55 protein-coding genes and 2 pseudogenes are annotated in these 56,838 nt (G+C 69.5%); 40 read left to right on the top strand and 17 right to left on the bottom strand.

The genetic code is table 11. From position 1 onward, the window contains the following. Positions 1-72 precede the first annotated feature (72 nt). Entirely contained in the window at positions 73-1,224 is a 1,152-nt protein-coding gene (locus DMB66_RS01080) for a DUF418 domain-containing protein (RefSeq protein ID WP_125802086.1), read from the top strand. Between the two features lie 375 nt (positions 1,225-1,599). Then, positions 1,600-2,013, top strand: a complete 414-nt coding sequence (locus DMB66_RS01075) for a TrmH family RNA methyltransferase (RefSeq protein WP_199751685.1) — start codon at positions 1,600-1,602, stop codon at positions 2,011-2,013. Positions 2,014-2,295: 282 nt separating this feature from the next. Here DMB66_RS01075 and DMB66_RS01070 read toward each other — a convergent pair whose 3' ends face one another. Continuing rightward, on the bottom strand, positions 2,296-3,372 hold the full coding sequence (locus DMB66_RS01070; RefSeq protein ID WP_199751682.1) for a LacI family DNA-binding transcriptional regulator: 1,077 nt from the start codon (positions 3,370-3,372) through the stop codon (positions 2,296-2,298). A gap of 215 nt (positions 3,373-3,587) precedes the next feature. On the opposite strand from DMB66_RS01070, the gene DMB66_RS01065 reads away from it, so the two are divergent. From DMB66_RS01065 to DMB66_RS00980, 18 genes and pseudogenes are all read left to right on the top strand, one after another. Beyond that, positions 3,588-5,111 carry an ABC transporter substrate-binding protein gene (locus tag DMB66_RS01065; RefSeq protein WP_125802083.1) on the top strand — a complete coding sequence of 508 codons (1,524 nt, stop codon included), beginning with the start codon at positions 3,588-3,590 and terminating at the stop codon, positions 5,109-5,111. Between the two features lie 14 nt (positions 5,112-5,125). Beyond that, complete coding sequence (locus tag DMB66_RS01060; RefSeq protein WP_125802082.1) at positions 5,126-6,067, top strand: ABC transporter permease; 942 nt, start codon at positions 5,126-5,128, stop codon at positions 6,065-6,067. Then, positions 6,064-7,812, top strand: a complete 1,749-nt coding sequence (locus tag DMB66_RS01055; protein ID WP_125802081.1) for a dipeptide/oligopeptide/nickel ABC transporter permease/ATP-binding protein — start codon at positions 6,064-6,066, stop codon at positions 7,810-7,812. The genes DMB66_RS01060 and DMB66_RS01055 overlap by 4 nt, the downstream gene beginning before the upstream one ends. A 1-nt stretch (position 7,813) precedes the next feature. Further along, positions 7,814-8,281, top strand: a pseudogene (locus DMB66_RS65510) (ATP-binding cassette domain-containing protein); the annotation flags it as partial. 323 nt (positions 8,282-8,604) lie between these two features. Then, on the top strand, positions 8,605-11,151 hold the full coding sequence (locus DMB66_RS01045) for a family 78 glycoside hydrolase catalytic domain (RefSeq protein ID WP_125802080.1): 2,547 nt from the start codon (positions 8,605-8,607) through the stop codon (positions 11,149-11,151). Then, on the top strand, positions 11,144-12,499 hold the full coding sequence (locus DMB66_RS01040; RefSeq protein WP_125802079.1) for a glycoside hydrolase family 43 protein: 1,356 nt from the start codon (positions 11,144-11,146) through the stop codon (positions 12,497-12,499). The genes DMB66_RS01045 and DMB66_RS01040 overlap by 8 nt, the downstream gene beginning before the upstream one ends. Further along, positions 12,496-14,223, top strand: a complete 1,728-nt coding sequence (locus tag DMB66_RS01035) for a PKD domain-containing protein (RefSeq protein ID WP_125802078.1) — start codon at positions 12,496-12,498, stop codon at positions 14,221-14,223. The genes DMB66_RS01040 and DMB66_RS01035 overlap by 4 nt, the downstream gene beginning before the upstream one ends. Positions 14,224-14,232: 9 nt before the next feature. Then, the gene (locus DMB66_RS01030; protein ID WP_125802077.1) at positions 14,233-15,933 is read left to right on the top strand and encodes a DUF5605 domain-containing protein; all 1,701 of its coding nucleotides are present in this window, start codon (positions 14,233-14,235) and stop codon (positions 15,931-15,933) included. After that, entirely contained in the window at positions 15,933-16,970 is a 1,038-nt protein-coding gene (locus DMB66_RS01025) for a family 43 glycosylhydrolase (protein WP_125802076.1), read from the top strand. The genes DMB66_RS01030 and DMB66_RS01025 overlap by 1 nt, the downstream gene beginning before the upstream one ends. Further along, entirely contained in the window at positions 16,967-19,336 is a 2,370-nt protein-coding gene (locus DMB66_RS01020; protein ID WP_125802075.1) for a glycoside hydrolase family 3 N-terminal domain-containing protein, read from the top strand. The genes DMB66_RS01025 and DMB66_RS01020 overlap by 4 nt, the downstream gene beginning before the upstream one ends. A gap of 9 nt (positions 19,337-19,345) precedes the next feature. Continuing rightward, positions 19,346-20,371 (top strand): LacI family DNA-binding transcriptional regulator, encoded by a 1,026-nt coding sequence (locus tag DMB66_RS01015; protein WP_125802074.1) that lies wholly within the window; start codon positions 19,346-19,348, stop codon positions 20,369-20,371. 127 nt (positions 20,372-20,498) lie between these two features. After that, positions 20,499-21,686, top strand: a complete 1,188-nt coding sequence (locus DMB66_RS01010; protein ID WP_125802073.1) for a multidrug effflux MFS transporter — start codon at positions 20,499-20,501, stop codon at positions 21,684-21,686. A 445-nt stretch (positions 21,687-22,131) separates the two neighbouring features. Next, positions 22,132-23,133 carry a Gfo/Idh/MocA family protein gene (locus DMB66_RS01005; protein WP_125802072.1) on the top strand — a complete coding sequence of 334 codons (1,002 nt, stop codon included), beginning with the start codon at positions 22,132-22,134 and terminating at the stop codon, positions 23,131-23,133. Next, positions 23,111-24,106 (top strand): LacI family DNA-binding transcriptional regulator, encoded by a 996-nt coding sequence (locus DMB66_RS01000; protein ID WP_125802071.1) that lies wholly within the window; start codon positions 23,111-23,113, stop codon positions 24,104-24,106. Before DMB66_RS01005 ends, DMB66_RS01000 begins: the two co-directional genes overlap by 23 nt. Next, positions 24,103-24,654: a VOC family protein gene (locus DMB66_RS00995; RefSeq protein ID WP_125802070.1), complete on the top strand. Its 552-nt coding sequence runs from the start codon at positions 24,103-24,105 to the stop codon at positions 24,652-24,654. Before DMB66_RS01000 ends, DMB66_RS00995 begins: the two co-directional genes overlap by 4 nt. After that, entirely contained in the window at positions 24,651-25,541 is an 891-nt protein-coding gene (locus tag DMB66_RS00990; RefSeq protein ID WP_125802069.1) for a sugar phosphate isomerase/epimerase, read from the top strand. Before DMB66_RS00995 ends, DMB66_RS00990 begins: the two co-directional genes overlap by 4 nt. Before the next feature lie 11 nt (positions 25,542-25,552). After that, entirely contained in the window at positions 25,553-26,527 is a 975-nt protein-coding gene (locus DMB66_RS00985) for a Gfo/Idh/MocA family protein (protein ID WP_199751679.1), read from the top strand. A gap of 74 nt (positions 26,528-26,601) precedes the next feature. Next, the gene (locus DMB66_RS00980) at positions 26,602-27,414 is read left to right on the top strand and encodes a sugar phosphate isomerase/epimerase (protein WP_125802067.1); all 813 of its coding nucleotides are present in this window, start codon (positions 26,602-26,604) and stop codon (positions 27,412-27,414) included. Between the two features lie 262 nt (positions 27,415-27,676). Here the strand turns inward: DMB66_RS00980 and DMB66_RS00975 are convergent, their stop codons facing one another. The 4 genes from DMB66_RS00975 to DMB66_RS00960 form a co-directional block, all read right to left on the bottom strand. Beyond that, the gene (locus DMB66_RS00975) at positions 27,677-28,468 is read right to left on the bottom strand and encodes an SDR family NAD(P)-dependent oxidoreductase (protein ID WP_125802066.1); all 792 of its coding nucleotides are present in this window, start codon (positions 28,466-28,468) and stop codon (positions 27,677-27,679) included. A 113-nt stretch (positions 28,469-28,581) separates the two neighbouring features. Beyond that, positions 28,582-29,412 carry a shikimate dehydrogenase gene (locus tag DMB66_RS00970; protein WP_125802065.1) on the bottom strand — a complete coding sequence of 277 codons (831 nt, stop codon included), beginning with the start codon at positions 29,410-29,412 and terminating at the stop codon, positions 28,582-28,584. After that, complete coding sequence (locus tag DMB66_RS00965) at positions 29,409-30,023, bottom strand: ATP-binding protein (RefSeq protein WP_125802064.1); 615 nt, start codon at positions 30,021-30,023, stop codon at positions 29,409-29,411. The genes DMB66_RS00970 and DMB66_RS00965 overlap by 4 nt, the downstream gene beginning before the upstream one ends. Further along, the gene (locus DMB66_RS00960; RefSeq protein WP_125802063.1) at positions 30,020-30,664 is read right to left on the bottom strand and encodes a hypothetical protein; all 645 of its coding nucleotides are present in this window, start codon (positions 30,662-30,664) and stop codon (positions 30,020-30,022) included. Before DMB66_RS00960 ends, DMB66_RS00965 begins: the two co-directional genes overlap by 4 nt. Before the next feature lie 325 nt (positions 30,665-30,989). On the opposite strand from DMB66_RS00960, the gene DMB66_RS00955 reads away from it, so the two are divergent. The 3 genes from DMB66_RS00955 to DMB66_RS00945 are packed head-to-tail and all read left to right on the top strand — an operon-like array spanning position 30,990 to position 34,104. Next, positions 30,990-32,240, top strand: a complete 1,251-nt coding sequence (locus DMB66_RS00955; protein ID WP_125802062.1) for an extracellular solute-binding protein — start codon at positions 30,990-30,992, stop codon at positions 32,238-32,240. A gap of 56 nt (positions 32,241-32,296) precedes the next feature. Continuing rightward, on the top strand, positions 32,297-33,232 hold the full coding sequence (locus DMB66_RS00950) for a carbohydrate ABC transporter permease (protein WP_125802061.1): 936 nt from the start codon (positions 32,297-32,299) through the stop codon (positions 33,230-33,232). Further along, positions 33,229-34,104, top strand: a complete 876-nt coding sequence (locus DMB66_RS00945) for a carbohydrate ABC transporter permease (RefSeq protein ID WP_125802060.1) — start codon at positions 33,229-33,231, stop codon at positions 34,102-34,104. Before DMB66_RS00950 ends, DMB66_RS00945 begins: the two co-directional genes overlap by 4 nt. Here DMB66_RS00945 and DMB66_RS63385 read toward each other — a convergent pair. Beyond that, positions 34,084-34,305 (bottom strand): IS110 family transposase, encoded by a 222-nt coding sequence (locus DMB66_RS63385; RefSeq protein ID WP_233624200.1) that lies wholly within the window; start codon positions 34,303-34,305, stop codon positions 34,084-34,086. The two genes, DMB66_RS00945 and DMB66_RS63385, sit on opposite strands and share 21 nt — an antisense overlap. Before the next feature lie 295 nt (positions 34,306-34,600). Between DMB66_RS63385 and DMB66_RS00935 the strand changes: the two genes are divergently transcribed. From DMB66_RS00935 to DMB66_RS00925, 3 genes are all read left to right on the top strand, one after another. Further along, entirely contained in the window at positions 34,601-35,944 is a 1,344-nt protein-coding gene (locus DMB66_RS00935; RefSeq protein ID WP_158647100.1) for an Ig-like domain-containing protein, read from the top strand. A 138-nt stretch (positions 35,945-36,082) separates the two neighbouring features. After that, positions 36,083-36,481, top strand: a complete 399-nt coding sequence (locus DMB66_RS00930; protein WP_125802058.1) for a hypothetical protein — start codon at positions 36,083-36,085, stop codon at positions 36,479-36,481. Position 36,482: 1 nt separating this feature from the next. After that, positions 36,483-36,725, top strand: a complete 243-nt coding sequence (locus tag DMB66_RS00925) for a hypothetical protein (RefSeq protein ID WP_125802057.1) — start codon at positions 36,483-36,485, stop codon at positions 36,723-36,725. Positions 36,726-36,775: 50 nt separating this feature from the next. Here DMB66_RS00925 and DMB66_RS62350 read toward each other — a convergent pair whose 3' ends face one another. Beyond that, positions 36,776-37,525 (bottom strand): MmcQ/YjbR family DNA-binding protein, encoded by a 750-nt coding sequence (locus DMB66_RS62350; protein ID WP_199751676.1) that lies wholly within the window; start codon positions 37,523-37,525, stop codon positions 36,776-36,778. Continuing rightward, positions 37,522-37,917 carry an MmcQ/YjbR family DNA-binding protein gene (locus DMB66_RS00915; protein WP_125802056.1) on the bottom strand — a complete coding sequence of 132 codons (396 nt, stop codon included), beginning with the start codon at positions 37,915-37,917 and terminating at the stop codon, positions 37,522-37,524. Before DMB66_RS00915 ends, DMB66_RS62350 begins: the two co-directional genes overlap by 4 nt. 122 nt (positions 37,918-38,039) lie before the next feature. On the opposite strand from DMB66_RS00915, the gene DMB66_RS00910 reads away from it, so the two are divergent. Next, positions 38,040-38,975 carry an AraC family transcriptional regulator gene (locus DMB66_RS00910; RefSeq protein WP_199751672.1) on the top strand — a complete coding sequence of 312 codons (936 nt, stop codon included), beginning with the start codon at positions 38,040-38,042 and terminating at the stop codon, positions 38,973-38,975. A gap of 50 nt (positions 38,976-39,025) precedes the next feature. Here DMB66_RS00910 and DMB66_RS00905 read toward each other — a convergent pair whose 3' ends face one another. The 3 genes from DMB66_RS00905 to DMB66_RS00895 are packed head-to-tail and all read right to left on the bottom strand — an operon-like array spanning position 39,026 to position 43,121. Next, a complete protein-coding gene (locus DMB66_RS00905; RefSeq protein WP_158647099.1) occupies positions 39,026-40,489 on the bottom strand; it encodes an aminotransferase class V-fold PLP-dependent enzyme in 1,464 nt (487 codons plus the stop codon). 2 nt (positions 40,490-40,491) lie between these two features. Beyond that, positions 40,492-41,769, bottom strand: a complete 1,278-nt coding sequence (locus DMB66_RS00900) for an MFS transporter (protein WP_125802055.1) — start codon at positions 41,767-41,769, stop codon at positions 40,492-40,494. After that, positions 41,766-43,121 carry a rhodanese-like domain-containing protein gene (locus DMB66_RS00895; RefSeq protein ID WP_199751670.1) on the bottom strand — a complete coding sequence of 452 codons (1,356 nt, stop codon included), beginning with the start codon at positions 43,119-43,121 and terminating at the stop codon, positions 41,766-41,768. The genes DMB66_RS00900 and DMB66_RS00895 overlap by 4 nt, the downstream gene beginning before the upstream one ends. Positions 43,122-43,208: 87 nt before the next feature. Here DMB66_RS00895 and DMB66_RS00890 point away from each other — a divergent pair, with 87 nt between their 5' ends. Both DMB66_RS00890 and DMB66_RS00885 read left to right on the top strand, forming a co-directional pair. Then, positions 43,209-43,865: a metalloregulator ArsR/SmtB family transcription factor gene (locus DMB66_RS00890; protein WP_125802054.1), complete on the top strand. Its 657-nt coding sequence runs from the start codon at positions 43,209-43,211 to the stop codon at positions 43,863-43,865. A 40-nt stretch (positions 43,866-43,905) separates the two neighbouring features. Then, positions 43,906-44,223, top strand: coding sequence for a sulfurtransferase TusA family protein (locus DMB66_RS00885; RefSeq protein WP_370318319.1), 318 nt, complete (start codon positions 43,906-43,908; stop codon positions 44,221-44,223). 22 nt (positions 44,224-44,245) lie between these two features. Here the strand turns inward: DMB66_RS00885 and DMB66_RS00880 are convergent, their stop codons facing one another. The 3 genes from DMB66_RS00880 to DMB66_RS00870 are packed head-to-tail and all read right to left on the bottom strand — an operon-like array spanning position 44,246 to position 46,357. Beyond that, a complete protein-coding gene (locus DMB66_RS00880; protein WP_125802053.1) occupies positions 44,246-45,043 on the bottom strand; it encodes a phosphotransferase family protein in 798 nt (265 codons plus the stop codon). A gap of 30 nt (positions 45,044-45,073) precedes the next feature. Then, a complete protein-coding gene (locus tag DMB66_RS00875; RefSeq protein ID WP_125802052.1) occupies positions 45,074-45,709 on the bottom strand; it encodes a class I SAM-dependent methyltransferase in 636 nt (211 codons plus the stop codon). A 33-nt stretch (positions 45,710-45,742) separates the two neighbouring features. Then, entirely contained in the window at positions 45,743-46,357 is a 615-nt protein-coding gene (locus tag DMB66_RS00870) for a TetR/AcrR family transcriptional regulator (protein WP_125802051.1), read from the bottom strand. Between the two features lie 83 nt (positions 46,358-46,440). Here DMB66_RS00870 and DMB66_RS60950 point away from each other — a divergent pair. The 4 genes and pseudogenes from DMB66_RS60950 (at position 46,441) to DMB66_RS63375 (ending at position 50,834) form a co-directional block, all read left to right on the top strand. Then, positions 46,441-47,219 (top strand): annotated as a pseudogene (locus DMB66_RS60950) (ATP-binding cassette domain-containing protein). Then, the gene (locus DMB66_RS60945) at positions 47,164-47,871 is read left to right on the top strand and encodes an ABC transporter permease (protein ID WP_158647098.1); all 708 of its coding nucleotides are present in this window, start codon (positions 47,164-47,166) and stop codon (positions 47,869-47,871) included. The pseudogene DMB66_RS60950 and the gene DMB66_RS60945 overlap by 56 nt, the downstream one beginning before the upstream one ends. Before the next feature lie 238 nt (positions 47,872-48,109). Further along, the gene (locus tag DMB66_RS63380; protein ID WP_233624198.1) at positions 48,110-48,709 is read left to right on the top strand and encodes a hypothetical protein; all 600 of its coding nucleotides are present in this window, start codon (positions 48,110-48,112) and stop codon (positions 48,707-48,709) included. After that, positions 48,657-50,834, top strand: a complete 2,178-nt coding sequence (locus DMB66_RS63375) for an AAA domain-containing protein (protein WP_305024638.1) — start codon at positions 48,657-48,659, stop codon at positions 50,832-50,834. The genes DMB66_RS63380 and DMB66_RS63375 overlap by 53 nt, the downstream gene beginning before the upstream one ends. Here the strand turns inward: DMB66_RS63375 and DMB66_RS65505 are convergent. Further along, positions 50,811-51,323, bottom strand: coding sequence for a MarR family winged helix-turn-helix transcriptional regulator (locus DMB66_RS65505; RefSeq protein ID WP_305024666.1), 513 nt, complete (start codon positions 51,321-51,323; stop codon positions 50,811-50,813). The two genes, DMB66_RS63375 and DMB66_RS65505, sit on opposite strands and share 24 nt — an antisense overlap. 101 nt (positions 51,324-51,424) lie before the next feature. Between DMB66_RS65505 and DMB66_RS00850 the strand changes: the two genes are divergently transcribed. Next, complete coding sequence (locus DMB66_RS00850; protein ID WP_125802048.1) at positions 51,425-51,883, top strand: nitroreductase/quinone reductase family protein; 459 nt, start codon at positions 51,425-51,427, stop codon at positions 51,881-51,883. A gap of 51 nt (positions 51,884-51,934) precedes the next feature. Here the strand turns inward: DMB66_RS00850 and DMB66_RS00845 are convergent, their stop codons facing one another. Both DMB66_RS00845 and DMB66_RS00840 read right to left on the bottom strand, forming a co-directional pair. Next, positions 51,935-52,423 carry a MarR family transcriptional regulator gene (locus tag DMB66_RS00845; RefSeq protein WP_233624197.1) on the bottom strand — a complete coding sequence of 163 codons (489 nt, stop codon included), beginning with the start codon at positions 52,421-52,423 and terminating at the stop codon, positions 51,935-51,937. 8 nt (positions 52,424-52,431) lie between these two features. Continuing rightward, on the bottom strand, positions 52,432-53,679 hold the full coding sequence (locus tag DMB66_RS00840) for an NAD(P)/FAD-dependent oxidoreductase (protein WP_125802046.1): 1,248 nt from the start codon (positions 53,677-53,679) through the stop codon (positions 52,432-52,434). 275 nt (positions 53,680-53,954) lie between these two features. Between DMB66_RS00840 and DMB66_RS00835 the strand changes: the two genes are divergently transcribed. The 6 genes from DMB66_RS00835 to DMB66_RS00810 form a co-directional block, all read left to right on the top strand. Then, positions 53,955-54,281: a PadR family transcriptional regulator gene (locus DMB66_RS00835; protein WP_125802045.1), complete on the top strand. Its 327-nt coding sequence runs from the start codon at positions 53,955-53,957 to the stop codon at positions 54,279-54,281. After that, positions 54,278-54,634, top strand: coding sequence for a DUF1048 domain-containing protein (locus tag DMB66_RS00830; RefSeq protein ID WP_125802044.1), 357 nt, complete (start codon positions 54,278-54,280; stop codon positions 54,632-54,634). Before DMB66_RS00835 ends, DMB66_RS00830 begins: the two co-directional genes overlap by 4 nt. Before the next feature lies 1 nt (position 54,635). Next, positions 54,636-54,962 (top strand): DUF1048 domain-containing protein, encoded by a 327-nt coding sequence (locus DMB66_RS00825; protein WP_125802043.1) that lies wholly within the window; start codon positions 54,636-54,638, stop codon positions 54,960-54,962. Between the two features lie 84 nt (positions 54,963-55,046). Further along, a complete protein-coding gene (locus DMB66_RS00820; RefSeq protein ID WP_125802042.1) occupies positions 55,047-55,577 on the top strand; it encodes an EXLDI protein in 531 nt (176 codons plus the stop codon). A 147-nt stretch (positions 55,578-55,724) separates the two neighbouring features. Continuing rightward, entirely contained in the window at positions 55,725-56,489 is a 765-nt protein-coding gene (locus tag DMB66_RS00815; RefSeq protein WP_125802041.1) for an ABC transporter ATP-binding protein, read from the top strand. After that, positions 56,486-56,838, top strand: a 353-nt coding sequence (locus DMB66_RS00810; protein WP_370318318.1) for an ABC transporter permease, incomplete at its 3' end; no start/stop codon positions are given. The genes DMB66_RS00815 and DMB66_RS00810, both read left to right, overlap by 4 nt.

Here is a 56,838-nt window from a genome sequence, read left to right as displayed (position 1 = left end):
CGACTTTCGTCACGACAGATCGTGTGACGAAAGTACTCCACGGCGGCAACGACGGCCGCGAGTCTTGCTCCTATGAGACCGTCATCGATCGAAAACACTGTCGACAGTGCACGGATCACCGTGGTGGACGCGTTGCGGGGCAGCGCGCTGCTGCTCATCCTGCTGGTGAACATCGCGTTCTTCAGCTCCGGGTTCTCGTTCCATCTGGTCGAGGATCCGGCGCACGGCACGTTCGACCGCCTCGTCGCCGGCGCGGTCGAGCTGCTGTTCGCGATGAAGGCGTACCTGCTGTTCTCGTTCCTGTTCGGCTACAGCTTCACCCTGCAGCTCGACTCGGCCGCCCGGCGCGATACGGCGTTCGTGCCGTCGTTCCTGCGGCGGCTCGCCGGGTTGTTCGTCCTCGGCGTCCTGCACGCGGTGCTGCTGTTCCACGGCGACATCCTCACCACGTACGCGCTGCTTGTTCTTGCCTTGCTGGTGGTCCGGCGGATCTCGCCCCACACGGCGATAGCGGTGGCGGCGACGATCGTGGGGGTGATGGGGTTCGCGGTCGGGGTAGCCGCCGTCCTCGACGTCACCCTGGTCGCGGACGGGGCGGTGGAGGCCGGCGCGCGCTCGACCCTGGCTCTGCGGGGCGGGTTCGGTGACGTCGTCGTGGAACATCTGCGCTCAATGCCGGCCATGCTCGGTGGGCTCGCCGTGCAGGGGCCCCTGGCGTTCGCCGCGTTCCTCGTCGGTCTCGCCGCCGGCAAGCACCGCCTGCTCGCCGACGTGCCCGCGCACCGCGATCTGCTGCGCCGCTGCGAGCGCGCCGGCTATCCGATCGGACTGGCCGGCGCGGTCATCTTCGCGGTCGGTGCCGGCACGGCCAACCTGACCGGCTTGATGGTCAGCATCATCACCGCGCCGTTCCTGGCCGCCGCGTACGCCGCGTCGCTGCTCCGGTTCTTCCAGCGGCGCACGCGGATCGCGGACGTGGTGGCGCCGGCCGGACGGATGGCACTGACGAACTATCTCGGCCAGTCGCTGCTGTGCGTGCTCGTCTTCACTGGTGTCGGGCTCGGCCTCGCCGGCCGCACGTCACCGGCGGAGACGCTGACGATCGCGGTGATGATCTTCCTGGTACAGCTGGCGGCCAGCGCCTGGTGGATGCGCCGATTCCGCTACGGCCCCGTCGAAGGGGTGCTGCGCGCCTGGACCTACGGCGGGCGGAAACTCAGGTGATTCGGATCCGCCAGCGCTGGATATGGGTGACCTTTCACCCAGGTCCGGGGCCGCACGAGCCTGCGGACTGTCGAAGCGGCTTGACGGCGTGTGACGACCGGTTTGCCGAGCGGTTCGCGGCAAATCCGGTCGCCTGATCTCGGTTTGGTGGCTCAGTGCGACGCTGTATCCTGTTGATCGGAATTACCCACCGCTTGTCGATGGCTCGCGTGCGCCGAGAAGCACGTCCCACATGATCTTCGAAAGCTGGAGCGCGTCTGCTCCCCTGCGGTGAGACCCGCGATCCGGGTCCGGACCCCTCGGGAGATCCGTTCGGCCCGGCGTCCTCGCCGGCACAAATGCTGGGGACATCTCGTCGCGGCAGCCCTGTGGCCCATGCACGACGCCAACCTCGGCACGCTGCTGCGCACCTGTGACGCGGTCGGGGCCTGCCTCGCGGTGCCCCCGTTCGGCTGGGTGGACGCGGCCCTCGCCCGCGGCAACACGCTGCGGCAGCCCGCCTGCGTACACCGCGTGGGCAGTCCACTGCGCTGGCTTGCCGACGAACGCCAGACCGGGGCGAGCATCCTCGGGGTGGAACTGGCCGACGAAGCGATTCGGCTCGCCGACCTGCCTGCGGCCCGGCGCCGGACCATCATGGTGCTCGGGCACGAGGCGACCGGCATCCCGCCCGAGGCGCTCGACCTCCTCGATGATGCCGTGGAGATCCCGATGGTCGGCACCGGGGCCAGCCTCAACGTCGCCGTCGCCGGGTCGCTGGTGCTGTACAAGCTCGCCGGACTGCTGTAACGACAACACGAACGCCGACCGCCGGCGCAAACCGGCCGACTCACCAACGGCGCTCGGTCGGCGGCAGAACAATGCACCGCAACGGGCCGGGACGATCGGATCGTGCGTCCTGCTTCGCAAGCCGTCTCGCTGTTCTGGCGCTTCGCCGGCGAAAAGTGGGTCATCGAGCCTGTCCACGCACACGGACAGTGACGGGTGTCAAGCCCGGCGATGTCTCGACCGTACGGTCAGCCTCGAGCAGACCCCGGACGCCGATCCGGGCCATGGGCCAGCATGAGGCACTCAAGATTCTCCTTCGCCCCTGACCGTGCGCCCACGGTTGCTGATCCCGGTGCCGGACGGGGCCGCGGTGGTCCGGCGGGTCACCAGGTGCGGGGACACGACGAATTGCCGGGGCTGGGCGCGGCCTTCCATACGTTCGAGCAGCAGACGGATGCTTTCCGCGCCCGTGCCGTGGCCGGACTGGTCGACGGTGGTCAGGGAGACCCGGTTGATCGTGGAGGTGTAGATGTTGTCGTAGCCGGCTACCGACACGTCCTCCGGCACCAGCAACCCGCGTTCCTCGGCGGCACGCAGCACGCCGAACGCGGCGATGTCGGCCCCGGCGAAGATCGCGGTCGGTGGGCGGGCCCGATCGAAGGCCTGCTGGGCGGCCTGATGGCCGCCCTCCTCCGACAGCCAGGTCTCGATGACGTCCGGTCGGAGGCCGTGGCCGCGCATCGCCTGTTCGTACCCCTGGCGCCGGGCCGTGTGCGACAGCACGAACGTGTCCTCGAACGCGGCCCGCGGCAAGCTGGTGTGCGCGATCTGCCGGTGCCCGGCCGTGACGAGATGGTCGACCATCAGCTGGGCGCCCAGCCGTTCATCGTCGACGACGGTGTCGAAGTTGCGGGGAGTGCCGTGCAGGGCGACGGCTACCACCGGGAGGGCTTGCGCGATCTTTTCGATCCACCCGACTTCGATCCAGGGCGCGATCAGCACCAGCCCGTCGACGTGGCGGTCGAGCAGGGCCTCGATGCGGCTTTTCTGGCGCTCGGGGGTCGCGCCGGCGGTGACGAGGATGTCCTGGTATGGCGTGTCTTCGAGCGCGTCGCTGATGCCCTTGGCCACCTCGGTCTGGAACGGCGAGGTGAGTTCGACGAGGACTACGCCGACGGTGTACGTGCGGCCGCGCATCGCCCGTGCGCCGGTGTGCGGGCGGTAGCCGAGCCGGTCGATCGCGGCGGTTACCCGGGTGTGCATCTGCGGGCTGACTCCGTATGCGCCGCGCAGCACCTTCGAGACCGCCGAGACTGAGACGCCGGCGGCGGCGGCGACGTCCTGGATGGTGGTGCGTTCGGTTCCCTCGGGGTCTGCCACGTCGCGGAGCGTACTGACAATTCGGGCTTTGTGCAACGTTCTACGAAGAGTCGGCGCGATAATTGGCTCGTTTCAAAATAGTTACCCAGGGGTTTCGGCAGGGCTATTGACGGGCTGTGACGCACGTCCCTACAGTGCCGCGTAGAACGTTGCACAAACGTTCCTCCCCTCGAAGCCCGAGTGCCCCGTCTGCGGCACCCTCGAAGGAGTTCCTCATGCGACGCAGTAAGTCAGCACTCGCCGTCTCGGCGGTGGCGCTCGCCGCGCTGTTGGCCGGGTGCACCGGAGAAGGGGCGCCGGGTGCCGAGTCGTCCGCCGGCGCCACCAAGAACACGCTCACGCTTGCCATGTCGGCCGACATCACCGGCTGGGATCCTTCGAACCAGCCGGGATATCAGGGCTGGGGACCGGAAGCCATCTGGGACACCCTGATCAAGTGCGATGCCTTCGGCAAGCCGGAGGCCGACATCGCCGACAAGTGGTCGGTCAGCGCCGACAACAAGTCGTTCACCGCGCACATCCGCGAGGGCCAGAAGTTCTCCGACGGCACACCGGTCGACTCGGCAGCGATCGCGGCGACCTTCCAGTACCTCACCTCGCACGGCGGGTCCCAGGGCGATTACAAGGGCCTCAAGACCGACGCTCCGGACGCGCAGAACATCACCCTCACATGGCCCGACCCGCAGCCCATGATCATTCAGCGGGTCTGCAACCCGAAGATCACCACCAAGGCGCTGCTCGACTCCGGCAAGGTCAACGACAAACCGGTCGGATCCGGCCCGTACGTCCTGGACGAAGCCGCCACCACCCGCGGCTCGGTATACACGTTCACCAAGAACGAGAGCCACTGGAACACTGCCGCTTACCCGTACAAGAAACTGGTTTTGAAGGTCATCGAGAGCGAGACCGCGGCCGTCAGCGCCCTGAAGACCAAGCAGGTCGACGGCTCGCTGATCACGGCGGCCAGCTACAACGAGGTCAAGGCCTCCGGCCTGGACATGGTGGCGATGCAGGGCCAGACGACGCGCCTGTTGCTCACCGATCACCTGGGTAAGAAGGTCCCGGCTCTGGGCAGCCTGAAGGTGCGCCAGGCGATCAACATGGTCTTCGACCGTGACGCCATGGTGAAGAACCTCTACCAGGGTCACGGCAAACCGGCGTACCAGATCTTCCGGCCCGGCAGCGACGCGTACCTCGACGGCATGACGGACCCGTACCCCTTCGATGTCGCCAAGGCCAAGGCCCTGATGGCCGAGGCCGGCTACGCGAGCGGTTTCGACCTGAGCCTGCCGACCATGGCCGGTCAGAACCACGAGACCCTCATGCCGTACGTGACGCAGCAGCTCGGCCTGCTCGGCATCAAGGTCAAGCAGGTGCCGCTCTCCGGTGCCAACGCGATCGGTGACCTGCTCAGCGGCACCTACCCGGTGGTTCTGTGGCAGCTCGGCAACTTCGGCCAGTCGCTGCTCGACATCGACATCGTGGTGCGCTCGACCGGCTACTGGAACCTCGAGCACCAACCCGACGCCACCGTCGACGGCCTGTGGAAGAAGATCCTCACCGGCGACGAGGCCACCCGCAAGACCGCGCAGCAGGACATCAACAAGTACATCGTCGCGCAGGCTTGGTTCGCGCCGATGGTCAACCCCGACGGGTTCTACGCGCACAGCCCGGACGTGAAGATCGACCACGTCTCGGACGTCGAGGCGCTGACCCCGAAGCTGCGCGACTTCAAGTAGCCGGGAGACGTGCGATGACGCTCACGCTGCTGAAGAACCTCGCGCGCTCGCTGGCCGTGCTGCTGGTGGTCACGTTCGCCACGTTCACGCTGATGTTCGGTAACGGGGAGGGCATCGCCCGGGCGGTGCTGGGCCTGAACGCCCGGCAGGAGGACGTCCAGCGTGAGGTCGTCACCCTCGGTCTCGACCGGCCGCTGCTGGTGCAGTACTGGCATTGGCTGCGCGACGCGGTCACCGGCAACCTCGGCGAGTCGTTCTACACCGGTCAGTCCGTGACCGACGCGCTCTCGTCGAGGGTGCCGGTCACCCTCGCCCTGGTCATCATCACCCTGCTCCTGACGATCGTGCTCAGCGTGCTGCTCGGCGTCACAGCCGCCGTCAAAGGCGGCTGGGTCGACCGTCTTCTGCAGTTCCTGACCGTGCTGGGCACCGCGATCCCGTCGTTCATCATCGCCATCGTCCTGGTCTTCACCTTCGCCATCGCCTGGCGGGTGCTGCCGGCCACCGGCTACGTCACGCCCGAGATCAGCGTCTCGGGCTGGGCGAAGTCGGTGACCCTGCCGGTGCTGGCGCTGCTGGTCGGCGCGGTGGCCAGTGCGGCCGCGCAGTTCCGCACCGCGGTGCTGGACACGCTGGGCCGTGACTACATCCGCACGCTGCGGGCCCGCGGGATCAGCGAACGGCACGTGATCTTCCGGCACGTGCTGCGCAATTCGGCCGGACCCGGTCTGACCGTGCTCAGCCTGACGACGCTGGGCCTGCTGGGCGGGGCGGTCTTCATCGAGCAGGTGTTCGCGCTGCCCGGGATGGGCCAGCTGGCCAACCAGTCGGCGCAGGTCAACGACGTGCCCATGGTCATGGGCACCGTGCTCGTGACGATCGTGATCGTGCTGGTCGTGAACTTCCTGGGCGACCTGGCCACCACTGTGCTGAACCCGAAGGCGAGGATCCGTTGACCGCCGAACCCGTAGTCGGCGACACCCGGCGCCGGGTGTTCCGGCAACTCCTGCGCAACCCGCAGGGCGCCGCCTGCCTGGCATTCCTGACCCTGGTCGTGCTGGTCGCGGTGACCAGCCCGTGGCTGGCGCCGTACGCGCCGACCGAGACCGACCTCGACGCCACCAACGCGGCGCCGTTCAGCGCCGGGCACCTGCTCGGCGGGGACAGCGCCGGCCGCGACATCCTGTCCCGGCTCATGTGGGGCTCGCGGCAGACCGTCCTCGCCTGCGCCATCATCCTGGTGATCTCGCTGGCTGTCGGGGTCACCAGCGGCCTGGTGGCCGGCTTCTATCGTGGGCGGTTCGAGGGCGCGGCGGGCTTCGTCTCCGACGTGGTCATGTCGCTGCCCGGCATCGTGCTGCTGATCGCCCTGTACGCCCTGACCGGCCCGAACATCGCGGCCGCGATGGCCGTCTTCGGCCTGCTGATCGCCCCGACCTACTACCGCCTGGTCCGCAACGTCGTGCTGGGCGTGCGCAACGAGCTCTACGTCGACGCGGCCCGCGTGGCGGGCCTGTCCGACCTGCGGATCGTCGGCCGGCACGTGCTCTGGGCCGTACGGGCGCCGGTCATCATCCAGAGCTCGTTCGTGCTGGCCTCGGGCATCGGCATCGAGGCCGGCGTGTCCTTCCTCGGCCTCGGTGACCCGGCCGGGGCGTCGTGGGGCATCGTGCTGCAGAACTCGTTCAACGGCATCTACAACAACCGGTGGGCCGTGGTCTGGCCGGCGCTGCTGATCAGCCTCACCATCCTGGCCCTGGTGCTGCTCGGCAACGCGCTCAGCGACGTCCTGCAGTCCTCGGCCCGCAGCAAGACACTGTCGCCACGGGCCCGCCGTGCCGCGGTGACGGCGGCCCAGCGGGCGGAGCCGGAAGAGGACTCGATCGTCGTCGGGAGCTCGGACGACGTCGTGCTCTCCGTCCGGGGACTGCGGGTCGCCTACCCGATGGCCGGCGGCGAGATCCGGGAAGTAGTCCATGGCGCCGACCTGGATGTGCGACGCGGCGAGATCCACGGCCTGGTCGGTGAGTCCGGCTCCGGCAAGTCACAGATCGCCTTCGCCACCCTGGGCATCCTCCCGCGCGAGGCGCTGGTCCTGGGCGGCAGCGTCCTGCTCGACGGTGAGGATCTGCTGGCCGACGACGCGAAGATGCGGGCGGCCCGCGGGCGCCGCATCGCCTACGTTCCGCAGGAACCGATGTCCAACCTGGACCCGTCCTTCACCATCGGCAAACAGCTGACGTACGGGCTGCGCGCGGTGACCACTCTCGACGCGAAACAGGCCCGGGAGCGGATCACCGAACTGCTGATCCGGGTCGGCATCACCGATCCCGGGCGGGTGATGGGCCTGTATCCGCACGAGATCTCCGGCGGCATGGCCCAGCGGGTGCTGATCTGCGGCGCGGTCGCCGCCGACCCGGACGTCATCGTCGCCGACGAGCCCACCACCGCCCTCGACGTCACCGTCCAGGCCGAGGTCCTCGAACTGCTGCGCGAACTGAGCCAGGAACGCGGTCTGGCCATGATCCTGGTGACCCACAACCTCGGCGTCGTGGCGGACCTGTGCGACACCGTGAGCGTGATGAAGGAAGGAAACATCGTCGAGCGCGCCGACGTCGACGCCATCTTCGAGTCCCCGCAACAGGCGTACACCCGGGAACTGCTCTCGTCCTCGCGCAGCGTCGAGCTGATGGAGATCTGACATGACCGACCAACCGCTGCTGCGCGTCCGCGACCTGGTTGTCCGGTTCGCCGGCCGCCGGCGGACCACGACCACCGTCATCCGCGGCGTCTCCTTCGACCTCGCCGCCGGCGAGACCCTGAGCCTGGTCGGCGAGTCCGGCTCGGGCAAGACCACCATCGGGCGGGCCATCCTCGGCCTGGCCCCGGTCAGCGAGGGCACGGTCGAGTTCCGCGGCGAGACCATCAGCAACGTCCCCCGGGCCCGCCGCCGGGAGCTCGCCCGCGACGTGCAGGTCGTCTTCCAGGACCCGTACTCGTCACTCAACCCCTCCATGACGGTCGGCGACATCCTCGTCGAGCCGCTGGCCACGGCCGGTGTCGAGGGCGGACGCACCCGCGTGCGAGAGCTGTTGGACGCGGTCGGCCTGCCCGCCGACGCGGCGAACCGATACCCGCGGGAGTTCTCCGGCGGGCAGCGCCAGCGGGTGGCCATCGCCCGCGCCCTCGCCCGGGATCCGGCGGTGATCGTCTGCGACGAGCCGACGAGCGCCCTCGACGTGACCACCCAGGCGCGCGTGTTGCGCCTGTTCCGCGACATCCAGCAGACGACCGGGGTGGCCTACCTGTTCATCAGCCACGACCTCGGCGTCGTCAACGAGATCAGCGACCGCATCGCCGTCCTGTATCGCGGAGAGATCGTCGAAATCGGTGCGGCGAACCAGGTCGCGACCGCACCGCGGCACGAATACACCCGCCGGCTGCAGATGGCCGCGCCGGTCGCCGACCCGCGCAAGTCAGCGCGAGCGGCGCCGTGSTKCAGCCCAGCGCACCTCGTTTCGAGCACCGCACCGAGCCCGGCCCGGTGCTCGGCCTCGGCACCCCCGCTCCCCGGCTCTCGTGGACCGTCACCCGCGCCGAGGAAGGCTGGCGCCAGACGGCCTACGAGGTCCAGGTCGCCGGGGAGGTCTTCACCGTGCGCAGCGCCGAGCAGGTGCTGGTCCCGTGGCCGGCCCGGCCGTTGCGCTCACGCGAGCGGGCCGAGGTCAAGGTCCGGGTGGCGGACGGCGATCACTGGAGCCCGTGGAGCGAACCGGCCACCGTCGAGGCGGGCCTGCTGGACACGGTCGACTGGACAGCGCGCTTCATCAGCCCGGTCGACCCGGGCGAACGGGCGCCCGTCGTCGTCGGCCGCGTCGAGGTGCCCGGGCCGGTCCGCAGCGCTCGGCTGTACGCCACCGCCCACGGCATCTACGTGCCGTCGATCAACGGCCGCCGCGTCGATGACACCGTCCTCGCGCCCGGCTGGACATCGTACGAGCACCGGCTGCGCTACCACGTCTACGACGTCACAAGCCTGATCCGGCCGGGCGAGAACGCCGTGGAATTCGTGCTCGGCAACGGCTGGTACCGCGGCCGGCTCGGCTGGTCCAACCAGCGCGCGATCTACGGCGACCGCCTCGCCCTGCTCGCCCAACTGGAGATCACCACCTGCGACGGCGCCGTCCACGTACTGGCGACCGACGGCACCTGGCACGCCCGGCCGAGCGAGGTCCTGGCCGACGACCTGTACGACGGTCAGGCGACCGACCTGCGCCCGCACGACGCACCGGCGACCGGCGTCGACATCGTCGAGGGCGATCTGACGCGGCTCGTCGCTCCGGACGGCCCGCCGATCCGGCCGACCGGCGTGCTGCCCGCGGTCAAGGTGTGGACCTCCCCGGCCGGCAAGACGCTCGTCGACTTCGGCCAGAACGCCGTCGGATGGGTTCGCCTGCGCGTCCGGGACCTGCCCGCGGGAACGACGGTCGTGGTCCGCCACGCCGAGGTGCTGGAGGACAAGGAACTGGGCACCCGGCCGCTGCGATCGGCCCGGGCCACCGACACCTGGGTGCTGTCGGGCCACGACGAGGTGCTCGAACCCTCGCTGACGTTGCACGGCTTCCGCTACGCCGAGGTCACCGGAGTGCCGGTCCTGCGCGAGGAGGACATCGAGCTGGTCGTCGTCGGCTCGGATCTGCGCCGCACCGGCTGGTTCTCCGCCTCGCACGCACAGCTCAACCAGCTGCACGAGAACGTAGTCTGGAGCACCCGCGGCAACTTCGTCGACCTGCCCACCGACTGCCCGCAGCGCGACGAGCGCCTCGGCTGGACCGGCGACATCCAGATCTTCGGGCCCACCGCGACCTTCCTGTACGACACCACCGGCCTGCTGCGCTCCTGGCTGGCCGACCTGGCCGCCGAGCAGCGACCGGACGGCTCGGTGCCGCACGTCGTCCCCGAAGTCGATCGCGCACCCGAGTCTCGCACGCCCGCGGCCGCCTGGGGCGACGCCGCCACCGTCGTGCCCTGGACGCTCTACCAGCGCACCGGCGACCTCGGCGTGCTCGAACGGCAGCTGCCGAGCATGAGCGCCTGGGTCGACAAGGTCGCCGCCCTGGCCGGCCCGGACCGGCTCTGGCGCGGCGGCTTCCAGTTCGGTGACTGGCTCGACCCGACAGCTCCGCCGGAACACCCCGGCCAGGCCAAGGCCGACCCCGACGTGGTGGCCACCGCCCACTTCGCCCGCTCGTCGTGGATCGTGGCCGAATCGGCCCGCCTGCTCGGCCGGGCCGCCGACGCGGAGAAGTACCGCACGCTGACCGAAGAAGTACGGGCTGCCTTCGCCCTGGCCTTCGTGACGCCGCAGGGCCGGATCCACTCCGACGCGCAGACCGGCTATGCGCTGGCCATCGAGTGGGACCTGCTGCCGCTGGCGGAGCAGCGCGTGGCGGCCGGGCGCCGGCTGGCCGAGCTCGTGCGCGACGGCGGGTTCCGGATCGCCACCGGCTTCGTCGGCACGCCGCTGGTCTGCGACGCCCTCACCAGCACGGGCCATCTCGACGTCGCGTACCGCCTGCTCCTGCAGACCGAGTGCCCGTCCTGGCTCTACCCGGTCACCATGGGCGCCACCACGGTGTGGGAGCGCTGGGACAGCATGCGCCCGGACGGCACCATCAACCCGGGGGAGATGACCTCCTTCAACCACTACGCCCTGGGCGCGGTGGCCGACTGGCTGCACCGCACGGTGGCCGGTCTGGCGCCAGCCGCTCCCGGATACCGGCGCCTGCTCGTCCACCCCCGGCCCACGCCGGAGCTCACCAGCGCGGCGGCCACCCATCTGACCCCGTACGGGAAAGCCTCGGTGTCCTGGCATCGCTCGGCCGGCCACCTGCGACTCGACGTGCGCGTGCCGGTCGGCGCGTCGGCCGAGGTGCACGTGCCGGGCCAGGAACAGCCCGTGACGGTCGGGCACGGCGACCACCACTGGCTCGTGGCCGACCCGGTGCCGCGCTCCGAGGGGGCGACGACCGATGTCTGAGCCGATCATCCCGGGCTTCTATCCCGACCCGACGGTCTGCCGCGTCGATGACGACTACTACCTGGCCCATTCCAGCTTCGAGTACTTTCCCGGCGCGCCGATCTGGCACAGCCGCGACCTGATCCGCTGGACGCAGATCGGCCACATCCTGACCCGCCGCAGCCAGTTCGCCCGCGGCGACGGCCGAGCGTCCTCCGGGCTGTACGCCGGGACGCTGCGGCACCACGACGGGCGTTTCCGCTACGTCACCACGAACGTCAACGACTACGACGGCGGCCAGCTGATCGTCACCGCCGACGACCCGGCCGGCCCGTGGAGCGAGCCGGTGCGGGTGCCCGAGGCGATCGGCATCGACCCCGACCTCGCCTGGGACGACGCCGGCACGTGCTACCTGACCTGGAAGGCGATGAACTCCACGGAGGGCGAGATCGGCATCCGCCAGGCCCCGCTCGACATCTCGTCGGGCAAGTTCCTCGCCCCGGCGTACCCGATCTGGCAGGGCAGCGGACTCGCCGCGGCCGAAGGGCCGCACCTGTACGCCGTCGACGGCCTCTGGTACCTGCTGCTCGCCGAGGGCGGCACCGAACGCGGGCACGCCGTCACCGTCGCGCGCGGCCCACACCCGTCCGGGCCCTTCGAGGGCTGTGCAGCCAACCCGATCCTGAGCCACCGCAGCACCATCCACCCGGTGCAGAACACCGGCCACGCCGACCTGGTCCGCGCGCCGGGCGGCGGCTGGGCCGCCGTCTATCTGGGCACCCGGCCGCGCGGCTGGACGCCGGGCTTCCACGTCCTGGGCCGGGAGACGTTCCTGGCCGGCATCGACTGGGTGGACGGCTGGCCGGTGGTCGACGAGGACCGCTACCAGGTCCGACCGCTCGACACCGGCTTCATGGAGGTGTTCGGCGACTCACCGCCGCATCTGCGCTGGGTCGCCGACGGCAGCGGCCTGCGGTGCACCCGGGTGCGCGATCTGCGCTGGTCCGCCGAGGCGACGCTGGACGGCCCGGGCCGCTTCGAGGTGCGCATCGACGACCGGCACGCGTACGGCCTGGCCCGCCACCACGACCGGCTCGAGGCGACGGCCCGCGTCGGTGACCTCGGCGCCGTCCTCGCCACGCTCCCCGTCGCGGATGGCCACACCGTCCTGCGGATCGAGGCGGTGCCGCCGCCGTCACGCGATGCCGGGCCCGACGAGATCGTCCTGTCCGCCGGCTCGCACGAGCTCGCCCGCCTCGACGGGCGCTACCTCTCCACCGAAGTCGCGGCCGGGTTCACCGGCCGCATGCTCGCCACCGCCGGACCGCACGTCCGGTCGGTGACCTACCGCCCCCAGGAGCAGACATGAAAGCTGTCCTGAGCTCTCTTCTTCTCACTGCCGGCCTCATCCTCGTCCCGGCCGGTGCCGCGTCGGCCGCACCGCCCGACTGCGCCGCCGCCACGCCCGGCGGGCCGGTTCAGGTCACGCCCGGCTGTATCGACCCGCTCTACACCGGCCCTGTCATCGACAGCGAGCAGGACCTGAGCACTCCGGTCCCGCATCGCCGGGTGTCCGGGCATTTCGACGGTACGGACGTCAAGTTCACGATCTACCTGCCGCCGGCGCGGCAGTGGCAGGGCCGGTTCTTCCAGTACACGTACCCGATCTCGACCGAGAACGCTTATGACCGGGCGGTCGCCTTCGGGGCCGCCAGTGGCGCCTACACCGTCCAGACCAGCGGCACCGGCGGCTACCGCCACGCCGCCGCGACCGCGAAGTTCGCCGAGACCGCGGCGGCCGCCTACTACCGGTCGGAGTCCCGGCGGATTTACGGCTACCTGTACGGGCCGTCGGGTGGCTCCTTCCAGACCGTCGGCGCCATCGAGAACACCACCGGAGTGTGGGAGGGCGCGGTCCCGGTTGTGCTCGGCGTGCCCACCTCCATCCCGATCAACTTCTTCGTGCGCGCGCAGGCCCGGATGGTCCTGCGGGACGTGGCTGGCCGGATCGCGGACGCCGTACGCCCCGGCGGCTCCGGCAACCCGTACGCCGGCCTCACACCGGTGCAGGCGGCGATGCTGCACGAGGCCACGAGCCTGGGCGTTCCGCTCAAGGCCTGGGCCGACCCTGACTACGTTCTCGGCCTGGCGGCGCTGGACGGCCTGCTCGGCTTCGGCGCCGTGATCAAGCAGCTCGATCCCACGTACGCCGACGACTTCTGGTCCAAGCCCGGCTACCTCGGCACCGAGCAGTCGGCGCTCGGCGACATCGTCCGGGCCGAGCTGGCCCGCACCGGCGATCGCTGGGCCGTCGCCCTGCCCTCCTACTACCGCCACCAGGTCCCGCCGGCGGGCGAGGGCTACGACGTCTTCGACTCGCTGCGCGGCCGCTATCCGCAGCGGCCGTTGCTGATCGGCCCGGCGATCGCGAACAGCGTCACCGGCGGCGGCACCTACACCGGCCGGATCAACGGCAAGGTCATCGTGGTAGACAACCTGCTCGACAGCGACGCGTACCCGTGGCACGCCGACTGGTACGCCCGCCGGGTTCAGTCCCCGGGCGACTTCCGTCTGTACTACAACGACAACGCCGACCACCTCGAAGGCCCGGTCACCGGGGCCAAGGCCGGCCGGATCGTCTCGTACGACCCGATCGTGGAGCAGGCGCTGCGCGACGTCGCGGCCTGGGCCGAGCGCGACGTGCGCCCACCGCAGTCCACGCGTTACACGGTGACCGACGGCCAGGTGGGCGTCCCGGCGACGGCCGCCCGGCGGCGCGGCATCCAGCCCGTCGTCGATCTCACCGTCCGCGGCCGCGACCGCGTCGATGTCAAGGCCGGCCAGCAGGTCGACTTCCGGGCCCGGGTCGCGACACCGCCCGACGCCGGAAGGATCGTCTCCGCCGGCTGGGACTTCACCGGATCCGGCACCTTCACACCGGCCACTGCGGGCCTCACCGCCAGCCACCGGTTCACCGAACCCGGCACCTACTACGTGTCCCTCAAAGTGGCCTCGTCCCGGTCCGGCCGCGCGGAGTCGTTCGCCATGGTCGAAAACCTGGATCGGGTCCGCGTCGTCGTCCACCCCCGCTGAGGAGTCTCTGTGCTGACCCATTTCATCACCGTCGGGCAGGTGCTCGACGCGCCGGGCGGACGAGCCGTACTGGAACGGTTCCTGCCGCAGGCCGTCGACCGGGCCGACGTCCGCGAGCTTCTCGTCCTGTTCTTCCTGCGGGTGACCCCGGGGCTGCGCGATGACGAGCAGGCCAGGGCGGCGTTCTGGGCCGAGATCGACGCGCTGATGGAACCGGTCATCCTCCGGCCGCACGCCGCCGCCATCGCGCCGTCGGCGGTCGGCGTATCGGCGCCGTACGCGTCGGCGCCGTGGACCCTCGTCGGCTCACCCACGCGGTGGGGACTGCTGGAGATCCAGCTGAGCGGTCCGTCGGACGGGAACCCGTTCATCGACGTCGAGCTGACCGCCGAGTTCCGGTGCGGCGAGCGGTCCTGGACGGTCGGCGGCTTCTACGACGGCGACGGAACCTACCGGCTGCGGGCGCTCGCCGAGCAGGAGGGGACGTGGCAGTTCGTGACCTCGTCCACGACCCCGGCGCTGGACGGGATCGGGGGCGAGGTGACCGTCGGCCCGGCGGCGCCGGGAGCGCACGGGCCGGTCCGGGTGGACGGCTTCCATTTCGCGTACGCGGACGGCACCCGTTACCGGCCGTGGGGGACCACCGCGTACGCCTGGAACCACCAGGACGACAAAACGCAGGAGGAGACGCTGGAGACGCTGGCCGCGTCGCCCTTCACGAAGCTGCGCATGTGCCTGTTCCCCAAGCATTTCGTCTTCAACAACGAGGAGCCGTCGCGGTTCCCGTTCCCCAGGTCGTTCGACCACTCTCGGTTCGACACCGAGTTCTTTGCCCGTCTCGACGAGCAGGTGCGCCGACTCGGCGAGCTCGGTATCGAGGCCGACATCATCCTGTTCCACCCGTACGACAAGTGGGGTTTCTCGGATCTGGGACCGGCCGTCGACGAGCGGGTGGTCCGGTACGTCGTGCGGCGCCTGGCCGGCTACGCGCACGTCTGGTTCTCGCTGGCCAACGAGTACGACGCGGTGCCCGGCAAGACGATCGCGGACTGGGACCGGATCGGCGAGACCGTCACCGCTGAGGACCCGCACGGGCACCTGGTGTCCATCCACAACTTCATCGAGCACTTCGACCACACCCGGCCCTGGATCACCCATGCCAGCGTCCAGCACAGCCGGGTCGATGAGGTCACCGGCTGGCGCGAGCGCTGGGGCAAGCCGGTGGTCATCGACGAGTCCGGCTACGAGGGCGACCTCGAGTTCGACTGGGGCAACCTGACCGGCGAGGAGATGCTGCGCCGCTTCTGGGAGGGCGCGCTGCGCGGCGGTTACGTCGGGCACGGCGAGACCTACTGGAACGCCGAGGAGAGGATCTGGTGGGCCAAGGGCGGTCGGTTGACCGGCACGAGCCCGCGCCGGATCGGCTTCCTGGCCGAGATCGTCGCCGCCTCGCCGACCGGTGTGCTGGAGCCCTTGCCGTCCGACTACGACCTGCCGTGGGCCGGTGTCCAGGACGAGTACCTCGTCACCTACTACGGCCTCGGCCGGCCGCGGGAGCGTCATATCCTCCTGCCCCCGGGCCGCTGGCACGTCGACGTCCTGGACACGTGGGAGTGCACCGTCGAGCGGCTGCCCGGCACGTACGAAACCCTCGCGGTCGTACCGCTGCCGGCCAAGCCCTATCAAGCTGTGCGGCTGGTGAAGGCCTGATGCGGAAGTCCTTCACGCCCGGCCAGGTTTGGCTCGACACCGACGGCAAGCGGATCCAGGCCCACGGCGGGTCGCTCATCGAGGTCGACGGCACGTTCTACTGGTACGGCGAGAACAAGGAACGCTCGACGCCGGGCAGCGGCATCTGGCACTGGGGAGTCCGCTGCTACTCCTCACCCGACCTCTACAACTGGACCGACCGTGGCCTGATCATCCCGCCCGACGTGGACGATCCCTGTTCACCACTGCACCCGGCCATGTCGTTGGACCGGCCACACATCCTGCGGCATCGCGGCTCGGGGCGGTACGTGTGCTGGATCAAGGTCATGTCTCCGGCCGGGCAACGCTCGAGCGTCCTCGTCGCGGACGACATTCTGGGCCCGTACGAAATGGTCGGGAGAGATCTGAAGCCGTTGGGCATGAACGCCGGGGACTTCGACCTGGTCGTCGACCCGACCGACGGCAAGGGCTACTACTACTTCGAGCGGGTGCACAGCGAACTGATCTGTGCCGACCTGACCGACGACTACACCGGCGTCACCGGGTATTACTCCACCCACTTCCCGCTGGTGCAACCGCCGTACGTCCGGGAAGCACCCGCTTACTTCGCCCGCGACGGCCGGCACTATCTCGTCACTTCCGGCACGACCGGCTACTACCCGAACCCGTCCGAGGTCGCCGTCGCCCCCGGCTACCACGGCCCGTGGACAGTCCTCAACGACCCGCACCCCGACGACTCGAGCCGCAGTTCCTACCAGTCGCAGGTCAGCTCGGTCTTCCGGCACCCGCACAAGCAGGACCTGTACATCGCGCTGGCCGACCGCTGGCTGCCGCGTTACACCGCCTCCAGCGAGGCGGCGATCGCCATGCACGCCGAGCGGTTCGCCCCGTTCGGCGGCCATCACGACGGCCCGTGGTCCGAGCTCACGGAGATCGACACATCGATCGCCGACTACGTCTGGCTACCTTTCCGATTCGACGGGGAACGCGCCCTGCTCGACTGGCACGACGAATGGCGTGTGGAGGACTACGCATGAGCACCACCTGGCGCGATGAACACCTGGAGGCCGGCCACCGGGCCGAGCTGCTGCTGGCCGAGATGACCACCGCCGAGAAATGCCATCAGCTCACCGCCCGGATGGCGTGGTCGCTGGTGAAGGCCGACGGCACCGACGCCGACGGCGCCGAAGACGTGCTCCGCAATCCACCAGGCCACGTGGCGCAGCTGATCCTCGACGACCCGGCGCAGTTGGCCGCGATGGTCGGCACCATCCAGAAACAGGTGCTGTCCCGCAGCAGGCTCGGCATTCCGGTGCTCTTCCACGCCGAGGCGCTCAGCGGCTTTCTCAACGGCGGGCACATGGTGTTCCCGTCCGGCACCGGGCTCGCCGCCGGCTGGAGCCCCGACCTCGTCGAAGAGATGACCGACCTGATCCGGCGGCAGATGCGCCGCGCCGGCCTGATGCACGCGCTGTCACCGGTGCTCGACGTGGCCCTCGACCCTCGGTGGGGGCGGGTGCACGAGACGTTCGGTGAGGATCCGTACCTCTGTGCGGCCTTGGGGGTGGCCTATGTGCGCGGCCTGCAGGGCAATGACCTCTCGCAGGGCGTGATGGCCACCGGCAAGCACTTCCTGGGATACGCGGCGCCGCCGGGCGGCCTGAACCTGTCGGCCTTCGAGTCCGGCGCCCGGCGCACGCGTGACCTGTTCGCCTACCCGTTCGAGGCGGCGATTCGCCTGGCCGGGCTGCGGTCGGTGATGAATTCGTACGCCGACGTCGACGGCGTACCCGCCGGGGCCTCACCGGAGGTGCTGCAGGAGCTGCTGCGCGACGCGCTCGGCTTCGACGGCTTCGTCTCCTCCGACTACACCACCCTCGAACAGCTCGTCGACCGGCAGCGGATCGCGAAGGACGCGGCCGAGGCCGGCCGCCTGGCCATCCGGGCCGGGCTCGACGTCGAGATGCCCAATCCGTACGGGTACGGCGACGTGCTCGCCACCGAGGTCGAGCGCGGGACGGTCGACGTGCGACACGTCGACGCCTGTGTCCGCCGGGTGCTGCGGGCGAAGTTCGAGGTCGGGCTCTTCGAGCACCCGTACCCGGTGGAAAGCATCGACGTGGCCGCCGCGGCCCGCGAGGGCGCCGACCTGTCGTTGGAGCTGGCCCGGCGCTCGATCGTGCTGGGTCAGAACGACGGCATCCTGCCCTTGACCCCCGGCGGGCTCGACATCGCCGTCATCGGGCCGCACGCCGACGCCCCGACGTTCCAGTTCCCGACCTATACCTACGTGTCGTGGCGCGAGGCCAACGAGGCGGTGATGCGCGGCGAGCTCGGCACCATGAACGGCGCCAAGGAGACCGTGTCGGCCTGGTACTCGGCGCTGTTCGGAGCGTGGGACGGCGACCGCGTGGCTCCCTCGCTGGCGGCTGAGATCGGTGACCGCGCCCGCACGGTGCGGGTCGAGCGCGGCTGCACCCTGACCGAGGATCTGGGTTCTCTCGACACGGCGGTCGAGGCGGCGCGGGCGGCGGACGTCGTCGTGCTGGCGCTGGGCGGGGCCAGCCTGTGGTTCACGGGGGAGCGGACCGAGGGGGAGGCCAGCGACACCGCGGACATCACCCTGCCGGCCGCGCAGGTGCGGCTGGCCGAGGCGGTGGCGGCCACCGGCACCCCGCTGGTGGTTGTGCTCGTGCAGGGCCGGGCCTACGCGTTGCCGAAGGTCATCCAGGACGCCGCGGCCATCGTGGTCGCCCCGTACGCCGGGCCGTTCGGCACCCGGGCGATCGCCGACGTGCTCTTCGGCGTGGTCAACCCGTCCGGCAAGATGCCGTACAGCCTGCCCCGGCACAGCGGCCAGATTCCGGTCTACCACCACCAGAAGGCCGGCTCGGGCTATCGCAACCCGTTGCCGCCCGGCGTCTCCCGGCACTATCTCGACCTGGAGGCGACGCCGTTGTGGCCGTTCGCCCATGGGCTGAGCTACACCGCGTTCGCGCTCAGCGACCTCGACTGCGGTGCCGACATCGACGCGTACGGCACGGCCCACGTCAGCGCCACCGTCGCCAACGCGGGTCCCCGGGACGGGGCCACGGTGGTGCAGCTCTACCTGCGGGTCAACACCTCACCGGTCACCCGGCCCGCCCAGCAGCTCGCCGGCTTTGCCCGGGTTGAGCTGGCCGCCGGCGAGAGCCGCCGCGTCACGTTCGAGGTCGACGCCTCGCAACTGGCGTACACCAATCTCGCCCGCCAGGTGGCGGTCGAGCCGGCCCCGGTGGACGTCTTCGTCGGCCTCGACTCCGACGACCGGTCGCTGGTGGGCTCGTTCGCCGTGGTGGGGTCCGCGCGGGTGGTCGAGGGCGCCGAGCGGTCCTTCCTCTCGCGGATACGGCCGCACTCGTAGGATCGGCGGGTGGTCTCGACACCGGACAGCCAGGACGCGCGCCGCGTCACCATCCAGGATGTGGCGCGCGAGGCCGGGGTGTCGGTCTCGGCCGTCTCCAAGGTCGTCCGGGACGCGTACGGGGTCAGCGACGGGATGAGGGAGAAGGTCACCGCCGCCATCGACGCGCTCGGCTACCGCCCGCACACCGGCGCCCGGGCAATGCGCGGCCGGTCGTACACGGTCGGGGTGATGCTCATCGAGCTCTCGTCGCCGTTCCAGCCGCAGATCATCGACGGCATCACCGCCGAGCTCGAGCACACGCCGTACCAGGAGATCCTGATCGCCGGCGGCCCGTCGCCCGAGCGGCAGAAGCGCAGCATCGAGGCCCTGATCGACCGGCAGGTGGACGGGCTGATCGTCATCGCGCCCTGGATGGAGCAGGCGTGGCTGGAGAAGCTGGGGGCGAGCCTGCCGACGGTCGTGCTGGCCCGGCACGGCGGCTCCGGCACCTTCGACACGATCGTCGATGACGACTTCGACGGCGCCCGCCTCATGGTCGACCACCTGGTGGCCCTCGGGCACCGGCGCATCGTGCACACCAGCCAGCCCTCGGGCGGCCTGGAACGCCCCTACGTCCTGTCGCACACGCCACGGCTCGACGGCTACCAGGAGGCGATGCGAAGGCACGGGCTGGAGCCGGACGTCATCGTCACCAGCTACTCGGAAGAGGGCGGCTACGAGGCCGCCCGGCAAGCGCTGGCCCGTCCCGTCCGGCCGACCGCCATCTTCGCCGGCGCGGACATCGCCGCGCTGGGCGTGCTGCGCGCGGCCGAGGAACTCGGGCTGCGGGTTCCGGAAGACCTCAGCGTCGCCGGGTACGACAACATCTACATGTCGACGATTGGCCGCATCTCGCTGACCACGATCGACCAGTCGGCCCAGCTCACCGGTTCCCGCAGCGCCCGGTTGCTGCTGGAGCGACTCGACGGCCGCACCCGTCAAGTGCACTACCTCATCGCGCCGCGCCTGATGGCTCGCGGCACGACCGCCTGACGCGTCCTTGACGATGGCTTCCCAGACCGCCTACGCTGTTTGTAGAACGTTGCACGGAATGGCCGGCAACGACCCTCCGGGGGCAGTGCGCAGCCGTTGACCGGCTGCCCGATCGAAAAGGCCCCCGGTGAATTCCGCACGCCGCACCCTGCTCGTGCTCGGCTTCCTCGTCGCGCTCGGGCCGTTCACCGTCGACCTCTACATTCCGGCGTTCCCGCTCGTGCAAGCCGACTTCGGCACGAGCGCGGCCGCCGTGCAGTTCACGCTGACGGCCACCACCATCGGCTTCGCGCTGGGCCAGTTGGCCATCGGGCCGTGGAGCGACAGCATCGGGCGGCGCCGGCCCCTGCTGGTGGCCACCGCCCTGCACGTGGTCGGCAGCCTGGGTGTCGCCGCGGCGCCCACCGTCGAAGTCATGCTCGTGTTCCGGCTGCTGCAGGGCGCCGGAGCCGCCGGCAGCGGCGTCGTGGCCCTGGCCATGGTGCGCGACCTCTTCGACGATGCCCTGTTCGTCCGGATGGCAGCCCGGCTCGCCGTGGTGAGTGGGCTCGCGCCGGTGGTCGCACCTTTCGCCGGTTCGCTGATGCTGAGCCACATGCCCTGGCGAGGCCTGTTCGTCTGCATCGCGCTCTACGGCTCGGCGGTGCTCGCCGTCACGGCGTTGCTGATCCGGGAGACGGCCCCACCGGTGCGGCGAGCGGAGGCGGCGCTCGGGCGTTACCGCGTGCTGGTGACGGATCGCGGCTTCGTCGGCGCCGCCCTCGCCGGTGGTCTGCTCGTCTCCAGCGTCTTCACCTACATGAGCTCCTCGTCGTTCCTCTTCCAGGACACGTACGGCCTCTCCGCCCAGCGGTACAGCCTGGTCTTCGCGGCGAACGCGGTGGGCTTCGTGATCGGGGCGCAGACCTCAGCGCGGCTCGTCACCCGGATCGGGCCGCGGCGGCTGCTCAGATCCGTGCTGCCCGCGCTCGCCGTCCTCGGCTTCACCCTGCTGCTCGTGGCCTTCGCCGGCGAGAACGTGGTGGCGGTGACCCTCGTGACAGCGCTCTACTTCCTCCTGGCAGGCGCCGTCGGGCCCTGCCTGCAGGTGATCGGCATGGCCCCGCACGCAGAGCGGGCCGGAACCGCCGCCGCGCTGATGGGTGCCGCGAACTTCGGCCTGGCCGGCGCGACCGCGCCGGTGGCCGGGCTGCTCGGCGTCGGCTCGATCGGCCCGATCGGCCTGGTCATGGGGCTGACCATGACGGTCGCGGTGGTCGTCTTCCTGGTGTCGGCCCGCGACCGGCGCGAAACGCGGGTCGCGGCGCACGACTGATGCCGCTTCAACGCCGACTGGTCGGTCAAACCCAGGGTCAGCAGGGCGTGGCGCGGTGGGCCACGTACTCCGGGACGGAGTGGTCGTTGGCCGACAGGCCGGTGAGGAATCGCGCCCAACCGGGGAGATCGTCGCCCGCCCGTAACTGAGGACCGAGCGGCCGGCCTGCTGGGGACACGCATGGTTGACGCAAAGGATGGTCCTCCGTATCATTGCAATCGATCTCAGCAACCGATCTCATTGGGAAGTTCATGATCAACGGTCCTGGCGATCTGCGTGCCTGCTGCGTACGTCACGACGCGCTGCCTCAGCCGTCGCACGGAGACGCTGACCGGGCTCATGGTGCTGTCGATGGCCTCATTTATCGTGCGTTGGCCGGGTGTCGCCAAGCCCTCGGGGCCAGCGAGTTCGCCGACGAAATACTCGGCCGCAGTGGCGCGCGGACATGAGCGACAAGGCCAAGACGATCGTCCTCGGCGCGTCGCACTGGCATATGCCACTGTGCGCGGGCCGGATCGCCGAGCGGCACGACGTCGTGGGGTTCAGCGACCCCGACCCTTCGCGGACGGAGCACCTCGCGGATCTCTGGAACGCGCCTTTCTACCCGTCCTGGGAGGAAGTTCTCGCAGCCCACGGGGACGCCGAGTTGGCGTACGTCTTCGTTCCGCACGACGTGATGCGCGAGGTCTGCCTCGCTCTGGTCGCTCGGCGCATCCCGCTCGTCGTGGAGAAGCCAGCCGGGGTGTCATTGCAGGAGCTGGCCGACGTCCGGGCGGCTGCGGATGCTGCCGGGGTGCCGATCGCCGTGCCTCTCGTGCAGCGGGGAGGTCCGACTGACCGCTGGCTGGCCAGGGCCGGCCGCTCGGTGTACGAGAGCGTCCAGTTCATCGCGGGCCCGCCCGAGCGCTACCTCATCAACGGCAGTCCGTGGATGGTCGACGTCGAGCGCGCCGGCGGCGGGTGCATGGTCAACCTCGCTCCCCACTTCGTGGATCTCTTCCTCCGCTCGGCCGGTGCGGAGAAGGTAGCAGCGACGGCGGCCCTGTCGTCGTTGCTGCATCGCCGGGGCGTCGAGGACTACGCTTCTATGACGCTGACCACGGCCGACGGACGGATCGCCACCATCGAGGTGGGATATGCGTTCCCCGGGTCGCCGCTGAAGCGGCACTGCTCCTTCATGCGGATCGGCGCTGCGGGGACCGCGACCATCTGGTCTGACGGGAGTGCGTCGTTCACCTCCGTCGACGGCGTCACGGAGACCGCGCTCATCGACGTGGACAGTGACCCGTTGTACAAACTGTTCGTCGACCAGGTGGCCGAGCAGCTGGGATGTGGTTTCGTGGAGCTCCCGCGGATCAGTGACCTTGAGACCACGATGGCCGTCATCTGGGACGCGTACGCGCACGGCCGACAGGAGAGAACCGGTGTCCACACCCAGCATCAATGAGGTCGCGGCGGCAGCCGGGGTCCACAGGTCGACGGTCTCGCGGGCGTTCTCCCGCCCCGAGGCTGTCAAGCCGGAGACCCGGGAGCACGTCCGCCGGGTGGCGGCCTCCATGGGATACACGATGAGCCCGCTCGCCCAGGCGCTGCGAACCAAGGTCAGCACCCTCGTGCCGCTGATCATCCCCGACATCACCAACCCGTACTTCGCCGAGCTCGCGAAGGCCATGACGGCCGCCGCGGGGGAGCGTGGCTACCAGTTGGTGCTGTGCGTGACGGAGAACGACGCGGACGCGACCGCCCGGTACCTCGACGCCATGCAGGCGATGTACGCGCCTTTCGCGGTGATCGCGCCCTACGCCCGGGTCTTTCCCGCCGAGCTAGAGTCCCGGGGCTTCGGAGGGCGGCTTGTCGTCATCGACCGGGTCGAGTCCGGCGACCAGACATCCACGGTGACCGTCGACAGCGCAACGGGGATCGCGCTCGCGTTGGACCACTTGTTCGGACTCGGGCACACCTCCATCGCCTACGTCTCGGGGATCGCGGGGACGCACACCGCCGCAGACCGGCGCCAGGCTTACCGGACGCTGGCGGAAAAGCACGGGATGACGCCGATCGAGCTCGACAGCAGCGGGATCGGCGCCGGCGCCGGCGAACGTGCCGCAGAAGAGCTCGTGAGCCTGCGCGAACGGCCGACCGCCGTCGTCGCGGGCAACGACCTGGTCGCCTTCGGACTCATCAGCTCGCTCGGCTCGCGGGGGGTGTCCGTCCCCGGTGACGTCTCGGTGGTGGGCTTCGACGGTCTGCCGCTCGGCGCCCGCAGCAACCCGCCGCTGACCTCGGTGCAGCAACCCATCGCCGAGATGGGCCGCATCGCGATCCGTCTCGCCGAGCAGGCGGCGACCGGCGGCCCGGTCGAGCACGTGGTGCTCCAGCCACAGCTGCTGGTGCGCTCCTCGACCAGGCCGCTCCGGTGACTGGCCGGTTGCTACCCGGGCTGCGCCACGTGGACCATGCTGCGTACACGGTCCCAGACCTGGACGAGGCGGTGCGTTTCTTCGTCGAGGTCCTAGGGGCGGAGGAGCTCTATCGCTCCCAGCGCGGTCCCGACCCGTCGTTCATGCCGGCGCATTTCGACGTCCCGCCGGACGCTGCGCTCGAGCTCGCGATGCTACGGCTCCCGCCGAACCTGAACGTCGAGCTCTTCGAGTGGCAGTCCGAGGACCAGCGGACCCAGCACCCTCGACACAGCGACCGGGGCGGTCATCACCTGTGCTTCGTCGTCGACGACGTCGACGCGGCGATCGCCCACCTCGGCACGATCCCGGGCGTTCGGGTCCTCGGCGGCCGCAAGGAAGTCGGACCCGACAGCCCCCTTGTGGCCGGGAACCGGTGGACGTACTTCGTCACCCCTTGGGGCCTGCTGATGGAACTCGTCGACCGGTCCCGGGTGCAGAACCCCCCGAGCCTGGTCGGCCCGGCGGACTGGAACCGACCGCCAAGAAGGAGCACCGCTCTCTCATGATCATCGCCGGACACACGCTGGGAACCCCGGGACGTGACCTCGCCGAAGCGCTGCGCCTGTTCGGCACGGCAGGTCTCGACGCGGCCGAAGTCATCTACCAGGACGACTACCCGGCGGCCATCAGCCCGTCCGACCCGCGGTCCGCGCAGCAGGCCGCCGCGATCGCCGAAGCCGAAGGTGTCCCGATCGTCGCACTCACCCCGTACACGACCTCCATCAACAGCGTCGACGCGGCGAGCTGGCAGCAGGGGATCGACGAGTTCCGCGGGTGCATCGAAGCCGCACACAACGTCGGTGCGACCCGAGTCCGGGTGTACGCCGGCTCCTGGCACCCGGGGGACACCGACCACGCGCGGCACTGGGAGCAGCTGCGGAGCGCGCTGACCGTCCTCGCGCCGGAGGCCGCGGGTGCGGGCGTCGTGCTCTGCGTCGAGAACCACTTCGGCACCATGACGCAGACCGCAGCAGATACTGCCCGGCTGGTCAGCGAGGTCGGCTCCCCTTCCGTCCGCGTCCTGTACGACCAAGCCAACCTGACCTTCACCCATGACGAGACCTGGCAGCAGGCTTTCGCCGTCCAAGGTGAGCTCGTCGGCCACGTGCACGTGAAGGACCTGGTCTTCAAGGACCCCGAGGCGCCCTTCCGGGCCTCGGACACCGCCCGGGTGAAAGCAGAGGAACGCGCCGTCAGGTCCCGGGTCGTCGGTACGGGCGTCGTGCCGTGGCCCGACATCCTCGGGGAGCTCGTGCGCCGGGGTTACGACGACGTGCTCTCGCTCGAGTACGAGTACCGGTGGCATCCTCAGGACCTGCCCGACCCCGCGATCGGCTTCAAGGACTCCGCGCTCGCGCTCCGCAGGATGCTCGCCACGGTGGTGGCCGCGTGACCAGTGGAGACGTGCTGCGCATCGGTGTGGCGGGGGCGGGCAACATCGCGAGCATCGCCCAGCTCCCGACCCTCGTCGCGCGCGACGATGTGGAGCTGCGGGGCCTGGTCACCCGCAAGGATGACCCGCAGCCCCTGATGCGGCGCTGGGGCTTCCGCCGTGCCTATCCGACGGTCGAGGCGTTGCTCGAGACCGAGGAGCTGGACGCGTTGTTCGTCCTCACGCCCCGGTCGGAGCACGTCCACGCGACGCGACTCGCGCTGGCGGCCGGCGTCGACGTCTTCTGCGAGAAGCCGCTGGCGACGAGCGCGTCCGACGCACAGTCCCTCGCCGAGCTGGCCGCTGCACGAGAACGGGTGCTCATGGTCGGGTTCAACCGCCGCTTCGCCCCGGTGTACGAGGCCGGTCGCGCAGCTTTCGGGGAGAGCGGCGCAAGCTTCTGCGTCGCCCAGAAGAACCGGGCAGGCTCCGAATACCGCGCCACCTTCGAGAACGCGATCCACATGGTCGACCTGCTGCGCTGGTACTGCGGGGGCGAGCCCGTCGATGTCAGCGCGCACGCGGCCGGTGAGGATCGCTGGCAGGAGGACGGTGTGGCCGCGCTCATCCGGTTCGACAACGGTCACTCCGGCGTGCTGGTGGCGGCCCGCGACGCCGGCGGCTGGAGTGAGAAGCTCGACGCCTACGGAGGCGCGACGAGCGCGAACGTCACCGCGCCCGACCGGATCTCGATCAGCCGGCCCGACGGGACGACCGTGCGCGAGATGTCGCCCGAGGCCTTCGGCTGGGCGACGGCGACGCAGACGTTCGGCTTCGCCGGAGCGGTTCACCATTTCCTGGACCGTGTCCGGGACCGCGGTGATCCCTTGACATCCGGGGCCGACGCGGCAAAGACCCAACTCCTCCTCGATCGCATCCTCGCTGCCGCCGGGCTCCCCACCGACGAACAGCCCGGAAGGGTCTGGAGAAGCCACGCCAAGAAGTGACGGCGACAACGCCCTTGGGCCTTGTGCACGGCATGAGTAGTCATGCAATCCTTCAATCGTAAGGATGTTTCGACGTGATTATCAACACTTTCTCGTACGCGTGGTCGGCAACGGCAATCGATGCAATCGCGGAGTTGGCAGACAATGGATACAAGACGTTCGAAGTTCCCATCAGCTCTCCACACTGTTGGCCGGACGAAATGTCAACCACGGAGCGCTCTGCCATGACGGCAAGACTGGGGGATCATGGCGCGGAAATCCGGTCGCTCAATGCCGGCGGATATGACGTCAACCTCGCGAGCCCCGGCGCAAACATGCGCCGCAAGAGCATCGAGCACATCAACTCGGTGATCGACCTGGCCGTGGCGTGGGAGGTCCCTGAAGTGGTGATATCCCCCGGAACAAGGCGCCCTATGATCTCACCTCCACTCGACAAAGCTTACGGATGGATGTACGAGAGTCTGGGTGAGCTGATTCCACTGGCCAAACAGGCTGGCACGCGACTCCTTCTGGAAAACACTCCATATTGCTTTACTCCCACCATCCGGGAGTTGGCGGGCATCGTCAGTACGGTCAACGACGACGTGCTGAAGCTCGTGTACGACGTCGCCAACGCCGCCTACATCGAGGAGGATCCCGTAGCGGGGCTGCTCGCGCATCACGAACACATTGCACTCGTGCACATCTCTGACACGGGTGTGGAAACCTGGGGTCATGATCCCATCGGCACTGGAGTGATCGATTTCGACGGGCTCGGCCGCGCCGTCGAAGCAACATGCGGAGAAAGCAACGTTGTTTGCGAGATCATCCGCGAAGAGAACCCTGTGCAGGTGTTCAACCAAGCAATGGACGACCTCAGAGGAAAAGGCTGGAAGCTGGGAAACTAATGCCGGTGTGAGAGGTTCCTGCTTCGCAGTCGTCTGGAACACGAGACATGCCGCTCGTCGTCGCGGCGATATAGCCGTCATAGCACATTCGGAGCTCACTCCACCCAGGCGGTTCGGTGCCGCGGGCCCGGCAGGATCGACGGAACGCTGCGCTGGTACGTGCCTCGTCGGCCGGCACGAGCCTGCGGGTCACCCCGGACGCCGGCTCCGATCTTGGTACTGACGGCGACCAAAAGCAGCAGCACGAACCCTTACAGGGCTTTTACGACTTGGATCCTGGTCGACCAGGAATGTGGCTGAGGATAGACTTGGTGAAGCCACCGTCGACGCAGATGTCCTGCCCCGTGACGTAGCCCGACAACGGGCCGACCAGAAACTCGATCACATTGGCGATGTCTGTGGGGTCCGCGATCCGCGACAGCGGAATGATGCCTTCCCGTGCGCTCTTGGTCTGCGGGTCGGCGTACATTTCTTCCGTCATCGGTGTGTGAGTCATCCCTGGTGAGACCACATTGACCCGAATACCGTCAGGCGCCCACTCCAAGGCGAGGGTCTGGGCCAGCATGGTCAAAGCAGCTTTGCTGGGGCTGTAAGCACCTGATCCGGCATGCGGTACCTGGCCGGACATCGAAGATGTGAAGCACGCCGAACCGCGACTACACGTCAGATGCGGGTGGCTTGCTTTGGCGAGAAGCCACGCGCCGCGCAGGTTGACCGAGAACATGGTGTCCCAGTCTTCGACGGACACGTCGCATATTGCGCCGGGGTTTACGATTCCAGCATTCGCTACCAACGCATCCAGGCCACCGAATTCGGCGACCGCGGCGTCCACGAGTTGACCTGGCACGTCGGGATCACCGAGGTCACCCACGAGCGCGATGGCGGCACCTCCCAACGACTGAATTGAACGAACAATCTCCTCCTGCGTGGTGGTCTTTTCGTGTCCACACACCGCGATCATCGGCTGCTCGCCTCGGGCGATAGCCGCCTCGGCGAGGCGCACGCATGTAGACGCGCCGATGCCGCTACTTCCACCACTGACCAAAGCTCTCATCGCGCAGTCTCCTTCGAGTACGGATTGGCAGGTGAGTAATTCATGGATTGCCGGAAGCCGGCCGCTATTGACAGGTTCTTCGGCGACGGAGGCCTTCCCGCAAGCCATGGTCATCACGGTCGGTGCGTAGCAGCGCGCAACTCGTCGGGTGTGGCACCTTCGAAGCCGAAGAACTCCAGGTAGGCGGGGATCAGCTCGAGCAACATGTCGCTGCCGACCTGGATCGTGCAGCCCTTGTCCTTGGCTGCCTGCAGGAACGGGGTGATGTCGGTCTTGAGCACTACGTCTCCGACGTACGAACCCGGGGCGACGCGGTCGACGTCGACAGGCAGAGGATCGCCGTCGTTCATCCCGAGGGGGGTGGCGTTCACGATCAGGTCCCAGCCCTCGGGATCCCTTGAGCCCATCACGATGCTCACGTCGGGGTAGTGCACGCCGATGCGCTGGGCGAGCGCTTCAGAGGCGGCTATGTGGGGATCGAACAAGCCGATCTCGGGCAGGCCGAGGCCGGCCAGCGACGCGGCGATCGAGGAACCGACCCCGCCATTGCCGACGATCAGTGCGCGTTTCCCGGACGGGTTGAACCCCTTGCGCAGCATGCCGCGGACGAAGCCGGCGCCGTCGAACTGGTCGGCGAGCAGCGACCCGTCCTCCCGCAGCAGGACGGCGTTCGTCGCGCCGGCGATCGCGGCGGCCGGGCTGATCTCGTCCACCAGCTCCATCGTGGTGACCTTGTGCGGCATGGTGATCAGCGCGCCGCGGATGTTGGTGAGGGTGAACACCGATCGGAAGAAGTTCGGGTAGTCCTCGGCCTTGATGCCCATCGGGACGACGACCGCGTCGATGCCGTGCTTCTCCAACCAGGGGTTGCAGATCAGCGACGACTTGAACGTGTGGGTGGGGTAGCCCAGGTGCGCGACGAGTGTGGTCGTTCCGCTGATCATCGGGTGTCTCCGTCCGTACCGCGACCTGCGTGCTCGAAGTCAGCCGGGGCGGCCGGCATGTCCGAGGCGGTTTCTGCCTGCTGCGCGTCGTTGGAGAGCTCTGAGAGCCGTACGCCGGTCCACGCGCACCGCAGCTCGCCGTGCACGGCCCAGTACTCGTCCCAATGGGCGAGCTTGACTTGATCGCGTTTGAGGCCCCGCTTGCTCAGTCGGTCCTTTAGCGTCTTGGGGGAGACGCGAACCTGTATCACCTCTACCTCGGTCGGTGGCCAGTCGAAGCGCTTTGCGGCCGCGGTGATGAAGGTGGGGTCTGACAGATAAGGGCTGAAGGGTGCGTCGACTACCACGGGGCAACCGAGGCGGAGGTTGGTCCCGGCGACGTCGAGCAGCGAGTCGTACTCGAGGGGCAGGATGCTGTCGCGGTAGAACGGGTTGGCCTCGCGGTCGTCGGGGTCGTATCCGGCTGACACCAGGGCGGCTTCGACGAACCGCGCGCTCATCGCGTCCTTGTCGAGGTACGCGGCGCCGTGCTGCCGGGCGAGGCGCTGGGCGATCGTCGACTTGCCGGAGCCCGCCGTGCCGATCACGATGCGCAGGGTCGGCACGTTCATCCGCGCGCGTCCCGCACCGCCGTCAGGAACTCGCGGGCGGCGGCAGTCACCCGAGTGAAGTCGCGGTCAGGCTGCCACGCCTTGGTGACGGCGCTGCCTACACCGACGCCCGCTACGCCTGCGGCGAACCACTCCTTGACGTTCTCGACGGTCACACCACCGGCGGGCATGATCGGCAGGTGTGCCAGCGGCGCGAGCACGGCCTTGGCGTGGGGGATACCCGCGTTCTCGGTCGGAAACATCTTGATGATGTCCGCACCCGCCTCGGCGGTCTCAAGCATCTCGGTCGGGGTGAAGGCCCCGCTGATCGTCGGGATCTGGTAGCGGTTGGCGACCCGGATCATCTCGGCGTTGAGCTGCGGGCTGACCAGGAAGGCCGCACCGGCTCGGATGCACTCGTACGCGGCGTAGCCGTCGAGGACGGTTCCCGCTCCCACGGCGACTCCGTCCGGTGCGTACCGATTGGCCAACCGTCGGATGAGATCGACGGCCCCGGGGATGGAGAGCGTGATCTCCAGGGCGCGGAACCCGCCCTCGATCGCAGCGTGCGCGACACGCTCAGCGCTGTCCGCGTCGGGCAGCCGCACGATGAGCACAGCGCCTGACTCGTCGATCGTGCGCAGTGTCGCAAGCTTGGTCAACTCCCGCGTCCCCTCTGGTCAACAACGTGACGGACCGATAGTCGCATGCAATCGGTGCTAGTGCAATCGATCTCATTTTCGGGAGACGAGCTCGGAGTTCGCAGTGCTTCCGGCCCGAAGTCTCCCTCTCGGCGCGTCCTCCAAGGCCTTCGAGCGTGCGCGTCGACCTCGACGCTGAGCGTCGGGCGCCGCTCAGCGCTCAACCCGCTGCCTCCTCTCGGATGACCGTGGAACTCACGGTTGCCGCCTTGACACTGCGACTTTCGTAATTTACGGTCCGGAAATCTGCAACCGATCTCAGCAATCGATCTCATGGGAGAGAACCATGATCATAAAGCAGCGTGGCTTTGTCGTGGCGCTCGTGGCGGTGGTGAGCTTGTTGGCCGCTGGGTGTTCGGGGTCGTCGTCTGATTCGGGCGGGCCGGTCACGTTGACGTACTGGGATTTCCTGGATCCGAGTCAGGACAATCCCCGGGCGAAGGCGTTGAAAGAGAATATTGCCGGGTTCGAGGCGGCGAACCCGGACATCAACGTGGAACTGGCGGTGGTGTCGTTGGGGGACATGCTGAATCGGTTGCCGCAGGCGGCGGCGGCGGGGCAGGCGCCGGATGTGTTCAAGATGTTCACTCCGCAGGTGCCGCAGATGGCTTCGGCGGGTGCGTACTCGCCGTTGCCGGCGGCGGCGTCGGAGGCTGGGGATTGGCTCCGGTCGATCGACACCCTGGCCGGGCCTGAGGGGAAGCAGGTTGCGGTTCCGTACGAGTACCGCACGTGCGCGTTCTATTACAACGAGAAGGTCCTCAAGCGGCTCAACGTCGAGGTGCCCAAGACCTATGCCGAGGTGGTGACGGTGGCCGGCAAGGCCGCTGACGCGGGTCTCACCGGCTTCGGGACCGGGTTCTCCGACGCCGACAACTCGGCGATCATCGCGACCTTCTTCGACTGCTTCATGAGTCAGGTCGGCCAGCCGATTTGGGAGGGGGACAAGGCCGTCTTCGCGACCGAGATGGGCATCGAGTTCGGCAACTTTCTGGCCGCTCTGCGCGATGCCGGGGGCCTAGCGAGCAGCGTGACCTCGGATACCTATGGCACGGTCGCGGACGGGTTGGCCAACGGGACGGTCGCGATGGCGGTGCTCGGTACCGAGCGGATCGTCACCATGGCGTCTCAGAATCCCGATGTGAAGTGGACCGCTTTGCCGGCGGCGTCGACCGGGGACGGCATCGGCGCGACCATCGGTTGGACCCTGGGTATCGGTGCCGGCAGTGAGCATGCCGACGCTGCCTGGAAGTTCATCGAATACCTGACCGGTCCCAAGGGCGCTGCGGTGATGGCCACCGGCGGCGAGGTCCCCACCCGCGCCGCGGCCTACCAGGAGCCGTTCTTCTCGACCCCGGAAGCCGAAACGGTCAACAAGATCGCCGAGTACGTCAAGAGCAACAGCAAGCCGCACACCTATGCCGACAACTGGATCGCTGTGGCCACCGGGCTCTCCCGCGCCGGGCAGGACCTGTACTTGAACAAGAAGTCCGGTAGCGAGTTCATCACCTCCGCGGAGGGCGCGGCCAACAAGTAAGTCTCGGCCACCATCCGTGGAGCCCGCGCAGCGGGCTCCACGGGAAGGGGGACATCATGTCCATTGCAAGTTCGCCGCGCACTCACGCTCCCGACGCATCGCCGCGCCGCCGCGGCGCGGCAGTGGGCGGTCGCCGGCGCGGAGACGCCCAGGTCTGGCTTTACGTGTTGCCGGTCAGCGCGGTCTTCTTGTTCGTCTTCATCGGGCCGCTGTTCTACACGGCCTGGACAGCGCTCCACGAGACGAGGTACTACCAGATCGGGGAATTCTCCGGTCTCAACTCCTTCGTCGAGCTGTTCACCGATCCGGATCTGCCCGGCCTGATCAGGACCACGCTGGTGTTCTCGCTCGGAGCGCTGGTCATCGCCTTGCCGGCTGGTCTGTTGTCGGCGATCGTGCTGAACAACCTGCACCGGTACAAGCGCAGTGTCCGCAGCCTGTTCCTCCTCCCGTGGCTGCTGTCGCAGGCCACCGCGGGAACCATCTGGCTGTGGTTCCTCAACCCCAACTTCGGACCCGCGACAGCGATCGCCACCTCACTCGGCTTCGGTCGCACCAACGTATTCTCCTCGCCCGCGACCGCGCTGCTGGCCGTGACGCTGATAACGGCCTGGTGGTCGTATCCGCAGGCGATGCTGCTGTTCCTCGGCGCGTTGCAGACCATCCCCGTGGAGCTCCGCGAAAGCCTCCGGGTCGACGGAGGCGGAGTGTGGGACGACTTCGTCAACGTCACGCTGCCGTATCTGCGCAACACCATCGTCTCGGTCGTGGTCGTCCTCGTGATGCTCTACGTTCAGATGGTCACCATCATCTTGGTGACCACCCGGGGCGGACCGCTCGGTGCGACGGAAACCTTGTCGATGCGGATCTACAACCAGACCTTCAACGACTTCAACCTGTCCGGGGCCTCCGCCACCGCCATCCTGCTGTTCGCCATCAACGTCGTCCTCACCCTGGCCGCCATCCGGTTCCGACGTAAGGAAAGCCTGTGACCACCCCCACCGCCGCCACGGCCGCCCCCGCGGGCCGCCGCCGGGCCGGGTCGGCTCTGCGGGCGATCCCGACCTGGGCCTTCATCGTCGTCGCCGCGTTGATCGTCCTTCCCCCGGTTGCCTGGATCGTCTCCACGTCGCTGAAAGTCGAAGCCGACACCATCAAGTTCCCGCCCCAGTGGATCCCGATCCCCATCACCTTCGAGAACTTCGCCGGCATTGTCACCTCCACGAACATCCGATTCTTCGTCAACTCCCTCATCTACGCAGCCGGATCCATCGCGTTGGCCCTGCTGATCAGCATCCCTGCCGCCTATGTCGCCACCCGACACCGCAGCCGCCGCATGGAAACCCTGATGACCGGGATCCTGCTCCTGTCGATGGTCCCCGCCATCGTCGTGTTCATCGCGCTCTACTCCATGTTCGTCCGGACCGCGCTGATCAACACTTACCCCATGCTGATCGTGGTCTACACCGCCATCATCTGCGGGCAGACCATCCTGTTCCTGCGCAACTTCATCGAGAACATCCCCGTCGAGATCGAAGAAGCCGCGACCATCGACGGCTGCACCCGCCACCAGATCCTCTGGCGCATCATCCTCCCGCTGATCCGACCCGGGATCGCCGCCATCGCCATCTTCATCTTCGTGTTCGTCTGGAACGACTTCCTCGTCGGCACCGTCCTCGCCACCACCGAAGACATGAAGACTGTCCAAAACGGAATCGTCCGCTACATCACCACTGGATTCGGCAACTTCTGGGCCCTCTTCTCCGCCTTCATCGTCGTCGCCTTCATCCCCGTCCTCAGCATCTTCGTAGCCTTCCAGCGATGGTTCATCGCCGGCATGACCTCAGGGGGAGTCAAAGGATGACCCCACCCCCACATCGGAGCAGCCGGACATACCTTCCTTCGTGCGTCGCTGCATGTGGTCGCGGGTGCGCGGATCCCAGCGCAGACGGCAGAGCACCACGCGATAGAGCGCGGCATCGGCCTGCCGGTCACCGCCGCGGTTGAGTCGATGCCGGGTTGTCTTGCCGGAGCTGGCAGGGATCGGGGCGACGCCGCAGAGCATGGCAACGCCGCCTCGCCAGTGATCCGGTCGTGGTTCTCGCCAGCGCTGACCAGCAGCTGCCCGGCCGTGTCAGCGCCGACGCCGTGGGCGGCCAGCAGACCGGGATTGATGGCGGCGACGAGAGGTTTGAGTAGTTCGTCGAGGTCGGCGATCTCCGTGGACAGCTGCTGGTGGCGGCCGGTCCGGCCCAGTAGATCTGCGGTTTCAGCACCGATTCAGCGCCGTTTCAGTCCACCCGGGCACCGTGCAAGGGCTTCACCACCGAAAGCCCATGCGGAGAACGGGGAAGGTTTCCATGAAATGGCGAAAAGTGCTGGCCGGACTGGCGAGCGTGGTGACCGCCGCGCTCGTGGTGCAGGCGGTGACAGCCGGCCCGGCGCTGGCGGACAAGGACGGGTCGTCGACGTCGCTGAGCTTGCAGAGCGGCACCGCGTTCGCTGGGGCCTTGGACCGGGACGTGATGACGGTCGGCGTCTCGGCCGGGAACCCCAGCGGCGACTTCGTAGTCGGGGGCGGCGGGAAGTCGCTGTGCTCCGGCTCCATCAGCGGCGTGGCGACCTGCACGATGACGGCCCGCGCCCTGCCTCCCGGCACCTACACGCTCGTTGCCACCTACTTCGGGAACGAGGACACGTTCCCGTCCTCCTCCGGTCCGGTGCCGCTCACCGTGCTCCTGCAGCCGAGTACCACGAGCATGCAGATCCTGGATCCCTTCGGGTCTGAGGTGTCCGGCGATCCCCGGCTGGTCTTCGGCCAGGAACAGGGCTATTCGTTCAGCGCCGGCGTCCGGGGCAACGTGGCGGGCACTCCGGGTGGTTCTATGACCATCACGGACACGACGGCCTCGGGAACGGTCACCCTGTGCAGCGGCACGCTGAACAGCATCGGGGGTCTCGCCTCGTGCCCCCTGGGGGCGAGCACGTTGCCGGTCGGCACCCACCAGATCACCGCGACGTACTTCAGCGACGGCGTCTACGTCGGCTCCGAAACGAGCCGGACGGTCACCGTGGTGCCCGTGCAGTCGACGACGACCACGCTGACACTATCGAGCCCTTCGGTGCCGTTCGGGAGCGAGCAGACCGAGGTCCTCACCGCCCGCGTCACGAACGCCGGTGGCGGCACGCCGACCGGGACCGTCACGATCAGAACCGGGTCGACGCCGATCTGCGGGTTCACCCTGAGCGGGGGCACGGGCCACTGCAGCCCGTCCGCCAGCCTGCTACGGCCGGGTAGCTACCCGCTTACCGCCACCTACAACGGCGACGTCACCAACACGCCGTCCTCGGACATCTCGAAGACCCTGGTCGTGGACAAACAGCCGACGACCACCGTCCTGACCGCGTCGGCGGACGTCATCGCGTTCGGCAGCGAGGACGCCGAACTGTTCACCGTCGAGGTCGTCCCGGCCGTGAGCGGGACCCCGACCGGGAACGTCACCGTCAAGAACGGCGCGGTGGCGGTGTGCACGATCATCCTGGCCACCGGTAACGGCTGCTTCCTGAGGCCCACGCAGCTCAGGGTGGGCTCCTACCAGATCACCGCCACCTACAACGGCGACAGCACCTATGCCGCCTCCACCTCGCTGGCGCAGCCGGTCACTGTGGTCGAGGCGCTGATCCGCAAGAACGCGGACCGGTAACACGTACACAAGCTCAGCCCCGGGCCGAAACGGCCCGGGGCTGATCACGGAGTGTTGGTGGCCAACGCGATCAGCCGGGCACGGGTGCCGTTGAGTTTGGCCCCACTACGGTTGGTTGGCTGCGGGCATGATCTAAGGGTGCTGGTCGAGATTGAGAAGATGCGCCGGTTCGACTGGAGCCCATTCCCGATAGTGCAGGTCCAGACTCCGGTGGGCCGGACGGCGGTGCCGTGGTGTGGCTCACCGGATGCTGTCCTGGGGCGGTATGACGTCGAGTGGGCGATCGACATAGAGATCAGTTGGGGTCTCAATGCGAGGCTCGCGGCCGAGCCTGGACCGGCGATCTTTGCGGGCAGTCATTGCGTGATCTTGCGCGGGCGTTTGGGGTTGACTACCGACGGTGCCGGCGTCCTGGATCTGGACGGGTCGATGATCCTGTTGGACTTTGTTGAGCCTCCGCCGGCAGAGGTGGACGCCAGCTGGGTGCAGATCTACGTTCCTCACAGGGATGTCCAGCTGCATCCGTTCGAGCTCTAGGTTGCCGCGCCACTTCCGGGAGGCGCTGGCGCTGTGGCGGGGCGAGCCGCTCGCGGCACGGCGCCGGCCGGCCGGCGAGATCGGCGTCGAGCCCGGGGCCGGGTTGCGCGACATCCACCGGGCCATCCTGCGCGGCGAGGTCGATCAGGCCCCATCCGTGGCGTCGCCGCCCCGGCACCGCCCGCCGGCCCAACTGCCGCTGGACATCGACAGAGGCCCTTATCGGCGACAGCATCCCCGATAAGGCCCCCGTTCTATGCACCCGCCGGCTCGCCGCAGCAGGATCGGAAACGATCAGGCGAGGGAGACGGCGGCCAGGGCGACGGCGGAGCCGCCGAAGACCACCGTGTTGCGGAGGTAGGTCTGGGCGCGCACCCAGCGAGGGAAGGCGGCCTCGGCGGCCTGGAGGAAGGGTGCGACCTCGACGCGGGTCAGCTCCGGGTCGCCCTTGCGGCGGACGGCGGCAGCAAATCGCCGCATAACCCAGCCGGGCCCCGAGCGGGTCCGGCCGGGACGGCCCGAAGCAGGAAGTGCCCGACACGTTCCACGAGTCCTGCCCGCTGGGCTGGGTCCGGGGCTACTACGGTCGGTCTCTCGGGTCGCAGCCAGGCCGGACGGGGCGAGGGAATGCTGACGAGCGAGGGCTCGCCGTTCGCGGTGGAAGCTCGCGGCGCTCAGCGGGCACGGGGGGCGGTCGCGTCGCGGCAGCCGCTCGGCGACCAGGTTGTAGGAATCCTCGACCGCGTCGGTGATCAGCCGCTCGGTGATGCCGGGTCCAGGCCCCACTGAGATCCAGTGGCGCTTGTCGAGATAGCGGCCCGGTGTGATCGAGGCGTAGCCGCGTACTTGCGCGAGGGCGTGTTCGGGTTCGCACTTGACCGTGATGATCTGGTCGTCCGGGTCGTCGGTGACGATCAGGAACACCTTGCCCGCGACCTTGTACACGTCGAGTCCCGCGGTGAAGGGGTATCCGTGGCTGACGTCGGGCAGCGCCAGGGCCGCCCGGCGGGCGGTGGCCTGGAGCCGGTCACCGCCCGCGGTCACCGGGCCGCCCGCGCGCCGGTGCCGTAGGTGTGCGGGTCGACAGGCCGCTCGGCCTTGGGCAGGTGGGCGACGACGAGCCGGTAGGAGTCGGTGACGAGCTCCCCGACGAGCTCCTCGTCGACGCCTGCTCCGCTCTCCAGGGTGATCCAGTGCTTCTTGTTCATGTGGTAGCCAGGAGTGATGTGGCGGTATTGCTCCCGCAGGGCATGGGCCTCGCTGGGGTCCGCCTTGAGGATCACGACGGGCCGGCCCGGGACTTCGGTCATCAGCATGAACACCTTGCCGCGGACTTTGTAGACCTCCCAGGCCGGGCCGAAGGGATGCTCCAGCTGGGCTCCGGGGAGTTCCTCCGCGCAGTCGGCGGCGGTCTTGTGCAGGGCCGATCCATTCATAGGTGGTGAGCCTTGTCTGGTGGTGACGGACTGTGGCATCGAAGGACGCGCCGCGCGGGACGCGGTGGGCACGTCCCATCCTTGCGTCGAAGCCGACCAGAAGGGCGGTAGGCTGCGGACACATGATGGTCGGCAAGCGACACTCCGGGCCGGGCAGGCAGGCCGGACCACCTGCGGTCACGCTGTACGGCTTCCAGCCCCCGGTCGGCACTCCCTACAACCTCGAGGTGAGTACCGTCGAGGACTTCTTCACCCAGCACGACGACTGGCCGTGGAACCCGCCCCGTCCGGGCCGCGCCACCTTCCACTACCTCATCGCGATCACCGAGGGCGAGCTGCGGCACGACGTCGACTACGTCACGCGGACGGTCACCCCGGGCCAGTGGCTGTGGGTGCGCCCCGGGCACGCGCAGTGCTGGCATCCGCCCGGCGCTGCCCGCGGCCTGTTCATCCTGTTCGAACCGGACGTGCTGCGGCCCGACCTCGCCCGGCTACTGGCCCCGCTCACCGCACACGACGCCCCTGCGGTGCTCAGCCCACACCCCGACGACACCGCCTGGCTCCAGCAGACGGCACTCCAGCTCCTGGACGAACACCGCGCACTGGGGCGCCGCCCCCTCGGCCTCCACCACGCCCTGCGGTGCAGCCTGCTCGAGTCGCTGCTGCTGCGCCTGGCCAACTCCCCGGGCATCGCCCCCATCGGCACGGCCACGGCCGGCACCGGCCGCACCGACCGGTACGGACACTTCCTGGACGCCTTGGAGCTGAACTTTCGCGAGCTGCACCAAGCCGCGGACTACGCCAAGTTGCTCGGCTGCTCGGTCCGCACCCTCAGCCGCGCCGCCCGGGACGCCACCGGCAAGGGGGTACGTGAACTCATCGACGAGCGGCGCCTACTGGAAGCCCGGCGCCTGCTGGGAGGTGCCCGGTGGGATGCCCGGACCGTGGCCCTCCACCTCGGCTTCACCGATCCCGCGAACTTCGGCCGCTTCTTCCGCGACCGCACCGGTCTCACCCCGGCGGCCTTCGCGGCCCGCGCAGCCAGGACCGACGCGTGACGGAAACGCGGCGGAGGCCCCTTGCCGGGGAGTGCGGCGTTGCCCAGGTCTCAATCGTCCAGGACGACGACGTGCTTGCCGGGCGCAGTGCCGGACTCGACATCTGCCTGGGCGTCACGGACCTGTTCCAGGCCGTGGTAGACCTTCGCGACCGGGACTTTGAGGCGCCCCGCGGCGATGGCCTGGAGCTGGCGGGCGAAGACGTCGGCCGGGAGGTCGGCGGCCTGACCGCCGTAGGACGTCAGCCGCACCCCGTTGGGGATCATGAACGGGGTGAAATCGGGGATCGTCCACTGGCCCGCCAGGGCCCCGGTGAAGCAGACCGTGCCGTACCGGCGGACGGTACGGAAGGTGTCGGCGAGCACCGAGCAGCCCACCAGCTCCAGTACGGCGTCGACACCCTCCGGCATCAGCTCGCTGACCTGGCCCGCGATCGTGCCGCTCGCCCCGAGTGCGCGGTCGCGGTCGAGGCCCATGGCGGTCAGGACGGGCGAGGGTTCTGCTGTGCCGCTGTGGCAGGCGGACCCGGTGGAGGCGGCCAGTTGCGGGACGGCCGCGAGCAGGTCAGCGCCGGCTACACCGGTGATGCTGATGTTGAGGGTGTTGGGCAGCCGCCGTTCGGGGTGCCCGTTGAGGTGGACCCGGCCGGGCAGTGCGGTGTCGAGGGCGTGGTGGAGTCGGTCGCGCAGGTAGGTCAGCCGGGGCAGTTCGCCGTCGAGGTGGGTGCCGCTGAGGTCGGCGGCGGTGCCGAGCGCGACGGCGTAGGCGACGTTTTCGGTGCCCGCGCGCAGTCCGTGTTCCTGCCCGCCGCCGTAGATGATCGGCTCCAGGACGAGGCCGGGGCGCAGGTAGAGGGCGGCGATACCCTTGGACGCGTACATCTTGTGCCCGGCCAGGGTGAGCAGGTCGACGCCGAGCGCATGGACGTCGATTCCGATTTTGCCGGCGGCTTGGGCGGCGTCGGTGTGCAGGAGTGCGCCGTGGGCGTGGGTGATGGCGGCGAGTTCGGCGATCGGTTGGATGGTGCCGGTCTCGTTGTTGGCCAGCATGATCGACACCAGCGCGGTGCGCGGCGTGATCGCCGCGAGCAGGTCGGCCGGGTCGATCAGGCCGTGGGCGTCGACGGGCAGGACGGTGACCTCGATGCCGTGCAGGCGGTGCAGAGCGTGGCAGGTGGCCAGCACGGCGGGATGCTCGGTGGCCTGGGTGATCACCTGCCGACAGTGCTCGGGGGCGGCCAGCGCGATGCCGCGGATGGCGAGGTTGTCGGCTTCGGACCCGGAGCCGGTGAACACGATCCCGGCCGGGTCGGCGCCGATCAGCGCGGCAACCTGCGCACGCGCGGCGGCGAGCGCTGCCGCCGGGGCGGTGGCGTAGCGGTGGGCGCTGGACGGGTTGCCGAAGCTGGTGTCCAGGTAGGGCTGCATCGCGGCGACCACAGCCGGTTCGATGGGTGTAGTGGCGTTGTAGTCCAGGTAGATCGGTTCGTCGTTCAGGCCGGGATGCGTGCTCATCCTTAGTTCTCCACGGACGTGGGTGCCGGTTGGCGTGGGTGGGTTTCGTACATGCGGATCGCGACGATGATGCCGGAGGCGGCGGTGAGCGCGGCGATGAGCCAGATGGCCGCGCGCAGGCCGAGCAGGTCAGCGGTAATGCCGGCGATCAGGGCGCCGATGGCGTAGCCGAGGTCGCGCCAGAGGCGGTAGGCACCGACGGCGCGGGCGCGCCAGGTGGGGTGGGCGACGTCGCCGATGACGGCGAGCAGGACCGGGTAGACCATGGCGGTGCCGGCGCCCATCAGGACGGCGGCGATCGCCCACACGGTGAAGCCGGTGGTGGCGGCGACCAGCGCGATCCCGGCGGCTTGCAGCAGCATCCCGGCGACGATCAGCCATTTGCGGCCCCACCGGTCCGAGAGGCCGCCGGTGGCCATCTGCCCAAACCCCCACACGGCGGGATAGAGGGCGACGAGGACGCCGATGCGGGCGATGCCGAGGCCGGAGGTGGCGAACAGGATCGGAAACAGGCCCCAGGCGAGGCTGTCGTTGAGGTTGTTCACGAGGCCGGCTTGGCTGGCCGAGGAGAGGGCCTTCTCGCGGAAGCTGGTGAGGGTGAAGATCTGCCGCCCGGTCAGGGCGTCGTGGTGGTCGCCGTTGCTCGGGGTGTGGGTGCGGGCCTCGTGCAGGGCGTGGTGGCGGGTCTCTTTGACGAACACCGTTGACAGGCCCAGGCCCAGGGCGGCGAAGGCGAGGCCGAGCAGGAACGGTGCCGGGCGCAGGCCGTGGTCGGCGGCCAGCCAGCCGGTCGCGGCGGAGGTGGCGGCGACGGCGAGGTAGCCGGCGGCCTCGTTGAAACCCATGGCCAGGCCGCGCCGGTCGGGGCCGACGAGGTCGATCTTCATGACGATGGTGGTGGACCAGGTCAGGCCCTGGTTGACGCCGAGCAGGACGTTCGCGGCGATGACCCACCACCAGGACGGTGCCCAGATCAGCAGCAGGGGCACCGGCAGACCGATCAGCCACCCGGCGACCAGGACCGGTTTGCGGCCGTAGCGGTCCGAGAGGGTGCCGGCGGCCAGGTTCGTCAGGGCCTTGGTGACGCCGAACGCGACGATGAAGGTCAGCGAGGCGGTGAACGCGCCGAGGCCGAACACCTGGTCGGCGAGCAGCGGCAGGACCGTGCGTTCCTGGCCGATCATCCCGCCGACCAGAGCGTTGACCGCGACCAGGAGCAGGAACTGGGGCAGGTTCTGGCGCAGACCCAGCCGCAGCGGCGCCGATGTCGAGGCGGTCATCGGCCGGTGGCCAGAGTGCGGCCGGTGGCCTCGGCCCAGTCGTGGGCGCCTCCGGCGAGGATGGCCACATCGGTGTGCCCGGCGCGTTCGAGCAGGCTGGCGGCGGTGGCGGCGCGTTCGCCGTGCCCGCACATCACCGTCACCGGTCCACGCGGCAGGTCCCGGGCGTGTGCGGCCAGGCCGCCGAGTTCGATCAGGTGCGCGCCGGGTAGATGCCCGGTGGTGGTCTCGCCAGCCTGGCGCACGTCGACCACGTTGGTGGCGTCCATCTGCGCCGCATCCACGATCCGTGCCGTGGCGACCTGTTCACCGGCGGCCGACCAGGCGGCCACGCCACCGCCGAGTTCCCCGGCGATCGTGGTGTGGCCGACGGTCAGGGCGGGCCACAGGATGTCGGCAGGGTCCTGGCCGGGGTCACGGACGATGATGATCGGCACGCCGGGTGGGATCAGCCAGCCGAGCCAGGTGGCGTACTGGGCGCGCAGCGCGATGGCGACCGAGCCGGGGATGTGCCCGGCGGCGTAATCGCGGACCGGCCGGACGTCGACCGCGATGGCGCCGTCGCCGAGCAGGCGCCGCACCTGTGCCACGTCGAGGGGGGTGAGCAGCGGCGGGGTGGTGATCAGTTGCCCGTGCCGGTTGAGTTCGCCGAGCCGATCGAAGTACGCCGGGTAGGAGCCGAGGCTGTCGATCAGCATCCGGGCGAACGTGTCGGCGTCGGGGGCGGCCAGCAGCGGGTTGGTGTTCTTCTGCTCGCCGATGGTGGAGGTGCGGGCGGCGCCGGGTGGTGCGGAGCAGAACGAGCCGGCGCCGTGGGTGGGCCACACGGCCGTGGTGTCGGCCAGGGCGGTGAGCCGCTGGAGCGAGGCGTACTGGGCGCGGGCCAGGTCTTCGGTGCGGTCGGGGCTGATCAGGTCGGTGCGGGCGGCGGCCCCGACGATCAGTGACCCGCCGGTGAACACCCCGATCTCCCGGCCGCCGTCGAGGAGCAGGAACGATAGGTGCTCCGGGGTGTGCCCGGGGGTGGCCAGGGCGCGCAGGGTGAGGCCGCCGAGGTCGACCTCGTCGCCGTCATCGAGGCGCTGGTGGTCGAAGGTGCGTTGCCCGGCGGCCGACGCCAGGATTCGGGTGCCGTGGTCGTGGGCGAGTTGGCGGGCGCCGGACAGGAAGTCGGCGTGCAGGTGGGTCTCGGCCGCGTACGCGATCCGCAGGCCATGCTTGGCGGCGGCGGCGTCGGCCGCGCGCAGGTCCAGCGAGGGGTCGACCGCCAGAGCGCGGCCGTCGCCGAGGTCGAACAGGTACGCCGAGTTGCCTAGTCCCTCGTCGACCAGCGGGATCAGTCTCTTGTCCACGTCTTCTCACACCTTCCCCGGGGGTGGGTGGCAATGGCCCACCCTCATCTTCTACACTATTCCATAGATCTTTGGAGGATGATGGCTGTGGGTGACCGCCAGCACAAGAACGCGTTGTTCGACCAGTTCGCGCGGGTCGGCAAGGCTCTGGCCTCGGGCAAGCGCCTGGAGCTGCTCGACCTGCTCGCCCAGGGTGAGCGTGATGTCGCCTCGCTGGCCGCAGCAGCGGATCTCGGGATGACCAGTGCGTCGGCGCACCTTCAGACGCTGCGTCAGGCGAACCTGGTCACCACGCGCCGAGACGGCACCCGCGTGCTGTACTCGCTGGCCGGGCGCGACGTCGCCGACCTGTACGCCCGGCTCCGGGATGTCGCCCAGTCGCACCTGCCCGATGTCGAAGCCGCCCGCGTCGCGTATCTCGGCGAGGACGGCGGCCGGCCGGTGACCCGAGACGAGCTGCACCGGTTGGCCACCACCTCGGCGGTGACCGTGCTGGACGTGCGCCCACGCGAGGAGTACGCGGCCGGGCACATCCCCGGGGCGGTGAGCATCCCCCTGGACGAGCTCGCCGCCCGGCTGGCTGAACTGCCCTCTGACGGCCGGATCGTCGCCTACTGCCGAGGCGCGTACTGCGTGCTCGCCCACGACGCCGTCCGGCTGCTGCAAGCACACGGCCGCGACGCGACAAGGCTGACCGACGGCATGCTCGAATGGCGCCTCGCCGACCTGCCCGTCGCCGCCTGAACCGACTCCGTTTGCATTCCACTTCCGCCAAGGAGCGCAGGTGAGCGTGTTCCACCTCGACGATCCGCGGGCGTCCACCGGGTCCGGAACGCCTCACGTGTTGGACGTTCGAGGTTTGCTCTGCGTGCAGGTGTTGCTGCGATTGCGGCCCGTCGTCGAAGCCCTCCCACCGGGCGCAATCGTGCACGTGGTGACCGATGACCCGGCCGCGCCGCTGGACCTACCGGCCTGGTGCCACCTGACCGGCCACGATTACCTCGGACCGTCCGCATCAGAGCTCGGGCCGGCGTACCGCATCAAGGTCTCGGCCGGCGCCCGGCAGGTTGACCACCGAACGCCCTGGGCACCTCGGGTTTGACCGCCACCGGCTGCCCGGCGCGTTACCGGGCGGCTCGGTGGCGGGCGCGGTCGAGGAGGTCTATAAGGGTGGGTCGCTCGATGTCGATGCCCTCCGACAGGCGTGCGGCGGTGTGCACGATCAGCCACGAGTCCACCTGCCGTAACGGGCCGGGTGAGCCAACGGTGTACGCCCGGACATAGCCGTGAGCGAACACCGATCGGCCCACCGCCATGAGCGTGCGGGACAGCACCGGCGTGCCCGGCAGCGGAACCGCGCGCCGCAGCAGCAGGAGGGTCCGGGCGTGGTCGGCTTCGGGAACCCCACGGGCGGCGCCCACCCAGTCGATGACACTGACCCGGTCGGCGGCGACCAGCACGTTGCCGGGATGGTAGTCGCCGTGGCAAACGTGATCGCCGTCCGGTAGCCCGTCGAGAACCCGCGCTGCGAAGTCCCGCAACTGCGGAGGCAGGCTGGCGTCGTCGATGCGCGCCGCCAGGCTCTCGCGCAGGTCCGGGAGACCTGTCGGCACGCGAACCGCGTGTACGGCGAGGTGGGCCGTGGCCAGTGCGCGAGCCAGGCCGAGTACCCGCCATGGTTGGCGTTGCAGCAGCGTGAGCATGTCCTGCCCGCCGAGGCGCTCCAACACCAGACCGGTACGACCGTCGCAGTCCACGACGTCGATCAGCCTCGGGGCGACACCGTGACCGCCCAGCGTGGCCAGCGCTGCCGCCTCGGCACGGTGCCCGCCGAACCCGGGACGGTACAGCTTGACGACCGCGTCGTCGTCCCAGGCGTGCACGTCCGCTTCGCGGCCGGCTCCGATCTTGGCTCCGATCATGTCTGCGTCCTGCGGCGCTCGGGCGCGGTGTCAGTCACTGGGCGGTTTGCGGGCGAAGACGCGTTCGATACTGCCGGCCTTGAGCCGTTCGACCTCCACGATGTCGAACCCGGCCGCCCGCACGAGCGGCAGTTGGCGGCGGGTGAAGTGTTCCCCGGCGGCGCGGATCGTCAGCCGTTCGAGGAGCCATTGTGCGGCGCGGATCGGCGGCCAGGTGCTGGCGATGTGGTCGACCAGCAGCAACCGCCCACCCGGCACCAGCACCCGTTTCATCTCGCCGATCGCGGCGGCCGGGTCGGGGATCGTGCACAGCGACAGCGCACAGACAACTGTGTCGAACGCCTGGTCGGGAAACGGCAGCGCTTGGGCATCGCCGGTGCGCAGGTCGACGTCGCGGCCGAGGTCGGCGGCGCGGCGCTGGGCTATGGCCAGCATCGCCGGGCTCAGCTCGATCCCAGTGATCGTGGCGTCTGCCGCGTAGTACGGCAGGTTGAGTCCGGTGCCGATGGCGACCTCCAGGAGCTGGTCCTGGACGCGGGCGCCGAGCCATTCGCGGCTACCGCTGAGCCAGATCCTCTCGAGGAAGGCGATCTGTTTGTCGTAGCCCGGTGCGTTCCTCTCCCAGGCGCGCAGGACCTTGGTCGTCTCGTCTGATGTCGCTGTCATGAGGTGCTCCAACCGGTCAAGGATGAGCGAAGGTCAAGCAGTAGGGGGCAAGCAGCCGAGGCCGCTGTCGGAGGCTGCGGCGGTGATGACTCCGGCGATGACGTGCCGGATCCGGTCGGCGGCCAGGTCCGGGTCCGGCCGCCCGGCGTCGAGCCAGGCGATGATCGCCTCGATCGCCACGGTGGGGGCCATCTGCGCCGCCCACCGGGCCCACGCCTGATCGGCGACGATTTGTGAAATCTGTAGGTGCGCGATCTCGGTGACCTGCGCGTGGAACCGGTCAGCGGCGGCCTTGAACTCCGGCTCCCGGGCGGCGTGCACGAACAGCAGCCGGAACCCGTCGGGTTCGGCGGTCGCGGCCTTGAGCAGCCCGTCGATGCTGGCGTCGGTGAACCCGCCCACCGGCTCGGCCACATGGTCGGACATGACGGCGCAGAACCGGTCCAACGCCGCCTGATACAGGTCGTTCTTGGAGTCGAAATGCCGGTACAGGATCACCCTCGTGATGCCGGCCTCGGCGGCGATGTCATCCAGACCCGTCGCGGCGAACCCGTGCCGGGCGAACGCCGTCGTGGCCGCCGCGAGGATCTGCTCGCGGCGCTGCGCCCGCGGCAGCCGCCGCACCGGCTCGGACCTCGCCTCAGCCACGATCCCCACCCTTCGAGCTTGTTGACTCAGGAGTGTACTTCTGCCTATGTTTACTTTCAAGTAAACAAGTTTGGGAGGTTCCGATGGACGACCCCGTCATCACCGTGGACGAGGTGACCAAACAGTTCCGCGATGGCACCAAAGCCCTGGACAAGCTGAGCCTGGCCATCCCGCCCGGGGTCGTCTACGGACTGCTCGGACCCAACGGCGCGGGCAAGACCACCTTGATCGGCATCCTGGCCACCCTGCTGCGGCTCGACGCCGGCACCGCCCGGGTCGCCGGGTACGACGTCACTCACCACCCGGCGCAGGTCCGCGAGCGCATCGGCTTGGCCGGGCAGTTCGCCGCCAGCCTGATCGGCCGTCCCCGGGTGTTGTTCCTCGACGAGCCCACCACCGGCGTCGACTCCGCAAGCCGCCAGGACCTCTGGCGCCTCGTGCGTGACCTCGCGGCCGAAGGCACCACGGTCCTGCTCACCACCCAGTACCTCGACGAGGCCGACCACCTCGCCGACCGCATCGCCGTCATCGACCACGGCCGGCTGCTCACGGAAGGCACGACGAGGGAACTCAAGGACCGCACTGGCGGGGCCGTCGTCGAACTCGCGGTCCCCACCGGCCAGCACGAGGCGACCTTGGCCGCGCTACGACCGCTCGCCGCGCAACTCGCCGCCGACCGCGACCGGATCGTATTGCCCGCGCCGGACGGCCCGGCCACCCTGCGGCACACGCTGCGGCTGCTCGACCAAGCCGACGTCACCCCGTCGGACGTGGCACTCACCGGCCCACGCTCGACGACGTCTTCCTTGCCCTCACCCGGGGCACCGCCACCGAGCCTGAGCCTGCCGGGAGGACCGCATGACCACCGCGACCGTCCCGACCCGCCGTCTTCGCCGGACGCTCGTCCATACCGGTGTGATCACCCGGAGGAACCTGCTCGCGGACGATCCGCACCCACCGCGTACGGCCTCAACAACGACATCACCAAAGGCGTCCTCGACCGGTTCCGGTCCCTGCCCATGGCCCGCTCCGCCGTCCTCGCCGGCCGCACCCTGTCCGACCTGGTCCGCTCCGCCTTCATCCTCAGCCTGCAACTGACTGTCGGGATCCTGCTCGGCTTCCGCTGGCACAACGGCATCGCCGGCCTGCTCGCCGCCATGGCCGTCGCCCTCGCCTTCGGCTACGCCTGCTCCTGGCTGATGGCCTACCTCGGCCTGATCATCCGCAACTCGGAAGCCATCCAGGCCGCCATTTACCTGGTCGTCTTCCCGATGACCCTGACCAGCTCGGTGTTCCTGCCCACCCAAACCATGCCCGGCTGGTTACAAGCCTTCGCCGAACACCAGCCCATCACCATCATCGCCAACGCCCTCCGCGGCCTCACCCTCGGCCAAGGCGCGCTGCCCGCCGGCCACACCATCACCGGCGAGACCCTGCTCGCCCTCGGCTGGACCGCCGGAATCCTCGCCCTGTTCACCCCGTTGGCGATACGCGCCTATGGCCGCAGCGGATAACCGCGATCAAGCGCCGGACCGCGTCCGATACCCGTGCTGAACGAAGGACAAGTGGGGTCAGTCCGCGCTCGGTAGGTGCCTAGCGGCGGTTTCGGGGAACGTCTGGACCGCGATCAGCCTCACGCAAGGACCGCGTCTCGGTCCGCTGGCGTGCCGCTGGCGCGGAAATCCTGCCGCCGCCGACGCGGTCACGGCCGCAGTTCTCCGATCGTGCGCCCGCACGGTAGCGTCGGGCCCGATGCAGCCGCCGACCGTCCTCGCCGTCCTCGCTGAACTGGCCCCCGCCGGCGGCGACCGGATGCTCGACGTGACCCGCGGCGGCCAGCCGTTGGTCTGGCTGGCCGAGGCCGAGCGGGCGCCGCGTAAGGCCGAGACCGACCGGCTCGCCGCCCTGGGCGCCCTGCACCGCGAGGAACGGATCCTGCGCCGCGGCTGGGGCTTCCTGGCCGGCCGGGTCGAAGTCGACGGCAAACCGCGTAAGGTCCGGGTGCCGCTGCTCAGCCAGCCCGTGCACCTCGACCGGGCATTGACCGGCTACCGGATCGTGCCGACCGGCGACGTCGAGATCACCCCGCTGATCGCCGATCGGGCTCTCGCCTCGGCGATGGAGGCCGCGCCGGGGCTGGGCGCGCCCGGCTGGTTGGCGGCCATCGGCACCCGCGCCTGGCTGTGGGCCGCGGCCGAGGCCACCGGTTTGCCGGTGGACGCGGTCACCGCCGAGACCCGCCGGCTGCCCACCGACCGGCTGGTGCTGGTGGCGAGCGCGGGACTGTTCGTGGTGCGGGATGTCTTCGGCGCCGGGCTCGCCGACAGCCTGCGCAGCTGGGCCCGGGCGTGACCTGTCCGGCACGGCGCTCGCCGCCGTCTATGGCGAGGAGCGTGCCGAGCAGGTGGATGACGGCCCGGTGCTCTCGCCGTTGCCGCTGACCGGGCCGCAGGAACGGGTGGTGGTGCGGGCCCGGAGCGCGCCGGTCACCGTCGTGTCCGGGCCGCCCGGCACCGGCAAGAGCCACACGGTCGTCGCGGCGGCCCTCGAGGTGGTGAACCGGGGCGGGTCGGTGCTGGTCGCGACGCAGTCGCCGCATGCCGCCGAGGTGCTGGCCGAGCTGTTGGGCCGCTATCCCGGTCCCCTGCCGGTGCTGTTCGGCGACGCCGGCAGCCGGGAGAGCATCGCAGCCGACCTGGCCGCGGGCGCGGACACGGGCGTCGGCGACCGAGAGCTCCGCGCGGATCGCGCGGCCGTCCGGCAAACCCATGACCTGGTACGGGCGCAGCGCGCCGCCATCACCGAGGTGCTCGACCAGGAACGGCTGGCCGCCTCGTTGCCCGCCTGGCAGCCGCTCCTGCCCGGGCTCGCGGTGGATGTCCCGGGTGCCTTCGACGACGTGACCGACCTGGCCCGCGCGTCGGCCCGTGGCTGGTGGGCGCGGTGGCGATTCCGGCGGCGACTCCGGGTCCGCTCCGGCGTACCGGAGGAGAGAGTGGCCGAGGCGATCACCGCGGCCACCGCGCAGCGTGCCGCCGGGCGACTCGCCGCGACCGGTGGAACCGACCTCACGGAGCGCTGGGCTGCCCTGCACACCGCCGAGGTCGGGCTGGCGACGGACGTCGGCACCGCCATGCGCCGCGCTGCCCGCAGCGCTCAGCGATGGGACCGGGAGGCGCGGCGGGGCGCGGCGGCATTGTCGGCGGCGTTGCGGGCCGGCCGCAACCGGCGCCGGGAACTGCTGGCCCGCCTCGACGCCCCGCCGCTGGTGCGGGCGCTGCCGCTGTGGATCGGCACCGTGGCCGACGTGGAGGACCTGCTGCCCGCCGCGCCCGGCCTGTTCGACCTGGTCGTCATCGACGAGGCGTCACACGTGGACCAGGTGCGGGCCGCACCCGTGCTGGCCCGGGCCCGGCGGGCCCTGGTGGTGGGCGACCCGCGGCAGTTGCGCTTCGTTTCGTTCGTGAGCGACGTCGACGTGGCCGCGGTGCTGGCCCGGCACGGCGCGGACGAGCGGCTGGACGTACGCCGGGTGAGCACGTACGACCTGGCCGCCGGTGCGGCACCGGCCACCTGGCTGGCAGACCACCATCGCAGCGTCCCGCATCTGATCGGCTTCTCCGCCCGGCGCTTCTACCAGGACCGGCTCACGGTGCTGACCCGAACCCCTGCCGCGGAGGCCACGGACGCGATCGAGGTGATCCGGGTGCCGCCCACGCCGGGGGTGAAGGGCGTCAACACGGCCGAGGTCAAGGCGGTTCTGGAGGTGGTCGCCACGCTGGCCGCGGCCGGCCTGCGCGGCATCGGGGTGATCTCCCCGTTCCGGGCGCAGGCGGAGGCGATCGAGGAGGCGCTGGTCGCGGCCTACCCGGTCGAGCAGATCGAGGAGCTGGGCCTGCGGACCGGCACGGTGCACGCTTTCCAGGGCAGCGAGGCGGAGGTGGTCGTCGTCTCGCTCGCCCTGGTGCCGGGCGACGCGCCGGGCCGGCGTCGGTTCGTCGCCGACCCGCACCTCTTCAACGTGATGATCACCCGAGCCCGTACCCGGCTCGTCCTGGTGACGTCGCTGACCTCGGCGGACGGGCTGCTGGGCGACTATCTCGCGTATGCGGCCGGCCCACCACCGCCGGCGGAGACAGCGCCGGCCACCGGATGGGCGGCCCGGCTCGGCGCCGAACTGACGCGGCTCGGAGTGACCGTGCGGGCCGGTTACCCGGTAGGGGAGTGGCGGGTGGACCTCTGCGCCGGGCCGGTCGGGGTCATCTGCGGCGTTCACCCGGACGGGCCGCGCGCCCACCTGGCCCGGCAGCGTGCCCTGCACCGGCTGGGCTGGCGGCTGGTCGACGCGTTCCCCAGCCGCTGGCGGGACGACCCGCGCCGGGCGGCCCTGGAGGTGGCCGCGCTGGTGCGGGACACCGTGGACACGGGTGCGGCGCGGCCCGCGGCGGACGGATCAGCGGCGCGGATCGGCCCCTGACCGGCGACCGGGTGCCGGCACGCTCCGGCAGGTGGTGACGATCTCGGCCAGCATGCCGCGGAAGGGTGCGTGGTCGGCGGGGTTGAGTGCCTCGACGAGGCGGCCGACCTCCACGCCGACGTCGGCGTGGAAGGCCATGGCCGCTCGGCGTCCGGTGTCGGTCAGGGTGGCGTGCAGCGCGCGCCGGTCGCCGGGTACGGCGGTGCGCTGGGCGAGGCCGCGGCGTTCGGCGCGGTCCATGAGGCCGGTGAGCGCGGCCTTCTCGACGCCGAAGCACTGGGCCAGGTCGGCCATGCCGCGCGGGCCGGGCAGCAGGACGCAGAGCAGCCGGGCCTGCGCGGGAGTCAGGTCGTGGCGTTCCGAGACCCGCGCGTAGATCTCCTGGACCATGCCGGAGAGCTGGATGAGCCCGGCGACGACGTCGATCGGCGCGTCCGCGGGGCAGCCGTGCGCGCCGCCGCCCGCCGCAGTCGTCCGCACCAGCGGCATCTCGTTCACGGCACCACCGTACAGGCGAAGGTAGTTTGTGCCATGTATAGTATGCGACGTTAACGAACGAGCCGAGCAGACACCCCGATCGGGATGGTCAGATGAGCTTCGACACCCGCCCCGGCACGCGTGGCGCCCGCCAGCCGAGCGGCAGATTGATCCTGTGGTTCAACAAGGTGATGGCGAGGCGGATCCGCCGCAAGGGCGGCAAGTTCATGGGTTCCGACGCGCTGGTCCTGACCACCGTGGGCCGCAAGAGCGGACTGGAGCGGACCAGCCCGGTCGGCTGGTTCCCCGGCGGTGGCGACAGCTGGCTGATCGTGGCGTCGGCGGCCGGCGCGCCCGGCAACCCGGCGTGGTATTACAACCTCGCCGCGCACCCCGACCAGGTCCGCATCGCGCTCGATGGGCGCACGGTGCCGGTCACCGCCGCACAGCTGCACGGTGCGGAACGCGCGGCGGCCTGGCAGCAGATCACCGCGGCCTCGCCCCGGTTCGCCGAATACCAGCGCAAGACCGACCGGGAGCTGCCGGTCATCCGCCTGACGCCGCGCGGCTGAGCCTGCTTGACTGGTGGTGACTGGGAGCGCGGCCAGTCACGTGACGACGCTTCAGGCAGACGGCTGCGCGGTGTCGCCGCTGCGGAGGCGGTCCAACTCGGCGAGGTACATCGCTTGCATGCGGTCATAGTGCCGGACCAGCAGGGTGACCTCCTCGATGCTGTAGCCCTCGATGAGCCGCTTCGCTCGCTCGGCGAACCGCTCGTACGGTCGCTCCAGCTCGGCGGTCTGTTCCGGCCGCAGGGTGACGATCACCCGCCGCCGGTCCGCCGGATCGCGTTCGGCCGTGACGTAACCGGCCTGCTGGAGCCGGCGGAGCATGCTGGTCACGGCCCCGGTGGTGAGGTTGGTCCGCTCGGCGACCTGCCCTGCGGTGGCGGATCCGACGTCCGCCAGGAAGTCCAGGCACTCCAGGTCGCTCACGGTGAGGCCCAGCCGGTCCGCGATGGCGTACCGGAACACCATGGACAGCCGCGAGGTCTCCCGCCCGGCGCGCATGAGGTCGGCGATCGCGGACGCGCGGGCCGGCTCGTGGGACATGCCCGCAATCATGCCTCCGGGACGGTGACCCGGTGCAGCCGAGGTAGCACGCGGGTCAGCACCCAGTGCGGTGCGGCCGCGCCCCCGGTGAGGCGGCGCATCAGCCCGGCGGCGGTGTCGACGGCGCGGAAGGCGTAGGGCACCATCTCGTCCTGGTAGCCGGCGATCGCCTCCTCCACCGACGTGCCGCTCGCCCGGGCCTCGACCAGCCTGCGGCCGAGCAAGGCGGCGTCCCGCAGCGCGGTGTTGCCGCCGTGAGCGCCGAACGGCGGCATGGCGTGCACGGCGTCGCCCATCATCGTCGCCCGGGGCACCGCCCACCGTCGCGGGCGCCGGCCGGTGGCGAAGAGGTTGAGTACCGTGGCGTCCAACTCGGCTGTGTCGACCAGCCGCCGGATGAGCGGGTGGAAGTCCGTGCTCATCCGGGTGGCCAGTTCCCGCAACCCCAGCAGGTCCCCGCGGACGCCGATGGGCACCTCCTCCTGCCGGAGCAGCAGTCCCCACATGACGTAGTCGTCGCCGGTGGGCGCATAGCTGCCCGGGGCCAGACGCTCGAACGCCTCCCGCGGGTTTTCGCCGAACCGCATGGGGGTGAAGAAGAAGGCGCGGCCCGGCCGGTCGGCGATGGCCAGGACCCCGCTGGTACGCAGCGCGTCCGGAATGACGCTCCGGCCGTCGCACCGCAGGGGCGACCGGCCGTAGATGCCCGCCATCGGGGTGTTCGCCGGGTCCGCGTCCGGCATGAGCTGCGCGCGCAATGCCGAGCCGACGCCGTCCGCGCCCACGACGACGGTCGCCGCGACGGCCCCGCCGTTGGTGAACCGCAGCCGCAACCCTGCCGGGCTACTGCTGTCCACCGCGACAGCGGTGTTGCCGTAGTGGATGCGTCCGTCCAGCCCGGACTGCAGGATCGACCGCAGGGTCAGCCGGTCGACCTGGCGGGTCGCGTGTGGCTCGTCCTTGAAGGTGATGGTGAATGCGTCCCGCAGCCGGCTGTCGGTGAAGCGCAGGTGCCCGCCGGGCTCGTCGCCGGTGGCCAGTGCCAGGCGGTACAGCGGGCGGGGCAGGCTCTCGCGCAGCGCCTGCAGCCCGTGCCGGTCGAGAATGATCCGGTAGCCCTGCTTCCGGACGAAGGGGCCCGGGTCCCGCTCGTAGACGTGCACATCGATGCCGGCGCGCCTCAGGTAGTGGGCGAGGCAGAGGCCGGAGAGGCCGGCGCCGGTGATTGCCACCGAGAAGTTGGTCGATATTCCCATGCGATTATCTTAATGACTAAGATGATTCGGGCAAGGCCGCCGGCATGCCACGGCCCGGCCAAACCGGGACGCGGCCCGCCCTTCGGTGGGTTCAATCGCCTTCCGCGGAGCACTCGGCCGGAGATCGCCGGTCGGAGCGCGAAGCGCATCCGGCGAAGATCCAGGCCGAGGAGCCGTGCGACGCGGTACTCGGTACTACCGCATAGCAGTACTCGGTGCTACGGTATAGCGGTACTCGGTGCTACGGAGTACCAGGAGTCGAGGAGGGAGCCGCGATGGACGACCTGACGGAGATGCTGAAGGGCACGCTCGAAGGCTGCGTGCTCGAAATCATCGGCGGCGAGGAGACCTACGGCTACGCCATCACGCGTCGGCTGAACGAGCTCGGCTTCGCCGACGTCATCGAGGGGACGGTGTACACCATCTTGCTGCGGCTGGAGCGGAATGGCCTCGTCCAGGTGACGAAACGACCGTCCGAGGTGGGCCCGCCGCGCAAGTTCTACGCGCTCAACGACGCCGGGCGCGAGGAGCTCGCGACGTTCTGGGCCAAATGGCAGTACGTCTCATCACGCATCGACAAGCTTAAGGAGGGCGGGAGATGAGCTTCTGGGAGACCATCACCGGCAGCGATCTCACCAGGGAATGGAAGGCGTTCGAAGTCCGGGCGCAGGCATTGCCGGCCGACTATCAGGCGGCGTGGGAGCAGATCAAGAGCAACCTCTTCCCGTACGGGGACTTCACCGGTCGCAACCTGATGCCGATCCTCGACGCCGCCCTGGGGCTGCTCGAAGAGACGGCGGCGGACGGGCTGAGCATCCACGAGGTGCTCGGCGACGACATCCCCGGCTTCTGCGCGGCGCTGGCCGGCGGCAAGCAGTCCCGGACCTATCGCGACCGCTGGCGGGAGCAGTTGAACAGCAACGTCGCACGGAAACTGGCTCGGCTGGGAGGCTGACGTGGGCATTCGAGACATCATCGAGGGTAAGAAGCAGTGGCGGGCGCACGTGGCACGGGTCAAGTCGCTCCCGCCGGACTACCAGATCGTCTACCAGGAGATGCAGAAATACCTGTTCAAGGTCGGACCGATCGACCTGGTCGACGGGCCCCTGCTCCCCGGGATCGTCGACTTCTTCGCCGAGGGCGCGGCGGCCGGCAAGGGCGTCGTCGAACTCATCGGCACCGACGTCGCCGCCTTCACTGACGACCTGATCAAGGACTCGCCCACCTACGCGGACGCCTACCAGGAATCCCTCAGCGAGAAGCCCGGCACGAACGACAAATAGCTCCCGTCGAAATCCTGCCAGTGAGCGGGTCGTCGCCGAACTGCAGGTCTAGCGTGTGCGTACACGTATGCGTATAGTTGGGCTGTGCCCAACAAGACGATCTACGTGTCGGACGACGACCTGCCACTATTTCAGCGCGCTCAGGAGATCGCCGGCGGCAAGCTCTCCGTGGCCATCGCCGCCGCGCTGCGTCGCTACGTCGAGGTTGAGGAGGGCCGGCAGCAAGGCTACGAGGAGGTCATCGTCCGGGTCGGCCCCGGGCTCGGCCGCAAGCAGCGCTTCTCCGGCATGCTGCTGGCCGAGATGGAACAGACCGGCAACGAGCGCGACGAGACCTACCGCATCTACCGCACCCGCACTGAGAAGTTCGTCGTCCACCACGAGCGCTCCGAGGCCCACGTGAACACCGGGCCGAACACCGAGAAATACCGCACCGGCTGGCGCGCGTGGGTCGGCGACTGGAGCGCCAACCAGTCCTGGACGCGAATCCCGGCCGACTCGACCCTGCGCATCGTCGGAGACCTCGACGCGCTGCGCGAGATCATCCCGCGCGAGCTGTATGAACTGGTACTTGACGCGGTCAGCCAGCCCACCGTCGAGGACTTGGACATCTAACCGATCGCATTCCGCGATCACCGGCGGAGCCCCGAGGCTCCTTCGGTGATGGAGTGCGCCCCGAAACCCCGGACGAGTCACCGTGCTCGCCCGCCGATGACGCACGCCCAGGCTGTCCACAATGGCCGGTTAACGAAAGGGTGACACGTGAGACTCCAGAATCCGGCGATCCGGATCAGCGGATTGCACAAGTCCTATCAACAGCTGCACGTGCTCAAGGGTGTCGAGCTTGAGGTGGCCAGGGGCAGCATCTTCGCGCTGCTCGGCTCGAACGGCGCCGGCAAGACCACCGTCGTGCGGATCCTCGCGACACTGCTGAAGCCGGATGACGGCACGGCGAGCGTCAACGGCTTCGATGTGGTGAGCCAGCCCGCCCAGGTCCGCGAGTCGATCAGCCTGACCGGGCAGTTCGCAGCGGTCGACGAGATCCTCACCGGCCGCGAGAACCTCATCATGATCGCGAAGCTGCGGCGGATCGGCGAGCCTCGCCGGGTCGCGGACGACCTGCTCACCCGTTTCGGTCTTGCCGACGCGGCCGGGCGCCGGGTAGCCACCTACTCGGGCGGCATGCGCCGCCGCCTCGACATCGCCATGAGCCTGATCGGAGACCCGCCGGTCGTCTTCCTCGACGAGCCGACTACCGGGCTCGACCCGGAGGCCCGCCTCGACGTGTGGCAGATGATCAAAAAGCTCGCCGAAGGCGGCACGACCGTCCTGCTCACCACCCAACACCTCGAGGAGGCCGAGAAACTGGCCGACCAGATCGCGATCCTGCACGAAGGCACGATCATCGTGTCCGGCACCTTGGCCGAGCTCAGGAAACTGCTCCCACCCGCCAAAGTCGAATACGTCGAACGGCAACCCACCCTGGAAGAGATCTTCTTGGCGACCGTCGGAAAGGACCAGAGATGATCACGCACGCCGTCAACGACGCCTCGGTGATGCTCGGACGCTCCATCCGCCACGTCACCCGCAGCATCGACACCATCATCACGGTCACGATCATGCCGATCGCGTTCCTGCTGCTCTTCCGCTTCGTGTTCGGCGGCGCCATCCAGGCCGGCACCGGCAACTACACCAACTACCTGATGCCCGGCATCCTGCTCATCGCCATCGCCAGCGGCATCTCCTACACCGCCTTCCGGCTGTTCCTCGACATGAAGAGCGGCATCTTCGAGCGCTTCCACTCCATGCCGATCGCACGGTCGTCGGTGTTGTGGGGCCACGTACTGACCTCGCTGGTATCCAACGCCATCTCCGT

This window comes from Actinoplanes sp. ATCC 53533 (assembly GCF_003947245.1).
Note: the sequence above shows the minus strand (reverse complement) of the source record. Positions and strands in the feature narration are given on the sequence as shown.

Bases quoted from the DNA above. Each gene is read 5' to 3' on its own strand.
- DMB66_RS01080 (WP_125802086.1), top strand. From the start codon at position 73: ATGAGACCGTCATCGATCGAAAACACTGTCGACAGTGCACGGATCACC.
- DMB66_RS01075 (WP_199751685.1), top strand. From the start codon at position 1,600: ATGCACGACGCCAACCTCGGCACGCTGCTGCGCACCTGTGACGCGGTC.
- DMB66_RS01065 (WP_125802083.1), top strand. From the start codon at position 3,588: ATGCGACGCAGTAAGTCAGCACTCGCCGTCTCGGCGGTGGCGCTCGCC.
- DMB66_RS01060 (WP_125802082.1), top strand. From the start codon at position 5,126: ATGACGCTCACGCTGCTGAAGAACCTCGCGCGCTCGCTGGCCGTGCTG.
- DMB66_RS01040 (WP_125802079.1), top strand. From the start codon at position 11,144: ATGTCTGAGCCGATCATCCCGGGCTTCTATCCCGACCCGACGGTCTGC.
- DMB66_RS01035 (WP_125802078.1), top strand. From the start codon at position 12,496: ATGAAAGCTGTCCTGAGCTCTCTTCTTCTCACTGCCGGCCTCATCCTC.
- DMB66_RS01025 (WP_125802076.1), top strand. From the start codon at position 15,933: ATGCGGAAGTCCTTCACGCCCGGCCAGGTTTGGCTCGACACCGACGGC.
- DMB66_RS01020 (WP_125802075.1), top strand. From the start codon at position 16,967: ATGAGCACCACCTGGCGCGATGAACACCTGGAGGCCGGCCACCGGGCC.
- DMB66_RS01005 (WP_125802072.1), top strand. From the start codon at position 22,132: ATGAGCGACAAGGCCAAGACGATCGTCCTCGGCGCGTCGCACTGGCAT.
- DMB66_RS00990 (WP_125802069.1), top strand. From the start codon at position 24,651: ATGATCATCGCCGGACACACGCTGGGAACCCCGGGACGTGACCTCGCC.
- DMB66_RS00975 (WP_125802066.1), bottom strand. From the start codon at position 28,468: ATGAGAGCTTTGGTCAGTGGTGGAAGTAGCGGCATCGGCGCGTCTACA.
- DMB66_RS00970 (WP_125802065.1), bottom strand. From the start codon at position 29,412: ATGATCAGCGGAACGACCACACTCGTCGCGCACCTGGGCTACCCCACC.
- DMB66_RS00965 (WP_125802064.1), bottom strand. From the start codon at position 30,023: ATGAACGTGCCGACCCTGCGCATCGTGATCGGCACGGCGGGCTCCGGC.
- DMB66_RS00955 (WP_125802062.1), top strand. From the start codon at position 30,990: ATGATCATAAAGCAGCGTGGCTTTGTCGTGGCGCTCGTGGCGGTGGTG.
- DMB66_RS00950 (WP_125802061.1), top strand. From the start codon at position 32,297: ATGTCCATTGCAAGTTCGCCGCGCACTCACGCTCCCGACGCATCGCCG.
- DMB66_RS63385 (WP_233624200.1), bottom strand. From the start codon at position 34,305: ATGCTCTGCGGCGTCGCCCCGATCCCTGCCAGCTCCGGCAAGACAACC.
- DMB66_RS00935 (WP_158647100.1), top strand. From the start codon at position 34,601: ATGAAATGGCGAAAAGTGCTGGCCGGACTGGCGAGCGTGGTGACCGCC.
- DMB66_RS00915 (WP_125802056.1), bottom strand. From the start codon at position 37,917: ATGAATGGATCGGCCCTGCACAAGACCGCCGCCGACTGCGCGGAGGAA.
- DMB66_RS00910 (WP_199751672.1), top strand. From the start codon at position 38,040: ATGATGGTCGGCAAGCGACACTCCGGGCCGGGCAGGCAGGCCGGACCA.
- DMB66_RS00905 (WP_158647099.1), bottom strand. From the start codon at position 40,489: ATGAGCACGCATCCCGGCCTGAACGACGAACCGATCTACCTGGACTAC.
- DMB66_RS00900 (WP_125802055.1), bottom strand. From the start codon at position 41,769: ATGACCGCCTCGACATCGGCGCCGCTGCGGCTGGGTCTGCGCCAGAAC.
- DMB66_RS00880 (WP_125802053.1), bottom strand. From the start codon at position 45,043: ATGATCGGAGCCAAGATCGGAGCCGGCCGCGAAGCGGACGTGCACGCC.
- DMB66_RS00875 (WP_125802052.1), bottom strand. From the start codon at position 45,709: ATGACAGCGACATCAGACGAGACGACCAAGGTCCTGCGCGCCTGGGAG.
- DMB66_RS63380 (WP_233624198.1), top strand. From the start codon at position 48,110: ATGCAGCCGCCGACCGTCCTCGCCGTCCTCGCTGAACTGGCCCCCGCC.
- DMB66_RS63375 (WP_305024638.1), top strand. From the start codon at position 48,657: ATGTCTTCGGCGCCGGGCTCGCCGACAGCCTGCGCAGCTGGGCCCGGG.
- DMB66_RS65505 (WP_305024666.1), bottom strand. From the start codon at position 51,323: ATGCCGCTGGTGCGGACGACTGCGGCGGGCGGCGGCGCGCACGGCTGC.
- DMB66_RS00850 (WP_125802048.1), top strand. From the start codon at position 51,425: ATGAGCTTCGACACCCGCCCCGGCACGCGTGGCGCCCGCCAGCCGAGC.
- DMB66_RS00845 (WP_233624197.1), bottom strand. From the start codon at position 52,423: ATGTCCCACGAGCCGGCCCGCGCGTCCGCGATCGCCGACCTCATGCGC.
- DMB66_RS00840 (WP_125802046.1), bottom strand. From the start codon at position 53,679: ATGGGAATATCGACCAACTTCTCGGTGGCAATCACCGGCGCCGGCCTC.
- DMB66_RS00835 (WP_125802045.1), top strand. From the start codon at position 53,955: ATGGACGACCTGACGGAGATGCTGAAGGGCACGCTCGAAGGCTGCGTG.
- DMB66_RS00830 (WP_125802044.1), top strand. From the start codon at position 54,278: ATGAGCTTCTGGGAGACCATCACCGGCAGCGATCTCACCAGGGAATGG.